The sequence below is a fragment of the Microcoleus sp. Pol11C3 genome, from assembly GCF_036701485.1.
Classification (GTDB): domain Bacteria; phylum Cyanobacteriota; class Cyanobacteriia; order Cyanobacteriales; family Microcoleaceae; genus Microcoleus.
This window is the reverse complement of sequence record NZ_JAUBQW010000039.1, coordinates 1-46931: the sequence shown is the minus strand read 5'-3', so window position 1 is coordinate 46931 and position 46931 is coordinate 1. Positions and strand designations below refer to the sequence as shown.

The 46931-nt window shown below is 46.4% G+C and carries 38 protein-coding genes and 2 pseudogenes; 20 read left to right on the top strand and 20 right to left on the bottom strand.

Annotated features, from left to right (window positions below; genetic code table 11):
• Positions 1 to 135 precede the first annotated feature (135 nt).
• The 4 genes and pseudogenes from QUA40_RS11765 to QUA40_RS11750 all read left to right on the top strand — a co-directional run.
• Positions 136 to 774, top strand: a complete 639-nt coding sequence (locus QUA40_RS11765) for a histidine phosphatase family protein (protein ID WP_333125540.1) — start codon at positions 136 to 138, stop codon at positions 772 to 774.
• 145 nt (positions 775 to 919) lie between these two features.
• A complete protein-coding gene (locus QUA40_RS11760) occupies positions 920 to 1687 on the top strand; it encodes a YebC/PmpR family DNA-binding transcriptional regulator (RefSeq protein WP_333125537.1) in 768 nt (255 codons plus the stop codon).
• A 182-nt stretch (positions 1688 to 1869) separates the two neighbouring features.
• The gene (locus QUA40_RS11755) at positions 1870 to 3948 is read left to right on the top strand and encodes a restriction endonuclease (protein WP_333125534.1); all 2079 of its coding nucleotides are present in this window, start codon (positions 1870 to 1872) and stop codon (positions 3946 to 3948) included.
• 50 nt (positions 3949 to 3998) lie between these two features.
• Positions 3999 to 4193: pseudogene (locus tag QUA40_RS11750) on the top strand (YebC/PmpR family DNA-binding transcriptional regulator); the annotation flags it as partial.
• A 9-nt stretch (positions 4194 to 4202) separates the two neighbouring features.
• Here QUA40_RS11750 and QUA40_RS11745 read toward each other — a convergent pair.
• From QUA40_RS11745 to QUA40_RS11710, 8 genes are all read right to left on the bottom strand, one after another.
• Positions 4203 to 4805, bottom strand: coding sequence for a Uma2 family endonuclease (locus QUA40_RS11745; protein ID WP_333125531.1), 603 nt, complete (start codon positions 4803 to 4805; stop codon positions 4203 to 4205).
• Positions 4806 to 4925: 120 nt separating this feature from the next.
• A complete protein-coding gene (locus tag QUA40_RS11740; RefSeq protein ID WP_333125529.1) occupies positions 4926 to 6764 on the bottom strand; it encodes an adenylate/guanylate cyclase domain-containing protein in 1839 nt (612 codons plus the stop codon).
• Positions 6765 to 6959: 195 nt separating this feature from the next.
• Complete coding sequence (locus QUA40_RS11735) at positions 6960 to 10268, bottom strand: PAS domain S-box protein (protein ID WP_333125527.1); 3309 nt, start codon at positions 10266 to 10268, stop codon at positions 6960 to 6962.
• Between the two features lie 515 nt (positions 10269 to 10783).
• Complete coding sequence (locus QUA40_RS11730; protein ID WP_333125525.1) at positions 10784 to 13903, bottom strand: AAA family ATPase; 3120 nt, start codon at positions 13901 to 13903, stop codon at positions 10784 to 10786.
• Between the two features lie 64 nt (positions 13904 to 13967).
• Positions 13968 to 14309, bottom strand: a complete 342-nt coding sequence (locus QUA40_RS11725) for a type II toxin-antitoxin system PemK/MazF family toxin (RefSeq protein ID WP_333125523.1) — start codon at positions 14307 to 14309, stop codon at positions 13968 to 13970.
• Positions 14302 to 14577 (bottom strand): hypothetical protein, encoded by a 276-nt coding sequence (locus QUA40_RS11720; protein WP_333125520.1) that lies wholly within the window; start codon positions 14575 to 14577, stop codon positions 14302 to 14304. The genes QUA40_RS11725 and QUA40_RS11720 overlap by 8 nt, the downstream gene beginning before the upstream one ends.
• A gap of 232 nt (positions 14578 to 14809) precedes the next feature.
• Positions 14810 to 15919, bottom strand: a complete 1110-nt coding sequence (locus QUA40_RS11715) for a hypothetical protein (protein ID WP_333125517.1) — start codon at positions 15917 to 15919, stop codon at positions 14810 to 14812.
• Positions 15920 to 16150: 231 nt separating this feature from the next.
• Positions 16151 to 16435, bottom strand: a complete 285-nt coding sequence (locus tag QUA40_RS11710; RefSeq protein ID WP_333125515.1) for a hypothetical protein — start codon at positions 16433 to 16435, stop codon at positions 16151 to 16153.
• Between the two features lie 142 nt (positions 16436 to 16577).
• On the opposite strand from QUA40_RS11710, the gene QUA40_RS11705 reads away from it, so the two are divergent.
• On the top strand, positions 16578 to 17117 hold the full coding sequence (locus QUA40_RS11705) for a cyclic nucleotide-binding domain-containing protein (protein ID WP_333125512.1): 540 nt from the start codon (positions 16578 to 16580) through the stop codon (positions 17115 to 17117).
• A gap of 74 nt (positions 17118 to 17191) precedes the next feature.
• Here the strand turns inward: QUA40_RS11705 and QUA40_RS11700 are convergent, their stop codons facing one another.
• The 3 genes from QUA40_RS11700 to QUA40_RS11690 form a co-directional block, all read right to left on the bottom strand.
• Entirely contained in the window at positions 17192 to 17605 is a 414-nt protein-coding gene (locus QUA40_RS11700) for a hypothetical protein (protein ID WP_190657509.1), read from the bottom strand.
• Between the two features lie 140 nt (positions 17606 to 17745).
• Positions 17746 to 18606 (bottom strand): FAD-binding domain-containing protein, encoded by an 861-nt coding sequence (locus QUA40_RS11695; RefSeq protein WP_333125508.1) that lies wholly within the window; start codon positions 18604 to 18606, stop codon positions 17746 to 17748.
• An 18-nt stretch (positions 18607 to 18624) separates the two neighbouring features.
• Complete coding sequence (locus QUA40_RS11690) at positions 18625 to 18918, bottom strand: hypothetical protein (protein WP_333125505.1); 294 nt, start codon at positions 18916 to 18918, stop codon at positions 18625 to 18627.
• 11 nt (positions 18919 to 18929) lie between these two features.
• Between QUA40_RS11690 and ribD the strand changes: the two genes are divergently transcribed.
• Positions 18930 to 20105 (top strand): bifunctional diaminohydroxyphosphoribosylaminopyrimidine deaminase/5-amino-6-(5-phosphoribosylamino)uracil reductase RibD, encoded by a 1176-nt coding sequence (gene ribD / locus QUA40_RS11685; RefSeq protein WP_333125504.1) that lies wholly within the window; start codon positions 18930 to 18932, stop codon positions 20103 to 20105.
• 45 nt (positions 20106 to 20150) lie between these two features.
• A complete protein-coding gene (locus QUA40_RS11680) occupies positions 20151 to 20747 on the top strand; it encodes a hypothetical protein (RefSeq protein WP_333125501.1) in 597 nt (198 codons plus the stop codon).
• A 286-nt stretch (positions 20748 to 21033) separates the two neighbouring features.
• Here QUA40_RS11680 and QUA40_RS11675 read toward each other — a convergent pair whose 3' ends face one another.
• Complete coding sequence (locus QUA40_RS11675) at positions 21034 to 21945, bottom strand: PPC domain-containing protein (RefSeq protein WP_333125499.1); 912 nt, start codon at positions 21943 to 21945, stop codon at positions 21034 to 21036.
• A gap of 93 nt (positions 21946 to 22038) precedes the next feature.
• Between QUA40_RS11675 and QUA40_RS11670 the strand changes: the two genes are divergently transcribed.
• Complete coding sequence (locus QUA40_RS11670) at positions 22039 to 23742, top strand: NAD(P)/FAD-dependent oxidoreductase (RefSeq protein WP_333125497.1); 1704 nt, start codon at positions 22039 to 22041, stop codon at positions 23740 to 23742.
• A 58-nt stretch (positions 23743 to 23800) separates the two neighbouring features.
• On the opposite strand, the pseudogene QUA40_RS11665 reads toward QUA40_RS11670, so the two are convergent.
• Positions 23801 to 24535 (bottom strand): annotated as a pseudogene (locus QUA40_RS11665) (Uma2 family endonuclease).
• Between the two features lie 248 nt (positions 24536 to 24783).
• Between QUA40_RS11665 and QUA40_RS11660 the strand changes: the two are divergent.
• The 4 genes from QUA40_RS11660 (at position 24784) to QUA40_RS11645 (ending at position 28035) form a co-directional block, all read left to right on the top strand.
• Positions 24784 to 25224 carry an FxLYD domain-containing protein gene (locus tag QUA40_RS11660; protein WP_333125493.1) on the top strand — a complete coding sequence of 147 codons (441 nt, stop codon included), beginning with the start codon at positions 24784 to 24786 and terminating at the stop codon, positions 25222 to 25224.
• A 176-nt stretch (positions 25225 to 25400) separates the two neighbouring features.
• Positions 25401 to 27128, top strand: a complete 1728-nt coding sequence (locus QUA40_RS11655; protein ID WP_333125490.1) for an ABC transporter ATP-binding protein — start codon at positions 25401 to 25403, stop codon at positions 27126 to 27128.
• A gap of 170 nt (positions 27129 to 27298) precedes the next feature.
• Complete coding sequence (locus QUA40_RS11650; protein WP_333125487.1) at positions 27299 to 27715, top strand: XisH family protein; 417 nt, start codon at positions 27299 to 27301, stop codon at positions 27713 to 27715.
• Positions 27703 to 28035 carry a XisI protein gene (locus tag QUA40_RS11645; protein ID WP_333125485.1) on the top strand — a complete coding sequence of 111 codons (333 nt, stop codon included), beginning with the start codon at positions 27703 to 27705 and terminating at the stop codon, positions 28033 to 28035. Before QUA40_RS11650 ends, QUA40_RS11645 begins: the two co-directional genes overlap by 13 nt.
• Positions 28036 to 28063: 28 nt before the next feature.
• On the opposite strand, the gene QUA40_RS11640 is transcribed toward QUA40_RS11645, so the two are convergent.
• The 3 genes from QUA40_RS11640 to QUA40_RS11630 are packed head-to-tail and all read right to left on the bottom strand — an operon-like array spanning position 28064 to position 33081.
• Positions 28064 to 28282 (bottom strand): hypothetical protein, encoded by a 219-nt coding sequence (locus QUA40_RS11640; protein ID WP_333125483.1) that lies wholly within the window; start codon positions 28280 to 28282, stop codon positions 28064 to 28066.
• Positions 28283 to 28301: 19 nt separating this feature from the next.
• Positions 28302 to 32852: a WD40 domain-containing protein gene (locus QUA40_RS11635; protein WP_333125480.1), complete on the bottom strand. Its 4551-nt coding sequence runs from the start codon at positions 32850 to 32852 to the stop codon at positions 28302 to 28304.
• A 43-nt stretch (positions 32853 to 32895) separates the two neighbouring features.
• On the bottom strand, positions 32896 to 33081 hold the full coding sequence (locus QUA40_RS11630) for a hypothetical protein (RefSeq protein WP_333125479.1): 186 nt from the start codon (positions 33079 to 33081) through the stop codon (positions 32896 to 32898).
• Positions 33082 to 33233: 152 nt separating this feature from the next.
• Here QUA40_RS11630 and QUA40_RS11625 point away from each other — a divergent pair, with 152 nt between their 5' ends.
• Positions 33234 to 33590: a hypothetical protein gene (locus tag QUA40_RS11625; RefSeq protein ID WP_006631047.1), complete on the top strand. Its 357-nt coding sequence runs from the start codon at positions 33234 to 33236 to the stop codon at positions 33588 to 33590.
• A gap of 52 nt (positions 33591 to 33642) precedes the next feature.
• Here QUA40_RS11625 and QUA40_RS11620 read toward each other — a convergent pair whose 3' ends face one another.
• The 4 genes from QUA40_RS11620 to QUA40_RS11605 form a co-directional block, all read right to left on the bottom strand.
• Positions 33643 to 34716: a YegS/Rv2252/BmrU family lipid kinase gene (locus tag QUA40_RS11620; protein WP_445301146.1), complete on the bottom strand. Its 1074-nt coding sequence runs from the start codon at positions 34714 to 34716 to the stop codon at positions 33643 to 33645.
• A 68-nt stretch (positions 34717 to 34784) separates the two neighbouring features.
• Positions 34785 to 35513, bottom strand: coding sequence for a DUF3891 family protein (locus QUA40_RS11615; RefSeq protein WP_333125476.1), 729 nt, complete (start codon positions 35511 to 35513; stop codon positions 34785 to 34787).
• Between the two features lie 256 nt (positions 35514 to 35769).
• On the bottom strand, positions 35770 to 37374 hold the full coding sequence (locus QUA40_RS11610) for a metallophosphoesterase (protein ID WP_333125473.1): 1605 nt from the start codon (positions 37372 to 37374) through the stop codon (positions 35770 to 35772).
• A gap of 173 nt (positions 37375 to 37547) precedes the next feature.
• Positions 37548 to 37718: a hypothetical protein gene (locus QUA40_RS11605; RefSeq protein WP_333125470.1), complete on the bottom strand. Its 171-nt coding sequence runs from the start codon at positions 37716 to 37718 to the stop codon at positions 37548 to 37550.
• Positions 37719 to 37742: 24 nt separating this feature from the next.
• On the opposite strand from QUA40_RS11605, the gene QUA40_RS11600 reads away from it, so the two are divergent.
• The 7 genes from QUA40_RS11600 (at position 37743) to QUA40_RS11570 (ending at position 46432) form a co-directional block, all read left to right on the top strand.
• Complete coding sequence (locus tag QUA40_RS11600) at positions 37743 to 39305, top strand: class I SAM-dependent DNA methyltransferase (protein WP_333125467.1); 1563 nt, start codon at positions 37743 to 37745, stop codon at positions 39303 to 39305.
• Positions 39306 to 39319: 14 nt separating this feature from the next.
• Positions 39320 to 39652: a DUF6883 domain-containing protein gene (locus tag QUA40_RS11595; RefSeq protein ID WP_333125465.1), complete on the top strand. Its 333-nt coding sequence runs from the start codon at positions 39320 to 39322 to the stop codon at positions 39650 to 39652.
• Positions 39653 to 39666: 14 nt separating this feature from the next.
• Entirely contained in the window at positions 39667 to 39900 is a 234-nt protein-coding gene (locus QUA40_RS11590) for a DUF4926 domain-containing protein (protein WP_216670542.1), read from the top strand.
• Positions 39901 to 40107: 207 nt separating this feature from the next.
• On the top strand, positions 40108 to 41388 hold the full coding sequence (locus QUA40_RS11585) for a restriction endonuclease subunit S (RefSeq protein WP_333125461.1): 1281 nt from the start codon (positions 40108 to 40110) through the stop codon (positions 41386 to 41388).
• Positions 41385 to 44567 (top strand): type I restriction endonuclease subunit R, encoded by a 3183-nt coding sequence (locus QUA40_RS11580; RefSeq protein ID WP_333125459.1) that lies wholly within the window; start codon positions 41385 to 41387, stop codon positions 44565 to 44567. Before QUA40_RS11585 ends, QUA40_RS11580 begins: the two co-directional genes overlap by 4 nt.
• Before the next feature lie 66 nt (positions 44568 to 44633).
• Positions 44634 to 44849, top strand: coding sequence for a hypothetical protein (locus QUA40_RS11575; RefSeq protein ID WP_333125456.1), 216 nt, complete (start codon positions 44634 to 44636; stop codon positions 44847 to 44849).
• A gap of 176 nt (positions 44850 to 45025) precedes the next feature.
• Positions 45026 to 46432: a hypothetical protein gene (locus QUA40_RS11570; protein WP_333125454.1), complete on the top strand. Its 1407-nt coding sequence runs from the start codon at positions 45026 to 45028 to the stop codon at positions 46430 to 46432.
• Positions 46433 to 46931 lie beyond the last annotated feature (499 nt).

Below are 46931 nucleotides of genomic sequence, written 5' to 3'. Positions count from 1 at the left end.
TTTTAATAATTTTAGGAATCGCGTATTAGCTTGCTTTTGTGATTAGATAAACTTATAACCATAAGTTCAGGAGAGCCATCAAATCAACAAACTTTGATATAATATTGCACCTAGAAGCCACACTAAAACCAACTCATGCCGCAAACAGTCTGGATCGCACGACACGGAAACCGCATCGACTTTGTTACCCCCGACTGGTTTCTCACAGCAGAACACCGCTACGATCCCCACCTTTCCGAAGACGGTCACGTTCAAGCTAAACAACTCGCCAATCGCCTCAAAGGAGAAGGAATTTCTCATATTTTCGCTTCCCCTTTTCTGCGTACTGTCCAAACAGCAAATCACGCGGCAGAAGCTCTCGATTTGTCAATTAAACTAGAGTGGGGACTGTGCGAATGGCTGAATCCTGAATGGATGACAGAAATGCCGGAAACTGAGTCTGTCGAAGCTTTGTGCAGGCGTTTTCCCAGGATTGATGCTTCCTACAAAGGCGGTATTGCTAATTATCCGGAAACCGTGGAAGCTTGTTTCAAAAGGGCGGGGGAAACTGCTAAACGCCTCGCGGCTGAGTTTCCCGAAGATATGTTATTAGTAGGTCACGGTGCGTCGGTTTTAGGAACTGCGATCGGGCTGGCGGGCGGTGCGGAAACGGAAATTAATGCTTCTCTATGCTGTTTGGTGAAAGTGGTGCGACAAGATGCAGGATGGTCGATCGCACTTAATGGCGATACTTCTCACCTGACTGACTCTGAAGCCGTTATCCGGTTTAATTAAACTTGAGATTCGTGCCAAAAATCGCATTTTATGCTATGTGTGTAAGGTGCGCCGAGGTGCACCCTACGTTCATCTGATTAGTCCGAATCAGGGTGTTATTGTTTAATCTCGATCGCACATTTTAAATCGAAAATCTTAAATAGGTATGGCTGGACACAGTAAGTGGGCGAATATTAAACGCCAAAAAGCTAGAGTTGATGCCGTTAAAGGCAAGGTTTTTGCTCGAATATCTCGCGAAATTATTGTCGCGGCCCGCAGCGGAGTACCCGATCCCGCTGGGAATTTTCAACTGCGGACGGCTATTGAAAAAGCCAAGGCGGCGGATATTCCTAATGAAAACATAGAAAGGGCGATCGCCAAAGGTGCCGGCTTGGCGGGGGGGAGTTCGGATTTAGAAGCTATTCGCTACGAAGGTTACGGCGTTGGCGGGGTTGCTATTCTGATTGAAGCGCTGACAGACAATCGCAACCGCACGGCGGCTGATTTGCGAGAAGCTTTTACTAAAAATGGCGGCAACTTGGGCGAAACTGGTTGTGTGGGCTGGATGTTTGACCACAAAGGAGTTTGTACGGTACGCGGCCCGATTGATGAGGAACAATTGTTTGAAGCGTCGCTAGAGGCGGCTGCGGAATCTTATGATTTGATATTAATTGATGAGGATACTGAAGGTGCAGAGGTATTTACAAGTGTGGCTCATTTGGAACAACTGGCTGATGTTTTGAAACAAAAAAAGTTTGCTGTTTTGCAGTCGGAAAATCGCTGGATTCCGAGCAATACAGTGGAAATAGACACTCCTGAAAAAGCTCGATCGCTCTTGAAGTTAATGGATGCACTGGAAGATTTGGACGACGTGCAAAGTGTGACGGCGAATTTTGAAATGACCGATGAATTAATGTCTTCGATCATGGTTTAATGCTTTAAAGATGAGGGATCGGGAGCCTCCGGCTGGCACTGCAAAAGACGAGAACTCGCCAGCAGGACGATCGCGCTAAACTATTACCAGGAAACGAATCCCTATCTGTACGCGAGAGGCGAGTGTCAATCCAACGCCTTGCTGAAAAAGCTGCATTGAAAATCTCAACCCACAGTAAAGCCATGCTAGATAACAACGAAAGCAAAATAGACAGCACCCACTCACAAGAAGTTCTCTCAGCAACCGAAGTATCAGAAACCAAGGATCGAGCCAAATCGGAGGTGCAGGCTGAACCAGGGGGTAAATCCAATTGGTTCGGTTCCGTGTTCGGAGCCGTCTCTGCAAGCGCGAGTGCGGTGGGGAATGCAGCGGCGAGTGCTGGAAGTGCGATTGTTGATACGGCGAGTGCGGTAGGGAATGCCGCAGGCAGTGCTGGAAGTGCGATTGTTGATACGGCGAGTGCAGTAGGGAGTGTGGCGGCGAGTGCTGGAAGTGCGATTGTTGATACGGCGAGTGCGGTAGGGAATGCAGCAGGCAGTGCCGGAAGTGCAATTTTTGTTAATACTGCGAGTGCGGTAGGGAGTGCGGCGGCGAGTGCCGGAAGTGCAGCAATGCAAGTTCCCAATTTTTTTGGTTCAGCCCTCGGTTGGATTTCCCAGAGTCCTATCCTGAAAAAACTGACTGAAAAGTTCAAAATCGACTGGTTAGTTAATGCCATCGATACTGTTGATGTCGTATCTGCTGAGGCGCAAGTTCGAGAGTTACAGCGCCAATATCCTCACGAGAAACCCAAAGAGATTGCACATCACTTGATGGTGGAAAAAGCCTTGCTAGCGGCAGGAACTGGCTTGGCTAGCAGTTTAGTCCCCGGCGTGGCTTTGGCGTTGGCTGGCATGGATTTAGCGGCAATGACAGCCTTATCTGCCGAGTTGGTTTATCAAATTGCTGCCGCCTATGGCATGGATTTGCGATCGAGTGATCGCAAAGCAGAAGTTGTCGCTATTTTTGGTTTATCCTTGGGTAGCAATTTAGCTATCGAAGCTGGAGTTACGCTTGTCAGCAATATTCCCTTGGCGGGTGCGGTGATTAATGCTAGCGCCAGTGCAGCAATGATTTACGCGCTGGGATACGGTGCTTGTCGGTTTTATGAAGCGCATCTCGATTCCTCGCAAATCGAAACTAAGCTGGAAGATTTACGAGAGGTATTGCAAGCGGAAAGTGAGCAATATTTAGAGAAAGCGATCGCACAAGAAACGGTGATGGATTGGATTTTGGTCTATGTCGTCTATACCAGCCAAAAATTCACCCGATGGGATGAGTTATTACCCCAATTACAAGCGGCGAATTTAAATCCCAGGACTTTAGCTGAGATTGAAGCTGTGACAAATAAGTCTAAATTGCTTCCCAAGTTGGATATTTTACTCGAACAACTTGAACTTGACTTTGCCGAACCACTTTTAAAGCGATGCACTGAGATGATCGAGGCTGACGGTGAAATTAATGAACAAGAGGGGAGAATTTTGCTGACAATTCAACGGGCTGTTTTGAGCAAAAGAAAGCAAGCTCAAAAGCCAGCCCAGCCAACTTCGATCGAGGATGCGGTACCGCCACCCACTGAAGCACAAACTGAAGTTCAAGCTGAATCACAAATTCCCTCTTTATCTTCTGATTCTCCTTCTACTAATAAGTTGAGTTCGAGTATGCTGCAAAATTTCCAAAAAATCATAAAAGTTGCTGGGCGCTTAGACGTGCAAAAGATTGCGAATTTAATAGATACTGAATCACAAGCTCCCCCCTTATCTTCTCATTCTCCTTCTACTAAGTTGAGTGCAATTCTGCTGAAAAAATTCAAGCAGATTTTAGCAGGTTCTACGCGGTTAGAAGTGGCAGAGATTGGGTATTTAATCGATCAGGTCGATCGCATGACGGGAGAAGAGTTTGAGGAATTTTTAGCCTGCTGTTTCCGCAATCTCGGTTATGGGGTCGAAATGACACCCAAAACGGGGGATTTTGGTGCGGACTTGATTCTCTCTAAAGCCCGCAAGAAAACCGTTGTCCAGGCAAAACGCTATCAAGGAAAAGTGGGAAATTCCGCCGTGCAAGAAGTGGTTAGTGCGGTTAAGTATTACGGGGCGCAAGATGCGATCGTTATTACAAACAGTATGTTTACATCCAATGCTCATAAACTGGCTCAAGCGAATGGGGTACAACTCTGGGGAAGAGAACAGTTAATTGATTTAGTGATTCGAGCTAAAAAATAAGGTATCTATGAACCAAGAATGCCAGTCTATGAAAGAGCGGGGAGTGTCATTTGAAACAAAATAATTTTGCATTTTTGCACTCGGAAAATCGCTGGATTCCCAGCAATACAGTAGAAATAGACACTCCTGAAAAAGCTCGATCGCTCCTTAAGTTAATGGATGCACTGGAAGATTTGGATGATGTGCAAAGCGTGACGGCGAATTTTGAAATGACTGATGAATTGAGGTCTTTGAGTATGGTGTAACGATCTAAATCACCAGATTTTTGCCATCCGCAAGACAAATCCCGGTAACTCTGGAGCTGCGCTGACTGTTTCAGGATTATCTAAGATTTCAGGTTCGCGATCGGGACGGTAGATATAGACTTTTCTGTTTTTGTGATCGAGCAAAAAGCCGAGCGATACACCGTTGTCAATATATTCTTGCATCTTGTTTTGCAGTCCCTTGAGAGTGTCACTAGCAGACCGCAATTCAATCACAAATTCTGGACAAATCGGCGCGAATGAGGCTTTTTGTTCTTCAGTTAAGGCATTCCAGTGCTCTAGTTTAATCCATGAGGCATCGGGGGAGCGGGTTGCTCCATTCGGCAAGGTAAAGCCTGCACTGGAGTCAAACGTTTCACCTGTGCCATCTTCTTCTGCCCAGTTTGCAAGTTGCTGAGCAATTTTAATGTTTCGATTCCCTGTATCTGAAAAGGCGGGTGACATAATGATAACTTCCCCACTGGCAGTACGCTCAATTCTCAACTCGCGATTAACTAGACAGAATTCATAGAACTGTTCAACAGTCATCGATTGGATCGCAGGGAAATTGACCGTCAGTGGGACGCTTTCGGTTTGAATTAGCAGCGTCGTCATGGTTTTTCCTGAGTTGGTGCAGGCGTGATAGAATACCTTGAGCTTACACTATTTTCGCTTTGCGAGCGAAAGTCTTAGTCGATCGGGGAGTCGCAGCCTTGTATCCGTTTTTGGGCTGGGTCAATAATCTTTTTTCCCCGTCAGCAAATAAGTAACCATGTATCCTTTTCCCTTGATTTGAATAGCGCCTCGCTTCTGAAAAGTATATTTATTCTTTAAGAGCTCGTAGGTTTCGGCGGTGACTTGAATGCAGCCGGTAATCCCGTGGGATTCCATGCGCGAAGCAATATTTACTGTGTCGCCCCAGAGGTCGTAAATAAACTTTTTTAAGCCGATGACGCCGGCAACGACAGGGCCACTGCTAATCCCGATCCGAATGCTGAAAGGTTCCGAATGCTCTAAACTCAGGAGCCGAATTTCGTGCAGCATATCGATCGCCATATTCGCCACCGCCTCTGCATGATCCTCTCGCTGCGTAGGCAAACCGCCGACAACCATGTAAGCGTCACCAATAGTCTTAATTTTCTCCAAACCGTGGCGATCGGCCAAGTGGTCAAAAGCCGAAAAAATATCGTTGAGCACTTTCACCACTGCAGTCGCTGAAATTCTCGACGAAAGCTCTGTAAACCCCACAATGTCGGCAAACATCACAGTTACTTCCGCAAAACTTTCGGCGATATTGTGTTCATTGTCCTTCAAACGCAGGGCGATCGCTGCCGGCAAAACGTTCAGCAGCAGTTGCTCGGATTTAGCTTGTTCGAGTTCCAACTGTAGGTAAGCAGCCTGCAACTGTTCGGCTTGGCGAATTCTTTCTCCGGCTAGCTTTTCGATTTGGGCGGTGCGGCTCAAAGCTGTCAGCATATATGTCACCGGAATCAGAGTCCACAGCATCCCCATCGTCAGAGTTCCCCAAGAGCGCCAGTGCTTGCGAGTCCTGCGAATTTCCGGCGTTGCCGACACGTACATAGACCACTGGCGGCCACTAATTTTCAGCCGCCTTTTGCAAGCTGTATAGTTAGGGCCTGGATTGTCAAGAATCGGACAGTTTAGCTTGAGGGCTCGTTCCACAGCGGCTGATGCTGGAAGCACTTGTGGGCTGGCGGATTGGAACAGCACCGCAAATTGCTGAATTTTGCCATCAGCAGGCAGATTTTTGAGAACCGGGTTGCCCCTTTGCGGTAACAGCGACGCTGCTTCTTGCTTGTCTGGGGCCTCGCTGGCGAGATAAATATTGAGGTAGTCGGTATTGCGTCCTTTTAAAGAGGTTTGGAAAATATCTTTGCCTCGAAATACACCCAGAACAAATCCTTGTAGCAGTTGGCGACGGGATTCCAGGGTAGTGGGTTTACTGCTGTTTTCGTAAATAGGAACAATGGCCAAAAGACCTAGTTCCGAGGAATTGCCCTGAGTTAGGCCGACGTAGTTGGTGACAATCATTTCTCCAGTATCTCGCCCTCGATCGATCGCGGTGCGGATTTCTGGGTGGGAGGCGAGGTCAAAGCCTAATACTGTCTCGTTTCCGGCTGGTGGTTCGACGTAGAAAGCCGGGAAGTATTCAGAACGCTGGAGGCCCTTGCGGAGTTCTCCTCGCGGGCCGCGCTCTGTAATCTCGAAGCTGGGCTCTGTTTCGGTTCTAGCTTTGGTTTCGTAGTTGCGCCGCTGCGAATTGGCGACGCGGGGGGCCCAAGCCAAGAGTTGCAGGCTGGGGTGGACGGATAGGGGCCGGGCGACAAACCGGGCAAAAGAGGAACGCTCGACGGCGCTGAAGGCTTTCATGTAGTCGCTGAGGGCGAGAACAGTATCTAAGTCGGAGTTGAGCTGGCGTTCGATGCTGATCGAAATATCGTCGATGCGACGCTGCATTTCGTAGTCGCGGCGATTGTCTTCCCAGTCCCAAACCAAGGCGAATGCCAGGATCGACAGCCCGACACCCAAAGCCAGCGTCAACCCGGCTGGCATATAGCGAGACCTGGATAAAGGTAGTTTTTTCAGCATAATTGCCTAGCGAATAAGGGCAGCAGATTAGCACACCGCTGAGTGCGATTTATTTCGGCCTCTGAGTGCCGTTAATTCAAAACGCTGATAACTCAAGCACCGACGGCAATTGGGAATTAAAAGTTAGATATTTAAACTTTTAGATTAATGGACGATCGCTCAGCAGGGGATTTCAATCCAGAATTCCGCTCCCTGTCCGGGCGCTGAGATGCACCGCAGACTTCCCTTATGTTTTTCTACCACAATCTGATGGCTGATGGATAATCCTAAGCCGGTTCCAGCCCCTACGGGCTTGGTGGTGAAGAACGGGTCAAATAGCCGCTTGCGAACGTCTTCGCTCATTCCCGGGCCACTGTCGGCGATGCAAATTACAATGCGATCGCCATCACTGAGCTGGTTTTTACTGTGGCTTTTCAGACCAGCTTTTTTCATGAGGGTGCGAATCACTATCGTCCGAGGTTGCGGTTGGTTTTCTAGAGCATCGATCCCATTGCTGATAATATTTAGAAATACCTGGTTTAACTGCCCCGGACAACAGTAAATTTTGGATGTTTTTCCGTATTCTTTAATAATTTCAATCCGGCTTTTTATATTTGCATGATGCAATCTGTGCTGCAATATTAACAGTGTACTGTCAATTCCTTCATGAACGTCTACCAACTTCATTTCTGATTCATCCAGTCGCGAAAAGTTCCGCAGTGACAACACAATCTTACTGATTCTTTCTATTCCTAATCTCATGGAATTTAGCATTTTTGGCAAGTCTTCCTTCAGAAAATCTAACTCTAAGTCCTTAATTTTTCTAGCAATCTGAGGCACTGGGGACGGGTAGTGTTCCTGGTAGAGAGTTAACAGTTCAACTAAATCGTGAAAATAGTTGTCAGTGTGAGAAATATTGCCGTTAATAAAAGTTGCGGGATTGTTGATTTCGTGGGCAATCCCAGCCACCATCTGACCGAGACTCGACATTTTTTCGGATTGAACTAATTGGATTTGAGCATTTTGTAGTTGTTCGTAGGCTTCTTGCAATTGGGCAGCTTGTTTTCTTAATTGAGATTCGGAAGCTTGGAGTGCGGCGGCGGAAATTTTGCGGTTCGTTATATTTTCAATCATCCCTAAGTTGTAAATAGGTTTTCCTTCGCCGTCTCGAATCAAAGTAGCTGTCACGTTTACCCAAACAATTTTACCGATAGCGGTAATCTGGCGGAGTTCGATTTGATAGTGAGTAATTTCTCCCCGCTCAAGAGAATCAGCAACTTGGAGATTTTTTGGATAATCGTCGGGATGCCCAAGTTCTATAAATGTTTTGGCGAGCAATTCTGCTGCGGTATATCCCAGCATTTCGCAGTAAGTTTTATTGACTCGAACTAACTTGTTATCGTCTAAATTAGCTAAGTAGATAGCGATGGGTGCATCTTCAAAAATTGTGCGAAATAGTTCCTCGCTGGCCCGAACTTGAGCTGCTAGGGAAAGCCTATCTGTGATGTCTTCAAACGTAGACAAAATGCCGACAACATTGCCGGAATTGTCGTGTAAAGGTATTTTATTTGTATCCAGACAGCACTGGGTGCCATCGGCTTGCATTTTGGATTCTATGATGTGATATTCTGCGGTGTTGGTTGCCATGATGCGGCGGTCGCCGACTTGAAAAACTTCTGTTTCTTCCGGCTTCCAGGGCATATCGAAGTCGGTGAGACCAGCGATTTCACTGGGGTGATTGAAACCTGCGACTTTGGCAAAGTTTTTGTTGCCTCCCAAGTAAACTAAATCTCGATCTTTCCAGGCGATTAACTGAGGGATGTTATTGATTACCAACCACAGCATTTTTTGGGAGGTTTCCAAGGCTTCCGTGCGTTCTAGGACGCGCTTTTCAAGTTCTTGATTGGCTTGTTGTAGGGCGATTTTTGACTCGCTGAGGGCGATTTCTGCTAGCTTGCGATCGCTGATGTCGATTGTCACCCCTTCCCACAGTATATCGCCCCCCGGTTGCAGTTCAGGGCGAGCGATGCCGCGAATCCATTTCAGTTTTCCCGATGGCGTTACGATCCGCCCTTCATATATCCAAGGTTTTAAAGTTTGGCCGGAAATTGCGATTGATTCTAAAAGGACTTTTAGGTCTTCGGGATGCACCATTGACCACATTAAACCGGAGTTTGCTTGAATTTTTTCAGGCTCTAATTCGTAGAGTTCCAAACAGCCAGAACTCACATAAATGAATTCATCGGAACCGTCGGAATGCAGCAAGTATTGATAAATCATTCCCGGCACGTTGGCGGCCATTTTTTGGAATCTGGCTTCGCTTTGCCGCAGTGCTGATTCTGCAAGTTTGCGATCGCTAATGTCAATCAACAAGCCGTCCCAAATAATGTCACCTTTTTCGCCCGGTTCGGGTCGGGAAGCCCCGCTAATCCACTTAATTCGATCGCCCGGGAAAACGAACCTGCCTTCCCACCGCCAAGGCTCTAAAGTTTTAGCTGAGCTCGCAACAGATTCGTGGAAGCTGGGCGCATCGTCTGGATGAATAATTTCGATCGCGGGAATCGCTGAATTTTGGAGTACCTCTGGTTCTAATTCCCAGAGTTCCCGACAGCCGGAACTGACGTAGGGGAATGACACAGTGCCGTCTGCTGCTAACTGAAATTGATAAATCATCCCGGGAACGTTGGCGGCTAGCTTTTGAAATCTCGCTTCGCTTTGCCGTAGTGCTGTTTCTGCTTCTACGCGATCGGTAATATCGTAAAATGCCGATAAAATTGCGGCTTCGCCATTAAAATTAATCGCTCGCATCGACATTTTTACCCAAAAAAAACTGCCATTTGCTTTTTTGAGGCAGATTTCTTCGCTGTCGCTAAAGCCGTTTTGTTTGACTAATGCTAGTAAGTGAATGCGGTCATTGATATTGGCATAAAGTTCAAGTTTTTGGCGTCCAATAAGTTGTTCATAACTCAAACCTAAACTTTCACCAAGAGCCGGATTTGCATACAAAATTACGCTGTTTTCTAGACGGGTAATTAACATGGGAACGGGAGTCGTACTGGCGATGACGCGCAATCTTTCTTCGCTTTCTTCCCTGGCTATTTCTGCTGCTACTCTTTTGGTAATATCGTTCTGAACTCCGATAAAATGAGTTAATTTTCCCTCATTGTCTAAGATTGGGGAAACCATTAATTCGTTCCAAAAAGGAGTTTTGTCTTTGCGATAATTTTTGAGAACTACCTGAATTTCCGTTCCCGCTTGCAAACTGCGGCGGAGTTTGTCTAATTCGGCCTGATCGGTATCGGAACCCTGCAAAAATCGGCAGTTGCGTCCAATAACTTCTTCGGCACTGTAACCGGTCAGTTTCTCAAAAGCAGGATTACAGTAGATAATAGGTGTGTCAGGCTTGCGAGCATCCGCGATGAGGATGCTGTTGCTCGATGCTGCGATCGCCCGTTCTAGGAGAGACAGGTTGAAAGAGTCTGTTGTCATCGGTGGCAATATACACGCTCCGAAGGAGCGGACAGAAGAATAAAAGATTCTAAACAGCTTGAGCCATTCTTATTCTATAATCTTATTTTTAATTTAGCTTTTTTAACAAAGTCAGCAGTCCAAAAAAGCCGACGGGGGAGATGACTAATACCATTTTAGATTTTAGATTTTAGATTGGCAATGACTGATTCCATTATGGTTGGGCGCACGGGCATACAGTTGCTTTCTGGTTTGAAAGTAGTACAACCGAAGGCATTAGGCACTTAGGAATGAGAATTAAATAACTTACACAAGTTGTTTGTGGGGAGTAGGGGTTGGGCGTCCCGCCCGCCCTTTTTTGACGCGCGGGACGCCCATCCCACAATAACAATTAAAATTGTAAGTTATTTAATTCGCGATCCTTATCCAGATAACAGAAGGTGAAAATACCGAAGGCGCAAAGAAAACCGAAGGTGAAAATACTGATATTTTTAACTTTTTTTCTTCTCCTCCTTCCATCCGGCTCGCCAACCCTTTTAAATTGACAAGTTAATGCAAGAACCCTGAGCAGTTTTGCTTACTTCAATTCTGGCTTGAAAAGCTTCTTTCAGGTGGGGCATATGGGTAACAGTGAGGATGCAGGCGAAGTCGGAGGCGATCGCATTAATTGCAGCAATCAGCCGATCACACCCTTCCGCATCTTGAGTCCCAAATCCCTCATCAATAATCAACATTTGCAAAGCCGTACCCGCCCGCTGAGACAGCAGTCTCGCCAGCGCCAGCCGAATCGCAAAATTAATCCGAAAAGCTTCACCGCCCGAGTAAGTTTCGTAAGCGCGAGTACCGCGAGCATCAGCAATTAAAATGTCTAAAGTGTCAATCAATTTAGTTGCTTTTTTAGAAGCAGCCGCCCGCTGAGTAATAAATTGAACGTGCAATTGATTTGCGCTCAATCTCGACAATATCTGATTGGTTTCAGCTTCGAGTTGAGGCAAAACATTTTCAATCATTAAAGCTTGAATGCCGTTTTTACCAAAGGCTTGACCCAACTCTTGATAAACTCGCTGCTGGCGTTTGGCAACTTGCATTTGCTCTTTTTGAGCTACTAGCTGAACTTGCAGATTTTCCAAATTTTGCTGCTGCTGCTGGAGGCGTCCGAGACTTCCCAAATGTTGGTCTAACTGCTGGCGGCGGCGACTGATTTGCTGTTCGATCGCACTTATGCGGGCTGTAGGATCGGGATGTTCTTGCAATTGCTGGTTCATCGCGGAAGTTTGAGCGCTGACAGCTTGCAAATCTTGATCGCGCACTGCGATGGAACTAGCAATTTCATTAACCCGCTGCTGCACTTGCGGGTACTGCACAGTTGCCGATCGCAATTTTTCGGCGCGCGCGATCCAAAACTGCGATCGGCGCATTTCGCTGCGGACGTGTTCGTGCTGTTCCAAATTATAGCCAACTTCCGCAATGTATCTATCTAAAGATAGAATTTGCTGCTGTATTTCGGAGCTATTTTTTTGCTGTTCTAACTGTTGCTGTACGGTGGCTAATTGAGTTTGCAAATCAGGGCGACGGGCATTAATTTTATTCAGTTTCTGCTGAGCATCTTTGATTTGAGCTTGCTTAATTTCCGCCCACCGCAAGCGCTTTTCATCGCTGCGGGCGAGGGAGTGGCTGCGATCGCTGTAATTAAGCTGTTGCAGTTGCTGTTCGATTTCCTGGAGTTCACCCAAGTCATCGGCTGCATACTCGCCGGTGCGTAGCAACCGCTCTATTTCTGCAGCGTCTTGACGCATACTTTGCAGGCGGTTTTCGTCTTGGCTTAGTCCATCTAATTGTGCTTGTAAATGACTGCGGCGTTCCCGCAATTCTTGGTAGGGCGCTAATTCCTCTTCTAGTTCGCGGTATTCATGTCTGAGAACTTGAATTTCGCGCTCAGAGACGGCCAACTGTTCGCGGACAACCCACAGTTGGTTCCAGATTTCCTGCTGTTGGGAGTGGTGTTTTGTGACTACCAAATTCCAGTAGTGTTCGTCTAAAGGTCGATCGCACAAAGGACAATTGCCAAAATTTGCATCCCGCACCATTAAAGGCGAATTCGATGGCTCGTTTTCCGCAAAATTCGAGGCTTTACCTTCGCCTGCGCTGGTTTCTCCTTCATGTTTCCGCAGCAGTTGCAGTTTTTGGTCGATCTCGGCAAGTCTGGTTTGATAGTCGCGGCTTTTGGCTTGCAGGTTTCCTAGAAAGTCGTGCCTTTCTTGACCTTTTTCGCGGACTCGCTGCTGATAAACTCGCTTGTTTTCCAACTGCAAAATTTGATGGGCGATGGCCGAGATTTCCTGCTGTAATTGTGGCTGTCGCTGCTGCTGCTGAACTTGCACCTGTCGGTTGATTTCGTCTAAGCGGGCGGTTAAACCGGCGCGGGCGCGATCGAGCTTTTGTTGCTTTTGCTGCTGCTGTTGTAACAGTGGCGAAACTTGCAGTTGCAGTTGCTCTAGTTCATTGAGGCGCGATCGAACTGCTTGCAACTGTGCGAGTCCTTTGTCAACATCCGGCTGCTGTTTGAGAATTTCCAGAACATCTTTTTCATCTTGTTCTAGAACCTCTAATTGAGCTTGCAACTGCTGAATTTTGCTTTGCCAAAAGCTCAGTTCTTGCCGTTGCTGTTCTTGCAATTGCTGACGCTGATTTTGGGCTTGTTGGTTTGCCTTAAATTTGCCAGCCAGAGTTTCTTCTGTGGCTTGCAAGCTGTGGAAATACGCGATGCCTTCTGTTATTTCCTTTTCTTGCCCTAGGAGGGCTTGTAGCTCATTTTGCTGCTGTTTGGCGGCGGCGAGTTCTTGCTGCAAGCGGCGGCATTCTTGAGAGATATTGTAGTGCTGTTGCTGGTGGCCGGCGAGGAGTTTTTGCCAAGTTTGGCGGTTGTGGTGCTGGAGTTGCAGTTGCTGCAACTCGGTTGTGTCGGCTTGCTGCTGTGAAGAGAGCAAGTCGGTTGCTTGCTGCAATTGAGTTTGTTCGGAGGCGAGCGCGTCTTTTTGTTGCAGTTGCTCTTGTACGGTTAGCAAACTCTGTTTGAGCACTTCGACTTGAGCTTTAAATTCTTTGGAGGTATCCTTGGCTTGTTCGCATAAAGTATCGTATTGATCGAGTTTGAGCAGGTTGGCTAAAACTTGTTTGCGTTCGATCGGCTTTTTGAGCATAAATTCATCAGCTCGCCCCTGCCGCAAATACGCCGAGTTGATGAAAGTATCGTAATCTAGTTTGATGTGTTCGAGGATTTTTTGCTGAGTTGTTCTCAGACCCTTGTCTGTGAGCGTGCGAAAATTAACTTTTTCCTCGCTCTGGGCAGAATTTAAGCTAACTTGAAATTCCAAACTTCCCGATTGTCCGCGTCGGCGGTTGCGAATCACGCGGTAGATTTGGCCACCGGTGGAGAAAGTGAAATCAACGCGCACATCTGTTTCGCCGATATGGATTATATCGTCTTCGGTATCGCTGCGACAACAGCCCCAAAGTGACCAGGCGATCGCTTCTAAGAGGGAAGATTTGCCAGCACCGTTAGGCCCGCAAATGCAAGCGGTGTGCAAGCCGCGAAAGTCTAAAGCAGCTTCGCGATAGCTGAGAAAATTTTTAAGTGTAAGTTGTATAGGAATCATTTAGGCCATCGCGCCGTACAATCTATCTATAATTAACACTATTTGTGCGCTGTTGCCTAGTTATTCAATCCAGATCCAGAACAATGGTCAGTGCTTCGGAAATGTCTTCCATAATTGTATCGGAGAGAACTCCGAGTTGTCGGACAAATCTTTGTTGCGAGACGGAACGGAGTTGAAAACTGTCGGCGGCGGAGAGTTTCGCCAAGCCATTTTCTGATGTCGGTTCGAGCTGTACCATCCAATCAAGCGGGGAAAAAAGATCGTTCCATGCTGTAATTGGAACAATTACTTTGAGTCGCAAATTTCCCACTTCATCGTCGCTGACAACCACAACAGGTCTAGTTTTGCCGATTTCATCTCCCACCGTTGGATCTAGTCTGACCAGCCAAATTTCGCCCTTACGCATTCATTTGTACCCCTGCACTCAGGTATTCTTCCTCTGAATCGAAATACGGTTCGCTGTCGGGCGACCACAAATCGTGCAGCGGCCCTCCTGGTTCATACAAAGGAACCGCTGCTTCTGCTGCGGCTCTGAGTCTCCGCTTTCTCTCGGCTTTGCGCTGGGCTTTTTCTTCTATTTCTTCGCGCATCATCCGCGAAGCTGTTTCGATGATTTCTAGGCGTTCTTCTGCTGTCAGATTTTTGAGTGCTGCTAAGATTTCTGTTTTAGTCACGGTTTTTTCGGGTGGTTTGTGAGAAAGTGCGATCGCACCATCATTATATCTTTCACCAAAATCAATATCGGCGCTCTGTGCTGATGACGCAACCTACATTACCGGTCTGTGCTTGTGGGGCATCCTACATCGATCGCATAAACAGATTTTCCATCATCAAAAAGGGTTGACTGTATTCATACAGCCAACCCCGCGCCTATTTATTTGTCCTGCGTTTGCTCAAACAGCAACACTACCTGACCATATTCGGGAACGTATAGCCGACACCGAGTAACAATCCCACTTCAGCTCCGTCGAGAAAACCAACATTCAGTCCCGCTGTGGCTGTAAAATTTCTCGACAGTGGCACATCTACACCACCCGAAATCAGGAAGCCAAAATTACTGTTATCACCGGTAGAAAATGCGACGCCAGCACCTGCATAAGGAGCAGCCGTAATCACAAAATCATCGCTGACTTCGACGGCCTCTTTAGATACAAAATCGTAGGTAACGGGAACTAGAACAGTTAAGTTGTCGCGGAACAAAACAGTCGGTCTCACCGAGAAATTGTTTGTCAAACCAATTTTGCTAATAATCGCAAATGAACCGTCGCCTAAGGCTGTATCTCCGCCAAAACCTAGATTGCCGCCAATCCCGATGTAGCTGGGCCCAGAACGGGTTGCTCGGCCGGGTCGGATTTGAGTTCCTTGAGCCACTTTTTTAGTTGGTTCTGAGGCAGTTGCCGGTTTTTCAGCAACTTTCGGTTGGTTTGTGAGAGCTGAGGCGGAAGTGCTGACAGGATTGCTCAACAATTCTTGTGCTGTTTGGACTTCTTTTTCTTCCTTCGTTGCTGTTACTTCCAGATTATTGCGCTCGGCAACAATTGAGGTAGGTCGATCGCTCTTTTTGGCAGTCTCGACTGTTGACTGCACTTTGACACCATTATCAGCAATTTTAGCGGTTTCTTCCGAATTTTCAGTCTCAGCAGCAATGGAGGTATTTTGTGCTGTTTCTGTCTCAGCAATTTCAGATGTTGCTGCTTCCGATTTTTCGGGTGCAGCAATAGATACTGGCAAGTTTGCTGCCGGTTCGGAGGCTGCTGGCTCTGCCGCTTCTGTTAGTTCGCTCCAACTGATAGAATCAATTTTTTTATTACTAGCCGTTGTTTCTGCGTCGGGTTTAACTGCTGAAGTTGCCGCAGGCTCAGAAGTTTGGTCAATATTTTGAGCTGCGATTGTTGCAGTTGTAGCGACATCAGGCAAGTTGCCAGTTTCAGCTTTCGCTGACATGGTACTGCAACAAACAGCTAAAGCTGCAAGATTTATTAACGCAAAAGTAGACTTGGAAAATAGACTATTCATAGAAACTCCTCAATGAAGGGTGTGTTAAAAGTGTAAGTGTTTGAGGGCGACCGTCGAGAGCTTTGCTAAAAAAAGACACAAATATGAGTTGTGTTGTTCCTAGATTGCCATTTTACCCTTGAATAGTCAACTCTCAAGCTGATTAGATTCAAAAACGGACGGTGGGTTTAGAGGCTAATTTTAATTTACAGATCGATCGGCTAAAAATCAATCCTAGGGATGATTTCACCCTTAATCCTGTTTAATTGAGGGGTCGATCGTGCGTCTGGCTTGCATTCTACAATACTGTACTTGGGGGCGCTGCACTCGCAGCCACGCCGGAAAAACCCGGTTTTTGAGGGCGCACCAGCTCGAAACCAAGAGACAACCCGCTTTCAAAACAGTTTTGGCAGCCCCGCCGTCCACAGCAAGTGCAGTTAATACAACGCGATCGGCTGCTGCACAGTCCATGACAATTAATGTAGAATAATACCACCGATCCGAGAAATATTTGTGGCTGGATCGTGTCAAAATCACTGAATTTTATGAAAATTGTGTAAAACTTAGTGTTCTATTTGTAAAGTTTAGCCTTCGCTTTCGCTCAGGGTCTGACCATCTAACAACAGCACGCAACTAAACAAGTAAAAAAATACAAATTATCTCATCTCAACCTGACTTTATGAGCAAAGTTCTAGTCATATTAGGCGAATTGAGCGATCGCGACATCGATTGGATGCTCGCCAACGGCACCCGCACCCAAGTCCTCCCCGGCACAACCCTGATCACCGAAGGTAAGCCCTTAGACGCCCTGTACATAGTTCTGCAGGGAACTTTGAGCGTTGCTGTATCATCTTTGGGCGACAAAGAAATTGGAAAAATTATTTCCGGCGAAGTTTTGGGCGAAATGTCTTTTGTAGACGGGAGGCTTCCTTCTGCTAGCGTCACGGCAATTGAAGAGTGCCTCATCCTGTCAATTCCCCGGCGGCTGCTAACTGAAAAACTCGAGCAAGACGTACTTTTTTCCCTGCGGTTTTATCGGGCGATTACCAAATTTCTGTCGTCGAGACTGCGGGGTACCGTCCAACGTTTTGGCGATGATAGTGATGGTTTAATATATCAAGAACCCGACGACGAGGGCGGTATCCCGGAAACTGTCGAAAATCCCAATTTGGCTGAATCGAGATTTCAATGGCTGTTGGAGCGTTTGAAGGGGAGTTGAAGTTCGGCAACGAGCAGTGTACAGGATTTAATGGATTTAACACCAATTCCCAGTTACCAATTCCCAATTCCCCATTAGAAAACATATTTTTCAGCGACGCGCCAGTAGCGAGAAAAACGCTTCAAATCAATGTAACCATCGTAGCGGACAAAGGGTTCGGGTGGCAAAACTTCTACAGGGTGCGATCGCTTAATTTCCCGGCAAATATCCTGAAACCGAGGACTGGGACTTTCCGCAGTTACCACTTGATTTGCGCCGGATTCGATCGCAAAAGCGATAACTTCCGCAGCCACATCGCCCCGCCGAATAACGACCGGCAACTCCAGCAAACATTCGTAAATAAACACCATTCGTTTGAGACTCAACTGCCATTCATCAATGAGTGCATCATCCCAAACCCAGATTGCAGGTGCCTCTGGGTGCGCTTGAAAAGCCGGGCCTTCAGGACTCAAGCAGTCGCCGTGCAGCCAAATAATCGGATTGTTCATAAATTAGTAATTGTTGACGGTTGACTGTTGATGGTTGACGGTTGACTGTTAACTGTTGATTGTTGATGGTTGACTGTTAACTTATGACAACTGACAACTGACAACTGCCTACTGCCTACTGACAACTGACTACTGACTTTTTAATTGGTGCGACCTTTTTTAGGGCCTTGCCAACTTTTAGAACCGCCGCTACGATCGACCTTTTCTCCATGAGGAAACAACTTCCCTTCCAAATATTCGTAAGTTCCCTCAAAATCGCATTGCCCGTAGAGAGGACAATCTCGACAATAAACCGCCTTAGTGTAACGCTCCAAATTTTCCCGATTAAAAAAATAAGGTTTGTGACTAAAAGTGCTTGCTACCCACTGCCAAGAAAGATTATTGCTCGCCGGATCTCCATCTAGCAAATGTTGCAAAAACCAACGAGCTCCGGCTTGCCAACGCACGCGGCGCCAGTGTACGAGATAAGCGGCAGTCCACATCCGCTGGTGATTGTGCAAATAACCAGTTTCTCGCAACTCGCGGCTGAAACTGTCGATGCAAACCAAACCAGTCGTGCCCTCGATAACATCCTGCGGCAGAGTTTCGCTGTAATCTTTAGCACTATAACCAGTTTTGTAAGGTTCGCGGTCTTGCCAAATTCCGTTGCCCAATTCGGCGTACAGTCGCTGCCAATAATCCCGCCAACCCAACTCGTTGACAAGTTTTACAGCCTCTTCTCGGTGCTGCACCTTCTCCAGTACGGCATCCCGGACTTCCGCAAGACTCAAAATCCCGTAGCGCAAATAGGGCGACAAGCGCGTTACCGCACCGTTGAGGAAATTGCGGGTTAAGCCGTATTTGCTGGGGTCAATTTGTTGCAGGGCTGTCTCGGCTGCTTTCCGCCCGCCTGGGGTTGGGGGTACGCTGCTGTCCAGGGCGGCGGCTTCGGGGAACTGTTCACGCACGTAGGCTATTAATTCGTCGCGGCTGGCAAATTCCCGCTTCATGTCCTGACTCATTTTTTTCTCTAGCGCCTGCTATTCTTTCTTAATGTTAAAGCTATTCGATCGGGCGTGCCGGGTTGATCGCCCTAAATTGCCCTTCACTCCTGGTAACTCACATCTTGCACCATTGTCAGCAACAGGCTGTCCGGCCTGTTCCACAAGAAAATTTATCTTTTGTGGAACAGGCCGGACAGCCTGTTCATAAAAGGCTAATTGAGAATGGCGCAATATCTCAGTGGTAACGTACAGTTTGCCCCAGCCACAATCGATCGTCTGATCGTAGCCAAAATTAACATCAAAGTCAGTACACTCAGGGATAGATATCATACCAAAATCTTATGGAAACTTTTCCGGCGGAGGCTCAAGCGATCGCCAGCTTAGCTAACGGACAGCAGCAAGGTACAAAACAACTGGAAAACAGCGAAGTTCAAGAGTTCGATCGAGCCATCATGCGCCGCTGCATAGAATTGGCTCGCCGTGCTCTGGGCAAAACCGCACCCAACCCCCTTGTCGGTTCTGTAATTGTCCGAGATGGCAAGATTGTCGGCGAAGGGTTTCATCCCGGTGCCGGTCAACCTCACGCCGAAGTTTTTGCGCTCCGGGAAGCGGGGGAACTCGCCGAAGGAGCGACCGTCTACGTGAACCTGGAACCCTGCAACCACTACGGTCGGACTCCCCCCTGTTCCGAAGCTTTAATTAAGGCCAAGGTGGCAAAAGTAGTGGCTGGCATGGTCGATCCGAATCCTTTGGTAGCTGGAACTGGGCTAGCTCGGTTGCGAGAGGCTGGCATTGAAGTGTTGGCGGGAGTGGAAGGCGAAGCTTGCCAGAAACTCAACGAGGCTTTTGTGCACCGAATTTTGTACCGCCGGCCTTTTGGAATTTTGAAATATGCAATGACTTTGGACGGTAAAATTGCTACCAGTAGCGGCCACAGCGCTTGGGTAACAGGCGAGGAGGCTCGGAGCGAGGTACACCGGGTGCGCGTGGGCTGCGATGCTGTGATTGTTGGGGGAAATACGGTGCGTCTGGACAATCCCCTACTGACAAGTCACCAGCCTGATAGGAATAATCCCCTGCGGGTGGTGATGAGCCGCACTTTGGATTTGCCGAAGTCGGCTTGGTTGTGGGAAACCTCTGTGGCGGCTACTTTGGTGCTGACTGAGCCTGGGGTTAACCCAGAATTTCAGGAATTTTTGATCGCCAAAGGGGTGGAAGTTGTTGAGCTCTCGCCTCTGACACCGACTAATGTTATGGCTTATTTGTACGATCGATCTTTTCTTTCTGTACTCTGGGAGTGTGGTGGCACTTTGGCGGCCGAGGCAATTGCTGAGGGTGCAGTTCAAAAAATTATGGCTTTTATTGCTCCTAAAATTGTCGGCGGCCAAGGAGCTCCAACTCCTGTAGGAGATTTGGGGTTTTCGGCAATGACTGATGCTTTGACTTTAGAGCGGGTTTCTTGGCGCGCAGTGGGTGTAGATTGTGTGGTGGAAGGCTATTTGAAAATTAAAGATTGAAAGTTAAAAGCGAGTCTTTCTAGTTTTTGATTTTTAACTCTTTTTATGGTTGAAATTCTGATTTGGAGTTTGATGGTTGGCAGTCTCGGCTTGGAGGCGGCGCTCGCGGGTGTATTGGTGAGCCGCGAGCAATTGGCTGCGTGGCAAAAATACAACGAGGAGGAGGAAGTTTTGACTCGGTACGAATCTCAAGAAGATAATTTTAATGCGCCTGAAAATGCGCGCTCGAATGGCAATCCCACACCCGCTCCTAATGCTGTTGATTTGACGGTTTGGGAGTACAAGATTGTGCGGGCTAGCAACGATTTGTTCCGCAATCCTGCGATTTTTCACAAGCTGTGCCGGGAAGAGGCGGAAGTTGGCTGGATTTTGCTCGAAAAGCTAGACGACAGGCGGGTACGGTTCAAACGTCCGATCGCGCGGCGGGACGCCCCGATGCCTAATTTACCTTTGTTTGACCCTTACCGCACTCATTACGGCCCGATCTCGAATGCGATGACTTGGGCTGCGGCGATCGTGTTTCTGAGTGCGATCGTGCTTCCTGCTGTTTTGGGCTATGCTTTGGTGTCTACTACTCTAACCAGAAATCGCTCTAACTGGCCTCCGGCACCTGTTCAATCTTTGCCCTCTCCCAGGGGGTAAGAAACTAATAAGTGAAAGATCGGCCCAATGGCAGATGGAAGATGGAAGAGAGAATTGTTTGTTTTAATATCAAGTACGGTCAAAAATTTATAATTAGGTTTGTAGTGAGGACTTAAGTCTTCTCTTCTCTTAAGAGAGTGACAACAAACAATTATATTATAAGTCATTAACCGGACAGTATCTAACTGACAAACCCGCAGAATTATTTAATTATAAATTTTTCTTTGATTCTGCATTCTGTCTTCCACCTTCAGAGTTGGACTGCCTTCGAGTGTAAACCCTCATGTCATAGAAGGGGCGTGGGAGAAGGAGCGGACAGCAATCTCAAGTTGTAATTTGTATCGCCTTGAAATTGAGAAACGCGGACGAAATAAGTCCCCGCAGGTAAAGGCCCATTGCTGACAATTGTTTCTGAAGCCGTGCCTAAATTGTTAGACGAAGCAATAATATCCTCTAATCCAACTGCGCCGTTGCCGTTGAGATCTTGAATTAATTTAACATCAACATCTGCACTCAAACCGTCAACAGTTGCACTGAAAAGGCTGGGAGTATTGAGGATGAAACTGTAACTGTCGGCTGGTTCAGCAGCTCCCACAAAATCGCTCGCAGTTTGAATTTCCCCGAGAATGCCCAGGCTTTTTGCTAAGTTCAAATTGTCGGCGGGATCGGGGAGAGTGCTCAATAGTCCTTCTTGTTGACCGAATTGAATGTAGTGGTCGATCGCACTTTTAACTGCCCCGCTATTGACTGCTGCTGCTACCAGCGGATATTTTTCTAGATAAAAGCTGGGATCGAAGAAAACGCTGGCTTTGCGGTTTTCTAATTGACCGGCTTTGAAGTAGTGTTCAAATGCGGTAAATTGATTTGCTTGGACTGCTTTCTGAACGTCTGGGTTGCTTGTGAGATAAAAATTAACATCGAAGAATGGGTTGGGGTTGCGCCGTTCAAATTGACCGAATTTGATAAAGTGCTGGGCGCCGGAAAATTTATTTTTTTCAGCAGATACTGCTACATCTGTATTGGTATCTAAATAATAGCTGGCGTCGAACAGGGCATTAGGGTCGCGATTTTCAAATTGACCAATTTTTCGGTAGTGATCAAAGGGACTGGATACCGTGCCTCTGGCAACTGCTACGGCGACATCTGGGTTGTTTTCGAGATAAAATTTGCTGTCGAACAGTGTTCTGAGGGTTAGCATTATTAAAAAAATCTCTCTGGACTTTAGTCTGGAAATTGCACGATCGAGAATCCAGTTTACATCAAAGTTTTGTTTTGTGAGGATGTCTTAATTATGGCTAAATCTGCACTGATGGCAATGCTGCGCCGCGCTGCGAGTATTGCCCAGAAATCAAGGGAAACGGGCATTCCGGCTGATGAACTGCTGGGGATGCTGAGCGATCGCATTCCTAATTCTGCCATATCTCGTCGCCGCTTGCTGCACGGGGGCTTAGCTGCTGCGGGGGCTGTGGCTGCTGCGACTTTTACCAGGGAGGGAGGGGGAGCTTTTGCTCAACAGGGCGGACGATCGCCGATTTTGGTTGTGGGTGCGGGAATTGCGGGTTTGACGGCGGCTTATCGCTTGGGCCAAGCGGGCGTGCGCGCCGATATAATCGAGGCAACTAACCGTGTGGGGGGGCGGATACGCACGGTTCCCAAGGTGGCTGGAACGCTGATTCCGGCGGATGTGGGGGGAGAATTTATTGACACCGGCCACACTAATTTAATCTCGCTGGCGACGGAATTGGGTTTGCGGGCGATCGACTTAGCCCAAGTGCAGAGTGGACTGGTGAAGGATACTTTTTTCTTTCAAGGGCGCCGCTTTTCTCTTGAGCAAATAATCGCGGAATTTGCGCCGCTAGCGAGTAAAATTACTGCTGATTTGCAGGCGGTTGGTGATGAAATTAGCTATCTTGATTTTACCGAAGCAGCAGAAAGATTGGACAATCTTTCGCTCGCTGAATATGTAGACCAAGCTGATACTAGCACGATTGTCCGGCAGTTACTCCGCATTGCTTACACGACTGAATACGGTCGAGATCCTGAAGAACAATCGGCGTTAAATCTGTTGTTTTTAATCGGTTCTGAAGCGGGCAGTTTTGAATTGTACGGCAACAGCGATGAGCGTTATCAAATTGAGGGCGGTAATAGTCAAATTATCAACCGTTTGGCGGGTCAATTGTCTGGTTCGATCGAAGCGGGGACAGTTTTGGAAGCGATTACTCTTTTGCCGGATGGCCGCTATCGGGTAAATTTGCGATCGGGACAAAGCGCGTTCGAGCGCACTTACGAGCGAGTTTTGTTAACTTTGCCGTTCAGCACTCTGCGAGACGTTAAAATTAATGTACCTTTGCCCCAACCAAAGCGTAGGGCGATCGAGCAATTGGGTTACGGTACTAATTCTAAGTTAGTTACGGGCTACCGCAGCCGCATTTGGCGCGAACTTTATCGATCGACTGCTTCTGTTTATAGCGATTTAGGATTCCAGAATACCTGGGAAGCTACGCCTTTCGCCCCTACTCCTAACGGTTTAGTTACTAATTTTACAGGAGGAAAGCAGGGTTTGTCGATCGGTGCCGGAACTCCAGAAGATCAAGCACAAAGATTTTTGAACCAATTTGAAAGAGTTTTTCCCGGAGTGAGAAATTTGCGATCGGGCAAAGCTGTGCGAGCTTATTGGCCGGGAGAACGCTTTTCTAAAGGTTCTTATGCCTGCTATTTAGTCGGACAGTGGACGCAAATGTACGGCGTTGAAGGCGAACGAGTTGGCAATTTATATTTTGCCGGGGAACACACTTCGCTGGAAAATCAAGGTTACATGGAAGGCGGTTGCGAAACTGGACAAAGGGCGGCTGTTGAAATTTTGCAAGACTTGGGTTTGATAGCTTCTAATGATGCTTTGAATACTCGAACTGCTAGCAGTTTGACCAATCGCCGTCCCAGCCGGAAAATTCCCGGAGCGCGGAATCTTAGGAATAGAAAGCCGAGTATTAGATAATATGGAGTAATTGCGGACACGGCAATGCCGTGTCCCTACAGATAGGGCGTACAACTTATCAAATAATCTCGTCCGGGTTAATTCCCCGATCGCGTAAATATTCAGCAAGGCGATCTGCCCGTTCGCGTTCGCGATCTGCCCGTTCGCGTTCGAGTTCTGCCCGTTCGCGTTCGAGTTCGACCCGTTGTCGTTCCACTGTTATCTGTTCTACACCCCACAAAAGCAGATTTCCTGCTTCATCCCACCAGCGCAACTAATAACCAGTACGCTGTTCTTTTTCCCCCCGCCAAGTTCCCAAATACAAACCAAAATCTGCTATCCAATGGCGACCTTCTTCATCAGGAAATTCTAGTTTGTAATTGCCATTTTCCAAGCGATAGACCTCCAAAAATCCACTTTTAGGGTCAAAAATGATGTAAGTTGGTACTTGCAGAATTTGTTCGTAAAAAAACCACGTACCCGGAGGAAAAGTGCGTTTGACAGAATATTCACCGCCGTCTGTTTCCGACAAGAATTCCATGACAATGGTGGGAATTTCTCCTTCCAAGTTTGGGGTGTAGCTTTTGCGGTCTCTTCTCGATTCTACCGGGAGTACGGAAGGTACATAAACCCAATCTGGTGCTTTGATTACTAACTCGCTGTTGACAGTAGCGCAAATGCCAAAGTTGCTGGCTATCAGCATTCGTGGCCCGATCAATCCTCTCAGTTCTAAGATTTCTCGCAGTGCTCCAGCAATTAGCGGTTGGCCTGTATTCTCGACTGGTTTTTCTTCTAATTGGAAGTCGTCTGGCAACTTCTCTCACGTTACGATCAGTTCTAACGTTTTTTGTCCTGGGTTATCTTGAGTAACGACCATGACTTTACTTTACTTTCTAAAATTTTATCTCTTATCATAGCACAATGCAGGGTGATCGAGGCGCGCCATAAATATAGATATGCTAGCCTAAATTTTAGCTGCATTATATTGTATAATTAATTTCATAAAAAGCCGAAACAAGCATGATTAATTTACATTTAACAGTAGTTTTATCTATTTGGCTAATGACCCCGATTTCAGCTCGCCCTGTGATTGCATACTCTACAAATACAATTGCCCAAAACTCCGAAATTGACGAGCCGTTTTGCTACATGAAAACCCCCGAAGGCAAAACAGTAGACTTGGGCAAGTTATGCGAGAAACAGCCAGCTTCGGGAACTTCCCAAACTTGCATTCCCGGTTCCAACATTTCTGCAAAAGTGTCAATTGCGACCGCAAATTATGACGGCAACTTTTTCAGCGGTAAAGTGCTTAATCAAGGCTGCAAAATAATTAAGAATGTCAAAGTCAATTATGAAGTTTTGGACGAGTCAGGCAATTTAATTGACAACGGATTTATCTTCGCTGAACCAGTTACTCTTGCACCCGGACAGTCAGCCGCTTTTCGGGGTGCAGTTGTCGCGGGGGCTAAGGTACAGGCTACTCATGCCGACGGTCAAGAATGATTTTAGATTTTAGATTAAAGAATTGAAGAATTGGACAATTAACCCCACGGATGAATCCGGGGGCTTTGTATCCCGGATGCTTTAGGTCAGGAATGATTGTTGAGATTTGCCCGATCGCTGATATCATGTTTTGGCTCAGATATCTGTAAAAACAGAACTTGCCGAGGTAAAATATCTTGAAAACTCGATCGACATACTGGCAAATCTTACCCTACCTCCGTCCCCAAAAACAAACCATCGGTAAAGCATTAGCTTGTACCGTAGTATTTACCATATTTTGGCCGATTATAGCGTGGCTAGTTGGCGAAACTGCCAAATTTATAGGTAAAGGAGATTTACAAGGGTTCGCTCAAATTGCTGCACTCAGCGCCATTATATTTCTAATTCGCGGTACAGCCCAGTACGGTCAAGATACGCTGATGGCAAAAGCAGCTTTGACTATTGCTTTGGAAATCCGCAAAAAAGTCTACTCCCATCTTCAAACTCTCAATATCGGATACTTTGAAACTGCCAAAACCGGAGATTTATCCTACCGCCTCACCGAAGATATTGACCGCATTGGCGAAGTAGTAAATAAATTTTTTCATCAGTTTATCCCTTGTGTGTTGCAGCTAATTGCCGTCCTGGGATATATGATTTATCTCAACTGGCAATTAACTTTAGGTGCATTAATTATTGCACCGCTGATGGCTATTTTAATTGGCTGGTTTGGCGAAAGACTGCTGAGTTACTCGCGCCAAAGTCAAAATCGCATTTCCGATTTATCCGCTTTGCTGACAGAAGTATTCAGCGGCATTCGTTTAATCAAAGCATTTGTGGCTGAAGACTACGAAATTGCCCGCTTTGCAGAAGAAGCAGAACAAAACCGCCGCGCTAAGTATCTGTCAGAACGAATAAAAGCACTTCAGTTCGTTGTAGTTGGCTTTCTGGAAGCGATGAGCGTGATTTTGCTCTTTTTCCTGGGAGGTTGGCAAATTTCTCAAGGAAATCTCACAGGTACTCAATTTATCAGTTATATCGCAGGGGTGGCACTTTTAATTGACCCGATCGCCATTACAACTGCCAATTACGGGGATTTTAAGCAGGGAGAAGCTTCTAGCGATCGTATTTTTGAATTATTAGCAATTCAACCAACAGTAGTTGAAAAACCGGGCGCAATTGAACTGCCCCACGTTACAGGCAAAGTCGAATATCGCAACATTAATTTTGCCTATAACTCAGAGACACCGATTTTGCAAAATATGAGTTTGCTGGTGCTTCCCGGAGAAATGATTGCTCTGGTGGGTGCATCGGGTGCGGGTAAAACTACGTTAGTAAATTTGTTACCCAGATTTTACGATCCGCAAGCGGGACAGATTTTAATTGACGGTATTGATATTCAAGATGTCACATTAAATACTCTGCGGCGGCAAATCGGAATTGTACCGCAAGAAACGATTTTATTTTCGGGTACAATTGCTCAAAATATCGCTTTTGGGCGATCTTATTATGAACTGAAAGATGTTCAAAAAGCTGCGGAAATTGCTAACGCTCATCAATTCATTAGTGAGTTTCCCGACGGTTATCAAACTTGGGTAGGAGAAAGGGGTGTCAATTTATCTGGCGGGCAAAAACAAAGAATTGCGATCGCCCGTGCAGTTTTGCTCGATCCGAGAATATTGATTTTGGATGAAGCTACATCGGCGCTGGATTCGGAATCCGAGGGTTTAGTGCAAGAAGCGCTGGAAAGATTGATGCGCGATCGCACTGTATTTATTATCGCGCACCGCTTGGCTACTGTGCGGAGAGCCGATCGCATTTTAGTTCTCGAAAAAGGCAGAATTGTCGAATCTGGAACGCACGAGGAGTTGCTGGAAAAGGGCGATCGATACGCTGGCAACTACGCCCAACAATTTAGTCAGTAGGCTACATTAGAAACCGGGTTTTTAGCCGTTTCTGCTGGCCTCAACGAAGTATTCTCGAAAAAAACCCGGTTTCTGACCACCCGTGGGTCAGTGATGTTCTAGATGAATAGCGCATATACTTAAAATACAACAACTACCCAAGATATTAAACACAACGAGTCAGTACAACCATGCCTGCTAAAGATGCCTTTCACGAAGTCGTTAAAATCGCTCTCCAGAAAGATGGATGGCAGATTACTCACGATCCATACACTTTACAGGCAGGAACTCTCGAACCTTACATCGACTTGGGTGCCGAAAAGGTGGTTGCTGCCCAAAAAGACGGACAGAAAATCGCCGTTGAAATCAAAAGCTTTATTGGCCCATCCAAAATATCCCAATTTTACACAGCTTTAGGACAATTCATTAGTTATCGAGCAGCTTTACAACAACAAAAAACTGACCGCATTTTATACCTGGCAGTACCCAGTAATGTCTACGATAGTTTTTTCACAATGGGGTTTATTCAGTCTTTAGTTCAACAAAATCAAATTCATTTGATGATTTACGATATAGAGCAAGAGGCGATCGCACAATGGCAAATGTAGACCTTTATAGGCAGCACATCCAAAATCTGCTCTCCCAACACGCTAGTCTTGTTTGGGATGAGCGCGTTCAGGCTCAAACTATCTTTGATGTTGAGCGCGATCATTATCAATTAGTATATGTCGGCTGGCGCAATCAGCGGCGAATTTATGGTCCGGTTTTGCACCTGGATATTATGGACAATAAAATCTGGATTCAGCAAGATGGAACCGAGGTGGGTATTGCTAACGAACTCGTAGAATTGGGAGTTCCTAAACAAGATATTATACTAGGTTTTGACCATCCTAAGATGCGAAAATTAAGTGAATTTGCCATAGAATAAATTAGGTTGAACTGCTTCAGTAGTTTCTTTATTCTTGAAGTTCCAGGTCAATCTCTTCAACTGTTCTGGAAACATGACGGCTGCGGATTTCTGTAAGCAATTCCAACACTTTACGCCGCCGATTTTGAGGCTTTTCTGGTATAATCACAAAAACTTCAACCTCTTCGCCCACAGATCCAGGCGGCACTTGAATTTCAAGTTTATTTCCTGCAAGAACTTTGGTTGTAATCCGTATTGCTGACTGCATACTTCCTCCTTTGCGATGATTAATTTTCCACAGCACCTAAAGCTTTGAGCGTGGCTTTTTCAGCTTCCGTTAAACCCGTAACTCCTGCAATATTCATGTTTTCATAAGGTCTGTCACTTTTGAGTATTTTGAGGCACTCACCTGTCTCAATCTCCCAAATCATAATTGTGCCATCCCGATTGCAAGTAGCAATCAATTTACCATCATAATTGAAGGTAAATGAGTTAATTCTACTCGTATAACATTGCAAAACTTTTAGACATTCACCTGTACGAATATTCCATAATCTTACCGTTTTATCGACACTTCCACTAGCAACTAACTCACCCGAATAACTAAAGGCAACTGAACGTATCCAATCAGTATGGCCGTGAAAAATAGTGAGGCATTTACCAGTATGGATATCCCATATTCTTACTGTTTGATCGCTACTTCCACTGGCAAGCATTTCACCGTTCTGGCTAAAGGCGATCGCGCGTGCCCAACCGGTATGCCCCTGAAAGATTTGGAGGCATTCACCAGTATGGATATCCCACAGCCTCACCGTTCCGTCATAACCTGTACTGGCAAATATCTCGCCCAAAGGACTGAAGGCAACCGAGTATAATGAACTGTTATGCCCTTGCGAAGTTTTGAGGCATTCACCACTGCGGATATCCCACAGCCTCACCGTTTGGTCATAACTACCACTGGCAAGTATTTCACCCGAAGGACTAAAGGCGATCGAGCGTACTTCCTTTCCACACTCTGGCAAAGTATGGAGGCATTCACCACTGCGAATATCCCACAGCCTCAGCATTTGGTCGTAGCTTCCGCTAGCAAGTATTTCACCGTTTGGATGGAAGGCAACTAAATGCACCCGATCGAGATGACCCTGCAAGATTTGGAGGCATTCACCAGTGTTGACATCCCACAGCCTGACTGTTTGTTGGTCATCGCCGCTGGCAAGAATTTCACCGTTTGGACTAAAGGCTACTGACCTTACTTGAGTGCTATGCCCTTGCAACGTATTCAAGCATTCACCGCTGTTAATAGCCCACAGCCTCAGCGTTTGGTCGTAACTACCGCTAACAAGTATTTCACCTGCAGGATGGAAAGCCACTGACCCTACTTGATTACAATGTCCTTGCAAAGTATTCAAGCATTCACCAGTGCGGATATCCCACAGTTTCGCTGTTTGATCGTAACTTCCACTTGCGAGTATTTCGTCATTTGGACTGAAGGCTACTGACCGTATTTGACCCAAATGTCCCTCCAAAGTTTTGAGACATTCACCGCTACCGATATTCCACAGCCTCACTATTTTGTCGGCGCTTCCACTAGCCAGCATCTCACCAGCAGAATTGAAAGCCACTGAAAACACATTTTTAGTATGACCTTGCAAAGTTTTGAGACATTCACCAGTACCGACATTCCACAGCCTCACTGTTTTGTCGCCGCTTCCACTGGCAAGCATCTCACCAGCAGGATGGAAAGCAACTGAAAATACAACTTTAGTATGGTCTTGCAAAGTTTTGAGGCATTCACCCGTGCGGATATCCCATAACCTTACCGTGCGATCGAAACTGCCACTAGCGAGTATATTTCCCTCATGATTGAAGGTGACAAACATTACTGATTCGGTATGTCCCTGCAACACTTTTAAACATTCACCAGTCTTGACATCCCATAACTTGATTGTTTTGTCATAGCTCGCGCTAGCAAGTATCTCGCCGTCTGGACTGAAGGCGACAGACTCCACGACGTTGGTATGTCCTTTACAGGTCAATATTTCTTTTCCACTGCTACCTTCACACAAGCGAACTACGCCATCACTATCACCTGTAGCTAACAGTTTTCCATCCGGACTAAATATTACCGATCGAATACTGCCGAAGATGTTAGTAAAAGCAGAATTAGCCAAATTCGCTTCAGCAAAATTGACGTGGCGCAGCGTCGCCTTTGTAAAATCAGCACCTAAAATAACTGCACTGGAGAAGTCTTTACCTTCTAAAGCAGTCTTGTCCTTTTTCAACAGCAGCGTCGCCGCATTCCCTCCCACATAACCTACTTGACTTTCAGTTTTACCCCGTGTTGCTTCTATAATTTCGAGTAGGGGCGACTTCTCTAAAGCCCCCTTTGTTAAGGGGGGTTGGGGGGATCTCTCCTGGCTAGCATCGTCACGATCCCCCCCGGCCCCTCTTAACAAGGGGGGAGAATTTGCATCCAACATCGGCAACAACAAATCCATCACAGCTTTAGTCAGTGGCGCTTGTCCGAAACTCTGAAGAAGTTGACCTAAATCTTCAGCAACAAATCCCTTTAAAGGCGCGATAAGTTCGTTGTTATTTCTCTTCTGAGCCTGAATCTGACAATAATTAGACCAGGTGTACGATTGAGGCGCTGCATCAGGATTGACACAAGACTGTTCGGGCGCAACTAATGCGGTAAAATCTGCCGCCAAAACTCCCAATTCTGCGGCAAATTTATAAGCGACAAAAAACTCTAATAACGAACGGTGGGCCGGAGCATAATCCCCATCTGCATTGCGGATTAGCATCGTTTGACCCATCATGTCGTAGTGCCAGTGGTCTAAGTCTTTTTCCTCTTGGACGACGGAACCAAACAGGCTGCGAATGCGATCGGGAAAACTGCGATAATTGATACTCATTTGGTTGGTAGACAGCATTTCCCAAGACAGTTCGCACAAAAAGTAAAGCTTATCTGCTACGGAAGTAAAAGTCCGTTCTGCTTTGATATCTCTCTCTATCTTCCGCCGCACCGCATATAGATATATCCGCGACATATCGACTGGTTTTCCAGCTTCAATATCGGGCAATGCTTCCAAAATTAACTCGGTCATCACAGGGCGACGCGCTAAGTCCAATAGTTGCGGGTTTCCCATCACTTTTTCTACTGTCCCCGCTTCTGTTTGAAATGACAGCGCTTGCCTAATTTGCTCGTCGTTAAATTTCTCTAATTCTAAGACTTCAAATTGGGGAGTTTCGCCTGTTAAAATGGTTGTTGACGCTTGCAGTTCTGCATTGAACAATGCCCGTCCTTCCTTGCCTTCAGGAAAGTGTTCGGTACGGCAAGTGAGGATGACTTTTGCGCCGGGAACGACGGCTTTTGCTAGTTCCCAGAAGTTGTTGATGGTTTCTTGCCGATCGCACTTAGCGGCCATTTCATCAAAACCATCGAAAATTAGCAGAAATTTACCCATGCGATTGAGTTGTTCAAAGGCAGAATAACCTGCCAAAGGTATCTCGTGTTTCCGAAAGAAAAACTCGGAAAATAGCGACTCGATGCTAACTGCTTTCGCGTAATCTCGCAAAGGAATTACTAACGGCAAACGCGGACGTTCTAAGCCCCGCTTTTGAGCCTCTCGGTAGCGTTGCAGTGCCATCCAAGCATAGTGCATCGCAAACCAACTTTTGCCGGTTCCAAATTCTCCTAAAACTGAAATATGTTCTTTTACTGGGTCATTCAACCACAGGTCAATATAACCTTCGATCCAGCCATCTCGCCCGTCATAATGACTCACGCCTATCTTGCGGTGAGTATCGGGGTCAATTTCTTCTTTCGTACAGGCTAGCGGCACATATTTGGTATCAATTTCTCGGCTGGTTATTTCAGTTTCTAGCCAATCCAGATAAGCGGTAAAATCGGCATCTTGGTCGAGTAATTCATCAAACGTATAGCAAGCTAAATTACGATTTTCATCTTTTTCTACTTCATCCCGCGCGGCGCGACTGATGCGGCGGGCGGTGACTAACCATCCTTCATCGGTGCGCTGTTTTTCCACCGACTCGCGCAAGGCTGAGATATCCTTGAGTCCCGCTTCTCCGGCAATTCCGCGCACTAAAATGCGATCGTACCGATTGCGTCTGACGGGAACATTGATAATCCATTCAAAATAGTTATCTTCCGAGATTTGATAGGTTTCAAACTTATAACTTAATGTTTCAAACCACCCGCGAACTTGTTGCGATAAAATAAAAGCTTGAGACTTTTGAATATTAGTTGATGCTGCGGCGGGAAGTGCGGGATAATCTTCAGATTCCAGCCGTGCAAATTCGGTGCGAATTCCTTCGATAGTGGGGAGGCGTTCGATGCGATCCATTACCATAGATAGGCGTTTTTGCAAAGATGCGATCGAATTTCCCATCATTACATCTCCTAGCGTCCGCGTCCGCTTTGCTACTTCCATAAACACGGCGGCAAATGCCATGAATTCCCGTCTGGGGTCAATGCCTAAATTCCGAATTTCTTTGCCTAAAGCACTCTCATTCAGATATTCATCGCCTGCTTTAATTAAAATGGCTGGGCTATCGGACTCGAAAGCTTTGCGAAATGCTGATTCAATCTCTTTTTGGCGAAACAGTTCTAAAATCTGCTTGGGTTTGCCAGCGCCGTATTCTACTAAAGTATAAACATACACTCCGCTAAAATCTGCGGGCGGAGCATCGGGGTCGAGGTTAAATCTTTTTAATAATTTGATGACTGTTTCGTTGCGCTGAAACTTGTCTTTGATAGTGCCGAAGGGAATTGCCGTCAGGAGGCTGATAACTAAGTCGAGACTAATTAGCATGATTTAGGCTTTCCTGTTTTTCGGTGGGAGTAATGCTCAAATCTCAAATCGGTAGGCTGTGTCCCTGAAATGCGCTGCGGGCGACGATCGCAAACTGCTCTATTTTTATGTTAACAGGATTTACGCGCTCCGACCAAAGAAACCGGGTTTTTACCGAATCTGCTGGCTGGAACGAAATATTTTCGGAAAAAACCCGGTTTCTGACTACCCCTGCGTAGGTTCTATTCACTTAATTAGCTTAGCATAATTCACAAAAAATGACAATAATAAAACAGAGCATAAACCGACCTATTTTGTAGTAAAATTAACTGTCATATTAGTTGTTATATCCTGAATGTAAAAGTTAAAATATAGATAACTAACAAATAAAACTTGCTATCTATGAAAATACAATCTTCTGTCTTAGTCCACCTGGGATTTGGCAAATATGTACGCTCCGATCGAGTAACAGCAGTAATACCAATTGAAGAAGAACGGGGGCCCGGTCGGCGCACTTTCGTGCACGTAGACGGCGAAGCAGACCCGATCGTTGCTTCGCGCGCAGAAGATACAATCGTTCGCGATTTGGTGCAGGAACCGCGCGAAATAACTCAAGCTCGGCAGCAACAAGAAATTCTGCAAGATTTGCTGGCAGATTTGAGCAATGTTAACGTCACCGTGCGCCGCATCAGCCGCGATGAAGGCGGACTCGACCTCGAACGTTTGGAGCGCCGCATTCGCCAAATTTTAGACGCATAAAAAAGAAAGACCGCCCGGGCGGTCTTTCGGATTATTTGTGTCGCTAAAAAGTTTAAGTTAAGGGTTTAATTGTAATTTCGATGTCCGCTAAACCGGTGAGTTTTTCCACCACGGGCTCTTCTTCCACTCGCGGTACAAAAATAGTTAAACCTCCGGGAACGCACTCAATAGAAACCGGAGTCATGCCGATGATTTCCCCGTCTAAAACCACTTTTTGAGGCGGATCGGTAGTAATCTTTACTTTTTTTGCCCGCAAATAACCGATGTCGTCGCGATCGGTAGGATTGCCGCTCAAAGCTGTTTGCAATAGATGATAAGAAGCTGCGATCGCCCCAGCTTTATTCTGAGGCGCCACCAGCGTCACGTCCAGCAAGCCGTCATCAAAAACAATCCCCGCCGGGCCTTGAGCTAAAATCGAAGTAGGCGGCGCTGCATTTGCCACGGTGACGGCCACAGCAGTAAGGCTGATAATTCTATCTTCGGTTTCGATTTCCGCTTCAAATCTTTCTAAATTGTTTAACTGTTTAATTCCCGACAAAATGTAAGCCAGCATTCCCCAGCGATTCTTCATTTCGCGATCGGCTAGTTCGACAGTTTCCGCCTCAAAACCCACTCCAGCTAACAAAACCATCGGCATTTCACCGTTGCAAATCGCCGCATCCACCACCCGCGTCAACCCTCCCAAAATATTTTCGCAGGCGGTTTCAATTGTATTCGGAATCTCTAAAGCATTAGCAAAAGCATTAGCAGTTCCCCGCGAAATAATTCCTAAAGGAATATTGGTGCTGACAATCGCCCCAGCAACCGCTGATAATGTGCCGTCGCCCCCGCAAGCAATAATTGCCTCAACTCCCCTAGCAACTGCTTCGCGGGCGATTTGATCTGCGTCTAATTCTGGGGTTGTCAGCCGAATGTCTAAGTCAATAAAAGGCTCTAAAAGTTCCTGAATTCTAGCTAAGTCTTGGTCGGGGTCGCTGTTACCGGCGACTGGATTGAAAATTAGGCAAGCTGAACGTTCCATATTTGGTAATTGGTAATGGATAATTGGTAAGGAGTCATTGATAATATTATGTCCGGTAAACCGCCAACAATCAAATTGGTTGGTAGCGAGAACTTCAGTCCTCATAAAACTCGCTCGGACTTAAGTTCTCGCTACCAACCTAGAACGGTGCAGTATTGGTGCTAGAGGTTTAATTAAGACTTGACAAAAGTCCACTCTAAGACTTCGCGCGGAGCTTTTTGCAGCGCTTCCTTGATTTCCTTGTTGCTGTCGAACTTGACTTTATCCAAGCGGCACGCTTCGACGTTCACGGTAAATTTATCGTCTTCAAAAGGCCAAGGAGTTACAGTCACGAGTTCGTTGCTGTTCTGTACAATATCGTAGCGCTTACCGTCCGGGCCGACACTAATTTCTAAAGCTCGTTCTCCGGCGGGTAACTCGCGGCAGCAAAGAATTAATGATAGCCGATCGCACCACTGGAAAAAAGCATAAGCTGCCTTAGCATCTTCCTCGGAAACTTGCAACTCTTTGCGCCATTTTTTTTGATTTTCCAGTTGTTCGTCCAAAAACTCGTCGAGTTCCTTCGACTCTCCCCGCTTTCCTTCATTGAGAAAGCTCATGTGCATAGAAATTAGCATTGCTACCCACCTACCGCGATATAGGGCATTCTGCGCCATGGCTTTAATTTTCGGCAGAGAGGTTTCCGTCTGCAAGGTAAAATCAAAGGGCGCGCCCGCTTCTGTCAAAATATTTTCTTCCCACTCTTTCTCCAAATCGTCGTGATGCGAAATCGCCGCTATGGTTTCGTAGAGGCGAAGCGGAGATTTCGAGCGCTTCCACTGTCCGCCAAGTTGGGCGGCGAGCAAAGCGTGGGCGCGGTGGTAAATAATTTCCCAGCCGGTGGCGGTTAAGTTAGCAATCATTGAGTTTTTCTCCTGAATTAAGTTGAGTGCAAAGATGAGATGAGCAATTGCTTTAATCTTTGATTGATAGATCGACCGCAGATGCAAGGCAGATTAACGCTGATTAACGCAGATAATTTCCTGTTATGGCGATCGAATGAATGCAATGCGAGTCTATTGAAGTTTTCCGGGTTTGAGAGAGAATCTTCAGAGTTTCAAGCTGAGGAATTAAGCCGTTTGTTGGGACAAAACCCGATCGTGACGGCAACTTCATTCGTTAAATTACAAAAGGTTTGATCGATATCTCCTGCCATTTCCCCTCAAATCGTTCGACAACCAAAGGTCGGATGCGGAACTTGGGGGGGCATCCGTCGAGAACATCAATCCGCAAACACGAATAAGGACGGCGTTTGTGGGAACCTTGACCACTGCGGCCGACAAATAGCAAAGATTCCGCTATCGGGCGATCGCCTTTTTGCGATCGCCCGCCCTCACGCGCCAACTGATAAGCTTCTGGAGTCGATGGTTCCTGCAACATCGGCCCTTCCGGGCGCTGGCGGCGGAGACTGTGGCCGCTTCCCCCGCAGACAATCCAATTAATGCCAGAGTCGCCGTGTCCAGTATCCCCAGTCCGCAGGTATTCCAAACAGTGAGCGTGGCCGGTCAGCACCAAATCTACTAGCGGACGCCCCCGCGCTACTTCCCCAACTGCATCGGCCACCGTATCGAGCACCTCGCGCAATCGCAACCGAACGGCCAAAGTTTGAGCTTGATTCCACTTTGTCGCCTCTGTCACGTAGGGGGGATGGTGCAGGTAAATTACCCGCCCCCGCACCTGGGAATCGCGCCAGGAGTTAATCAGCCTTTTTTTCAGCCATTCGAGCTGTTCAACGTCGGTGGCGGCTGTGTTGTCGGGGGACAGTTGTTTGTCAATATCCATCAACATTTCGTCAACTTGCTCTAATTTGGCGGCCAAGTCGTCTAGCTGTTCGGCTTCCTCGGGATTCTTGGGGTTGAGCCGATCGCACATTTCGAGCATTGTTAATTTTTCTTGTTCCAATTTCTGGCGATCGAGTTCCAAATTCTGGCGGCGAATGTCGCCCTGTTTGGTTTTCGGGATCGGTAATGGTTCGTTGAAGGTGTTGGAGTCGAGGGCGAAGAAGTCGATGCCGCCACTGCGGAAGGTGTAGTAGCGGTTGGGTAAGCGGGTAAAGCGTCCGGGTTGGTAGCGGATACAGCGGCCTGTGCTGGTGCTGGCGGTGTAGTGGGTGTCTAGGTGGCGATCGAGCTCTCCCGGCATTTTGTGAGCTTGCAGGTAGTCGAGAAAGGCTTTGGCGTAGGCATTTCCGCGATCGGAACCGTGCAAGCCGACATCGAGGTCCAACTTGGAACCCAACAGCCGGCGCAGCGGTAAAGCTGTCGCTGACAGAATGCCGTAGACTATCGGCAAGTCGTAATAGTCGTGGTTTCCCGGTACGGGCAAAAACGGAAAGTTAAACACCATGCGATCGTAGGCAATCCGGGAGGGATGCTCGCCGCCGACTATAAATTCTCGGTAGGGGCGAATAAAGTTTTGGAAGTAATATTCGCTGGAACCGACGAGATAAACTACATCGCCGGTGTGGAGGACGAAACGGCAAGTTTCGCGTTCCGAGAGCATCTGTTCGGCAATCTGCCGCTGGGGATTGTGGCCGCGGTGATTGCCCGTGCCGCTGTCGCCTGCGACTAAAAACGAAAACTCTGGAGAGTCGGTGGTTTGAGTTTCTAAAACTATCCGAGTTTGGTCGATTCCCCGATCGACGATCGATTTTTCTTGCCACCGCACCCGCTCGTTCATTTTGCGGATTTTGACTTTTATTTGCGGGTCGGAAACGAATTTCAATTCACCTCTTCTCCAAAATTGCTGAGTTTCTAGTTAATAGTGTAGCGATCGGGCGAGTTTTTACATCTCTCTAAAAGCTGAAAATCGGCGCGCGGGTGGTCAGAAACCTGGTTTTTTACGAGAATACGGCGTTACAACTGACATCTGGCATTCTCTTTAACCGGTCGGGGGTTTCAACCCCTGGCGGTTATTGGAAGTGGTGCAGGATGTGAGTTACCACCGATCGCAACGGCCAAAAACCCCGTTTCTTTGGTTTTGATACGATCGCCCCGTCTCTCAACTAAAATAAGAGTTTGTACGAGGCGGTGCTGTTTGTTGTTGCCGAGGACGAGGGAATCAATCAAGGACGTGGGAATTTAACACTAACAATGCCAGCAAACTACACCGAACTCGAAAAACGCCTTTGGGAAGCAGCCGATGAACTCAGGGCAAATTCTAAACTCAAGCCTTCGGAATATTCGGTTCCCGTTCTCGGATTGGTTTTTCTGCTGTACGCTGACTATAAGTTTGGCTTGGTTTCACAGCAAATTGCAGCGGGAAGTAGTAGGCGACGCACGGTGGGTAAGACGGATTACCAGGCAAAAGGGGCGCTTTATTTGCCGGAAACTGCGCGTTTTGATTATTTGATCGATCGCCCGGAAGCTGAGGATATTGGCGGGGCGATTAATGGGGCGATGAAGGCGATCGCAGATGAAAATGAGGAACTCGGCGGCGCTTTGCCTAGAAATTACAACAGCTTGGAAAAACCGATTTTGCGGGAGTTGTTGAAAATCTTAAATCGGATTCCCCGAAACAATATTACTGAGGATGCGTTTGGGGAAATTTATCAGTATTTCCTGGGAAATTTTGCTCAGAAAGAAGGGCAGAAAGGCGGAGAGTTTTTTACTCCAATTTCTCTGGTAAAGCTGATAGTCGATGTAATAGAGCCGAATTACGGGCGAATTTTAGACCCGGCTTGTGGTGCTGGGGGAATGCTGGTGCAGAGTGCGATTCGGGTTAGGAATAAGTTAGGATTTGACCCGAATCAAGTAATTAGTGTTTACGGTCAGGAAAAGGTAGACGGAACCGTGAAACTGTGTCAGATGAATTTGGCAGTTCACGGCGTTTCTGGTTTGCGAAATATCCGGGAAGGTAACACTTATTATCAAGATATTCACAACAGCGTGGGTGAATTTGATTTTGTGATGGCTAATCCGCCGTTTAATGTTAATGGGGTGGATAGAGAAAAGATTAAGGACAACCCTCATTATCCCTTTGGTGCGCCGACTACTGACAATGCAAACTATCTCTGGATTCAGCTATTTTATACTGCTTTGAATCCGAAGGGACGGGCAGGGTTTGTGATGGCCAACTCAGCGTCGGATGCGCGGGGTTCGGAGTTGGAGATTCGCCGCCGGTTGATTGAAAAAAGGGCGGTGGATGTGATGATTGCGATCGGTTCTAATTTCTTTTATACGGTGACGCTACCCTGTACGCTGTGGTTTTTCGACAGGCGGAAGCTGAAAACTCCTCGCCAGGATAAAGTATTGTTTATTGATGCGCGGCATATTTACCGTCAGGTCGATCGGGCCCATCGAGAGTTTAGCGATGCACAGATTGAGTTTATCTCAAATATTGTGCGGCTGTACCGAGGGGAAAAGGCAGAGTTGACGGTTGGTGGTTCCGAAATGCTGACTGAGACTTTCCCAGATAAGGTTTATCGGGATGTGGCGGGGTTGTGTAAAATAGCAACATTGGATGAGATTGAGGCGCAGGGATGGAGTCTCAATCCTGGGCGTTATGTTGGGGTAGCGGAACGCAAGGAGGCGGAGGATTTTGATTTTGCCGCACGGTTGGAGGAGTTGAATGAGGAATTGGAAATTTTGAATGTTGAGGCGCGGGGGTTAGAAGAAACAATTGCTGAGAATGTCATGCAAATTTTGAATTGTTGATGAATTAGTGCTATATGAAACTCCCCAATCCTGAACAAGCTATTATTGATGAGGAAAAACTATCGGGTTACTGTCTCAATCCGAGACATTCAGATGGTCAACACAAAGCGCGGGTTTTTCAATCTGCTTTAGGCATGGGAATAGAGGATGCTGATGAGTTAAAAACTGCCTTGCTACAAGCTATCAAAAATACTGATACCGCTCTCGATAAACGCAGTCCATACGGCCAAAAATATCAAGTAGATTTTTTGATGATTAGAAAGGAAAAACAAGCAACTGTTCGCAGTGTGTGGATGGTTCGGGATAATGAAAATTTCCCGCGACTGGTAACGTGTTTTATTCTATAACAAGAGGTGAAATTATGAACTCGGTAATCAAGTTATTAGATGTGGTAGCATTGCTGGAAAATTTGCCGGAACTTAATTTATATCGAGGTCAGGTGGGAACTATTGTTGAAGTGTATGAACCGGGAGTTTTTGAAGTTGAGTTTAGCGATTTGAATGGTCGGGCTTATGCGATCGAGACTTTAACAGCTAATCAACTGATGGTTTTACATCATTATAAGTTGACAGAGGAAATGTTAGTTAAAGTTTAAGGCGATCGCGTTTTTAGAGCAAATGCCAGAGGCGATCGATTTAGATATTGTTTGGGATACGGTGACTAATAATTTAGCGCCACTGGCTGAGCAATTGGAAAGGGTTATTCACGAGGAGAGTTAATTAGGTATGGTGCGGGGCTTGGAAGAACGAATTGCTGAGAATGTTGTGATATTGTTGGAGAATTATTTTAAATGAAAAAGTGGTTGCTCAAAAAATTAGGAGAGGTGGCCGATTTTACAAATGGAGGTGCATGGACACCGGACGAGTACGTTGAGTCGGGAATTCCTGTAGTTCGAGTTAGCGATATTCAAAATGAAACTATTAATTTACAGCAATGTAAATATTTACTGCCCGAAAGCATATCTAAGTATAAAAAACATACTTTATTTCAAGGTGATTTAGTAATTGCAACGGTAGGCTCACATCCTACACAGCCGGGGTCTGTAGTTGGAAGACCTGGAATTGTTCCTCAATACGTACAGGGCGCACTTTTAAACCAAAACGCTGTAAGAATTGCACCTGCTAACAATTATTTAGACAAAAAATATCTAGCCTATTTAGGTAAGTCTCAATTTTTTCGTAACTATATAATTCGGCACGCAAGAGGTTCTGCCAATCAAGTACGGATGAGTATTGGACTACTCAAAGAGATGGAGGTACTTTTACCTCCTCTCCCCATCCAGCGCAAAATTGCTGCGATTCTCTCAGCGTACGATCGCCTAATCGAGAATAACACGCGGCGGATTGAGATATTGGAAGAGATGGCGCGATCGATCTACCGCGAGTGGTTCGTCAAATTCCGCTTTCCCGGCCACGAACAGGTGCAGATGGTAGATTCAGAATTGGGGCTGATTCCTGAAGGGTGGGAGGTAGCAAAGCTTGGTGATGTATCTTGTGTTATTCCAGGATATGCTTTTAAAAGTAAAGACTGGCAAAAGACAGGAATTCCTGTTATTAAAATCAAAAACATTAATGCAAATAATACTGTAGATATTCAACAAACAGATTTTGTTTCTCAGAGTATACTAACTCCAAAATTAAAAAAGTATTTATTAAAAGGTGGGGAATTTTTAATAGCCATGACTGGGGCGACAGCAGGAAAAGTTGGAAAGTTGCGGACGAAAGAGCCCATGCTTTTAAACCAACGTGTTGCTAAAATAGAACCTCTCTATAACTACCGTTCGTATATTTGGCAGATTATAAGCAGCGAAGAAGGACAAAACCGCTTCTTTAAATTAGCAGATGGAGCCGCTCAACCTAACATGAGCGGTTTGCAAATTGAAGAAGTGAGAATAATTTTACCGTTTTTGTCACTTTGTACCGATTTTGATTCAATTGTGAATGATATTTATAGGCAAATTGACAATTTTATTTTTCGTAACCAGATTCTTCGCGAAACCCGCGACTTACTCCTCCCCAGACTCATCTCAGGCGAAATCGACGTAGAAAACCTCGACATCAACACCGGAGAAATAGCCGCATGACTCAACCCCACCCCGACTCCGAAGAAGCATTAGAACTCTCAACCATCGCCCTATTTGAAAAACTAGGCTACACCACAGCCAATTGCTACAACGAATGGATTAGCGGAACCAGCAACTTAGGGCGAGAAACCAGAAGCGAAGTTGTCCTCATCTCCAAACTACAACCAGCCCTAGAAAAACTCAACCCTCACCTCCCCAAACCAGCAATTAACCTCGCCATCGAACAACTCACCCGCGACAGAAACGCCCTCACTCTCGCCAGCGCCAACCGCGAAATTTACAACCTCCTCAAAGATAGAGTAAAAGTCACCTACCGCAACGACGACGGCGAAGAAATCACCGAAAACGTCACCATCATCGACTGGAAAAACCCCACCAACAACGACTTTTTCCTCGCTTCCCAATTCTGGATTACCGGGGAAATGTACACTCGACGCACCGACTTAATCGGCTTCATAAACGGCATTCCCCTGATATTCATCGAACTCAAAGCCTCCGGAGAACGAGTCGAACTCGCCTATCAAGACAACTTCTGCGACTACCGAAAAGAAATCCCGCAATTATTTTGGTACAACAGCATCGTTATCCTCTCCAACGGAAGCATCAGCAAAATCGCTAGCCTCACCGCCACCTGGGAGTATTTCTCAGACTGGAAAAAAATCAATAACGAAGGCGAACAAGGCATCATCTCCCTGGAAACCCTAATTCGCGGAACCTGCGACAAACCCAAACTCTTAGATATTGTCGAAAACTTCACCTTATTTAGCGAAGAACAAGGCAATTTAATCAAACTCGTTGCCAAAAATCATCAGTATCTCGGTGTGAACAATTGCCTAGAAGCCGTACAAAACATCCGCGAAAATCAAGGCAAACTCGGCGTTTTCTGGCACACGCAAGGTAGCGGCAAAAGCTTCTCGATGCAGTTCTTTTCCCAAAAAGTCCACCGCACAATTACCGGAAACTGGACATTTGTAATTATTACCGATCGCGACGACTTAGACAACCAAATCTACAAAAACTTTGCCAAAACAGGCGCTGTCACCGAACCCGAAGAAAATGTGCGCGCCCACAGCGGCGAACACCTCAAACAACTATTGACAGAAGACCACCGCTATATATTCACATTAATTCAAAAATTCCGCACCTACAAAGGCGAAACCTACCCGAAACTTTCCGATCGAGATAATATCATAATCATCGCCGACGAAGCCCACCGTTCCCAATACGATAGTTGGGCCGCCAACATGAGAACCGCATTACCAAACGCCGGATTTATCGGCTTCACCGGGACACCCTTACTCGTGGGAGAAGAAGCCACGCGGCGCGAATTTGGGGACTACATCAGCATCTACAACTTCCGCCAATCCATCGAAGACGGCGCCACAGTCCCCCTTTACTACGAAAACCGCATCCCCAAACTCGAACTCACCAACAGCGAACTCAATGAAGAGATAGCCGATGTTATAGAATCAGCAGACTTAGATGAAGCCGAAGAGAAAAAACTCGAACGGGAATTTGCACGGGAATTACACCTGATCACGCGAGAGGAACGCTTAGACGAAATCGCCAAAGATATAGTCAGTCACTTTTTAGGGCGTGGCTACCAAGGTAAAGCAATGGTTGTCTCGATCGATCGCTTCACCGCTGTTAAAATGTATAACAAAGTCCAGCACTATTGGCAACAGCAATTAACTGATTTACAAAACCAACTCATCACCGCAAACACCACGGAACAAGAACAGCTAACCGCCCAGATTCAATACATCGCCGAAACCGACATGGCCGTCATCATTTCCTCCTCCCAAAATGAGGAAGAAAGCTTTAACAAAAAAGGCTTAACTATCAAACCCCACCGTCAGCGCCTCGCCAAAGAAAAACCTGGATTAGACGAGAAATTCAAAGACGCCAACAACCCCCTGCGAATCGTCTTTGTCTGCGCGATGTGGATGACAGGATTTGACGCGCCGAGTTGTTCCACCATCTACCTCGACAAACCGATGCGGAACCACACCCTGATGCAAACAATCGCCAGGGCGAATCGCGTGTTTGGGGATAAAGTCAACGGGCTGATTGTAGACTATATCGGCGTTTTTCGCGACTTGCAAAAAGCCTTAGCAATTTACGGTTCCGCATCCGGTGGCGATGTCAGAGAAGGCGACACTCCGGTACAAGCGAAAGCCGCCTTAGTCGATGAATTGAGAAGTGCGATCGACCTTACGCTACAATTCTGTACTGAACGTGGCATCAATTTTGACGAAATCCTAACCACTACCGAATCTTTCGCCCGTATTAAGCTATGGGATGATGCGGTCGAAGCCATCCTCATCAACGACGATTCCAAACAGCGATATCTAGCACTAACTCAAAACGTTAACAAACTCTACAAAGCCATTCTCCCAGACCCAGCAGCGGGCGAGTTCAATCCTATTTTATATGCTTTTGCGGAAATTACCAAGCGCATCAAACAGTTAACCCCACAGTCGGACATTACCGAAGTTAAAGCCGCTGTTGAAGAAATCCTCGATCAGTCGATCGGTACTTTAACATATGTCATCCCCGAATCCAGAGACGTTCCACCGGAACGTCTCTACATCGACCTCAGCCAGATTGACTTTGACGCCCTCAAAGCCCAGTTTGCATCGGGTTACAAACACACCGAAACAGAGAAACTCAAAGGCATAATTAGCAGTCAATTAACCCAGATGCTGCGCCTCAACAAAAGCCGGATGAATTACTTAGAAAAGTTCCAGCAAATGATTGATGAATATAATGCTGGTTCCCGCAATGTCGAGATATTTTTTGCCGATTTGGTCGAGTTTGCCCAAGAACTCAATATTGAGGACAAACGTGCAATATCCGAGAATTTGGCAGAAGAAGAATTAGCGATTTTTGACTTATTGACCAAACCAGATATTACTTTAACCGACAAAGAAAAACAAAAAATTAAACAAGTAGCAAAGGAACTTTTGTCAACCCTCAAGCAAGAAAAATTAGTATTAGATTGGCGCAGGCGACAGCAAAGCAAGGCAGCAGTTAAAGTGGCGATCGAGGAAATTTTAGATCGACTGCCCGAAAGCTACTCAACCGAAACGTATCAGCGCAAATGTCAAGAGGTTTACCAGCACGTCTACGAATGTTATTCTGAGGCAGGGCGCAGTATTTACACCACAGCCGCTTGAAGCTGGTTTCAGTTGACAGTTGACCTGGGATAGCGACCTCTACCTGGAAGGAAGAGGATTGAAGTAATGAATAGTCTTCTTTTAATTTCTCTCGATCAGGCTTGGGGCTTTAAACCAATTCTTTCTGGTAAATGCCACCCACAGCTTTTGTCAAAAATTCATCAAAAATTCATCAAAAATTCATCAAGGCTGTACCAACTATTTGTCACCTTTACTGTAAGTTATGATACCGATCGCCCAAGTTGCCCGCATCTCCATAAAGGCAGAATTTTTAATATTTAATTTCCCTCTCTCCCTCTGTCTTGCTCTCCCCCTCTCCCCCTCTTTCCCTCCCCCCTCTCCATCTTTCACCCTAAAATTTGCAATTTTTGGGTGACGAATCATGGCACGATCGCAGCAGGTTTTGATACCATGCAATCAAACGCAAGACAATCAGGGAATGCACTGGAGGTGCGTAAATGGAGCTTTTGGGAGAACAAAAACGGTGCTTGGATTGCTTGGTAAGCTCGATCGAGCAATTGGGAGGTCGAGTAGACATTCCAAAGCTGGAGCAGATAGCTGAGCTAATCATTCAAACGATGAGAGGGCCTTGGCGCTACTTTCACACATCGGAACACATTTTTGAGGTCGGGGGGTCAGTCGATCCGATCGAGGTGCTGGCTGCGCTGTTTCACGACCTCGTATACGTGCAAGTCGATCAGGGTGTCAGTTTCAATATTAGCAGCGCCCTTTGTCCTTTTGTCAAAGAAGTGCCATCGCAGTTAGAAGAAGTGCGATCGCAGTTAGTGATTAGAGATGAAACCCAACTGCCTAACGATACCATGTATCACCTAGTGGCCTTAGTATTTGGGTTTGTTCCCGGCAAGGCTCTCTCTCCGTTTGGCGGCCAAAACGAATTTTTGAGTGCCGTTATTGCTGCCAAATCTTTGGAGCCTTTTTTGCCAGCTAGTACGATCGCCGAAATCGTCGCTTGCATCGAAGCTACTATTCCTTTTCGTCCGCTGTCGCCCAGCGGTTTGAGTGCGATCGAACTTTTGCACCAGCGGTTGGTAAGTGTAAATCACGATTTTGATTTCCGATGGACTGATGCCGAAACCGCAGAAATTGTCAAGCGTTCTGTCAGGTTAGCAAATCGGGATGTAGAGAATTTTGCTTCTCCCAAATCCTCTGATTTCTTAGACAATACCTGGAACTTGATGCCGGAAACCAATCACAAATTGAGCAATGTCAATTCCTATACCGTGGGCGGATACCGCGAATCTCTGCAAAAAATGGAAGGATTTTTAAACTTCCTAAAACCTGAACTGGTTTTCCAGCAGTTTATGCAAGAACCGGACGATGAAACCTACGCTAACATGATTGCCCGAACTCGAAAAAATATCGCCGCTGCCACACTTTACCTCCGAATAAAACTAATTACCATCGCCATCTTGGAAGCTCTTTCCTACCGTTTGGGCCGCGACATTCCCCTTTCAACCATGATGGGAGAATTGCGCGCACCAGGATGTAAAACATCAGTTTTAGAGGATTATTTGCCCAACAGACCAATCGCCTACCCCTTAGAAAGTCAGTTAGAAAAAGAGGTTTTAGATTTGTTAGCAATAGGAAGAAATCAAGAATCTCCCTACGATATTAAAAACTCTCCCGTAGCTACGTTTATTATCAAATCTATCGGCTTTTCTGAAACTGAAAACTTTTTGAAGAAAGCTCAAGATTTTTTTGCAGGTCATATTTCGTCGGAAGAGTTTCTCTCTTACTGTTCTCCCGATGTAATCGACACCATCTCCTCCGGGGTGATGAAGCTCTTTGACAGCAGGAAGATGGCTTTAGGGAAAGTTAAATTAGCTCACCCTACTCTTTCTTAGCATAGGTTGGCAGAATCTTCAAAAGTTCGCGATCGCAAAAACCTGGTTTCTTGAGTTCAGCCACGATGTCCGGTTAGTGGGACTTAGACATTTTAAGACCCCTAAAGAGGCTGAAAACCTCTCGCTGTCTGGGAGGAAAGAGGCCGATGACCTAAAAATGCCTGAAACCCTTGTAAATACTAGATTTATGCTTTTTATAGCTAAAAGTCTCTCTATCTAGGTTTGAAGCCATTTTCGCCTCAGTTTTTGTCTCAGTCCCGCTAATCTTCGTAAGCCGAGGCGCATCTAAATTTTACAGTCAAGTTTGATGAAATTGTTGTGGGGCGGGCTCTCCGGCCAGCCCTGTCAAGGTGTATGCTGAGCCTGGTTTAAAAGTCGAGCTGTAGATATAGTCATTTCAAATAAGTATGAGACGCTAAACAGCACAATAAGCACGAATAATTTCATCAAGAGATGTGCCAGGAGACGCATACATTTTAGCTCTCTTTAATGCACTAAA

Coding starts and splice junctions, on each gene's coding strand:
- QUA40_RS11765 (WP_333125540.1), top strand. CDS start 136: ATGCCGCAAACAGTCTGGATCGCACGACACGGAAACCGCATCGACTTT.
- QUA40_RS11760 (WP_333125537.1), top strand. CDS start 920: ATGGCTGGACACAGTAAGTGGGCGAATATTAAACGCCAAAAAGCTAGA.
- QUA40_RS11755 (WP_333125534.1), top strand. CDS start 1,870: ATGCTAGATAACAACGAAAGCAAAATAGACAGCACCCACTCACAAGAA.
- QUA40_RS11745 (WP_333125531.1), bottom strand. CDS start 4,805: ATGACGACGCTGCTAATTCAAACCGAAAGCGTCCCACTGACGGTCAAT.
- QUA40_RS11740 (WP_333125529.1), bottom strand. CDS start 6,764: ATGCCAGCCGGGTTGACGCTGGCTTTGGGTGTCGGGCTGTCGATCCTG.
- QUA40_RS11735 (WP_333125527.1), bottom strand. CDS start 10,268: ATGACAACAGACTCTTTCAACCTGTCTCTCCTAGAACGGGCGATCGCA.
- QUA40_RS11730 (WP_333125525.1), bottom strand. CDS start 13,903: ATGATTCCTATACAACTTACACTTAAAAATTTTCTCAGCTATCGCGAA.
- QUA40_RS11725 (WP_333125523.1), bottom strand. CDS start 14,309: ATGCGTAAGGGCGAAATTTGGCTGGTCAGACTAGATCCAACGGTGGGA.
- QUA40_RS11715 (WP_333125517.1), bottom strand. CDS start 15,919: ATGAATAGTCTATTTTCCAAGTCTACTTTTGCGTTAATAAATCTTGCA.
- QUA40_RS11705 (WP_333125512.1), top strand. CDS start 16,578: ATGAGCAAAGTTCTAGTCATATTAGGCGAATTGAGCGATCGCGACATC.
- QUA40_RS11700 (WP_190657509.1), bottom strand. CDS start 17,605: ATGAACAATCCGATTATTTGGCTGCACGGCGACTGCTTGAGTCCTGAA.
- QUA40_RS11695 (WP_333125508.1), bottom strand. CDS start 18,606: ATGAGTCAGGACATGAAGCGGGAATTTGCCAGCCGCGACGAATTAATA.
- QUA40_RS11690 (WP_333125505.1), bottom strand. CDS start 18,918: ATGATATCTATCCCTGAGTGTACTGACTTTGATGTTAATTTTGGCTAC.
- ribD (WP_333125504.1), top strand. CDS start 18,930: ATGGAAACTTTTCCGGCGGAGGCTCAAGCGATCGCCAGCTTAGCTAAC.
- QUA40_RS11680 (WP_333125501.1), top strand. CDS start 20,151: ATGGTTGAAATTCTGATTTGGAGTTTGATGGTTGGCAGTCTCGGCTTG.
- QUA40_RS11675 (WP_333125499.1), bottom strand. CDS start 21,945: ATGCTAACCCTCAGAACACTGTTCGACAGCAAATTTTATCTCGAAAAC.
- QUA40_RS11670 (WP_333125497.1), top strand. CDS start 22,039: ATGGCTAAATCTGCACTGATGGCAATGCTGCGCCGCGCTGCGAGTATT.
- QUA40_RS11660 (WP_333125493.1), top strand. CDS start 24,784: ATGACCCCGATTTCAGCTCGCCCTGTGATTGCATACTCTACAAATACA.
- QUA40_RS11650 (WP_333125487.1), top strand. CDS start 27,299: ATGCCTGCTAAAGATGCCTTTCACGAAGTCGTTAAAATCGCTCTCCAG.
- QUA40_RS11645 (WP_333125485.1), top strand. CDS start 27,703: ATGGCAAATGTAGACCTTTATAGGCAGCACATCCAAAATCTGCTCTCC.
- QUA40_RS11640 (WP_333125483.1), bottom strand. CDS start 28,282: ATGCAGTCAGCAATACGGATTACAACCAAAGTTCTTGCAGGAAATAAA.
- QUA40_RS11635 (WP_333125480.1), bottom strand. CDS start 32,852: ATGCTAATTAGTCTCGACTTAGTTATCAGCCTCCTGACGGCAATTCCC.
- QUA40_RS11625 (WP_006631047.1), top strand. CDS start 33,234: ATGAAAATACAATCTTCTGTCTTAGTCCACCTGGGATTTGGCAAATAT.
- QUA40_RS11620 (WP_445301146.1), bottom strand. CDS start 34,716: ATGAGGACTGAAGTTCTCGCTACCAACCAATTTGATTGTTGGCGGTTT.
- QUA40_RS11615 (WP_333125476.1), bottom strand. CDS start 35,513: ATGATTGCTAACTTAACCGCCACCGGCTGGGAAATTATTTACCACCGC.
- QUA40_RS11600 (WP_333125467.1), top strand. CDS start 37,743: ATGCCAGCAAACTACACCGAACTCGAAAAACGCCTTTGGGAAGCAGCC.
- QUA40_RS11595 (WP_333125465.1), top strand. CDS start 39,320: ATGAAACTCCCCAATCCTGAACAAGCTATTATTGATGAGGAAAAACTA.
- QUA40_RS11590 (WP_216670542.1), top strand. CDS start 39,667: ATGAACTCGGTAATCAAGTTATTAGATGTGGTAGCATTGCTGGAAAAT.
- QUA40_RS11580 (WP_333125459.1), top strand. CDS start 41,385: ATGACTCAACCCCACCCCGACTCCGAAGAAGCATTAGAACTCTCAACC.
- QUA40_RS11575 (WP_333125456.1), top strand. CDS start 44,634: ATGAATAGTCTTCTTTTAATTTCTCTCGATCAGGCTTGGGGCTTTAAA.
- QUA40_RS11570 (WP_333125454.1), top strand. CDS start 45,026: ATGGAGCTTTTGGGAGAACAAAAACGGTGCTTGGATTGCTTGGTAAGC.